56 protein-coding genes (2 of these 56 cut by a window edge) are annotated in these 57,671 nt (G+C 45.6%); 31 read left to right on the top strand and 25 right to left on the bottom strand.

The genetic code is table 11. From position 1 onward, the window contains the following. From G6R11_RS10765 to G6R11_RS10745, 5 genes are all read right to left on the bottom strand, one after another. A protein-coding gene (locus tag G6R11_RS10765) for an iron ABC transporter permease (protein WP_163133084.1) crosses the window boundary here: on the bottom strand, positions 1 to 247 show its beginning. It extends 1,676 nt beyond the left edge of the window; only the first 247 of its 1,923 coding nucleotides appear in the window; its start codon is at positions 245 to 247; the stop codon falls past the left edge of the window. After that, positions 240 to 1,184: an iron-siderophore ABC transporter substrate-binding protein gene (locus G6R11_RS10760; protein ID WP_163133083.1), complete on the bottom strand. Its 945-nt coding sequence runs from the start codon at positions 1,182 to 1,184 to the stop codon at positions 240 to 242. Before G6R11_RS10760 ends, G6R11_RS10765 begins: the two co-directional genes overlap by 8 nt. Then, positions 1,181 to 1,894, bottom strand: a complete 714-nt coding sequence (locus G6R11_RS10755; protein WP_205472755.1) for an ABC transporter ATP-binding protein — start codon at positions 1,892 to 1,894, stop codon at positions 1,181 to 1,183. The genes G6R11_RS10760 and G6R11_RS10755 overlap by 4 nt, the downstream gene beginning before the upstream one ends. A 67-nt stretch (positions 1,895 to 1,961) precedes the next feature. Then, the gene (locus G6R11_RS10750; RefSeq protein WP_163133081.1) at positions 1,962 to 4,187 is read right to left on the bottom strand and encodes a TonB-dependent receptor; all 2,226 of its coding nucleotides are present in this window, start codon (positions 4,185 to 4,187) and stop codon (positions 1,962 to 1,964) included. Positions 4,188 to 4,215: 28 nt separating this feature from the next. Next, positions 4,216 to 5,340: a hypothetical protein gene (locus tag G6R11_RS10745; protein WP_163133080.1), complete on the bottom strand. Its 1,125-nt coding sequence runs from the start codon at positions 5,338 to 5,340 to the stop codon at positions 4,216 to 4,218. A gap of 178 nt (positions 5,341 to 5,518) precedes the next feature. Between G6R11_RS10745 and G6R11_RS10740 the strand changes: the two genes are divergently transcribed. Continuing rightward, entirely contained in the window at positions 5,519 to 7,264 is a 1,746-nt protein-coding gene (locus G6R11_RS10740) for an IucA/IucC family siderophore biosynthesis protein (RefSeq protein WP_163133079.1), read from the top strand. A gap of 78 nt (positions 7,265 to 7,342) precedes the next feature. On the opposite strand, the gene G6R11_RS10735 is transcribed toward G6R11_RS10740, so the two are convergent. The 3 genes from G6R11_RS10735 to G6R11_RS10725 all read right to left on the bottom strand — a co-directional run bounded on the left by G6R11_RS10735 (position 7,343) and on the right by G6R11_RS10725 (position 8,853). Further along, a complete protein-coding gene (locus G6R11_RS10735) occupies positions 7,343 to 7,708 on the bottom strand; it encodes a DUF4019 domain-containing protein (protein WP_163133078.1) in 366 nt (121 codons plus the stop codon). 83 nt (positions 7,709 to 7,791) lie between these two features. Further along, on the bottom strand, positions 7,792 to 8,157 hold the full coding sequence (locus tag G6R11_RS10730) for a VOC family protein (protein ID WP_163133077.1): 366 nt from the start codon (positions 8,155 to 8,157) through the stop codon (positions 7,792 to 7,794). A 15-nt stretch (positions 8,158 to 8,172) separates the two neighbouring features. Beyond that, positions 8,173 to 8,853 (bottom strand): Crp/Fnr family transcriptional regulator, encoded by a 681-nt coding sequence (locus G6R11_RS10725; protein WP_163133076.1) that lies wholly within the window; start codon positions 8,851 to 8,853, stop codon positions 8,173 to 8,175. Between the two features lie 460 nt (positions 8,854 to 9,313). Here G6R11_RS10725 and G6R11_RS10720 point away from each other — a divergent pair, with 460 nt between their 5' ends. The 8 genes from G6R11_RS10720 to rimI all read left to right on the top strand — a co-directional run bounded on the left by G6R11_RS10720 (position 9,314) and on the right by rimI (position 13,621). Further along, on the top strand, positions 9,314 to 9,742 hold the full coding sequence (locus G6R11_RS10720) for a hypothetical protein (RefSeq protein ID WP_163133075.1): 429 nt from the start codon (positions 9,314 to 9,316) through the stop codon (positions 9,740 to 9,742). A gap of 18 nt (positions 9,743 to 9,760) precedes the next feature. After that, complete coding sequence (locus G6R11_RS10715) at positions 9,761 to 9,949, top strand: hypothetical protein (RefSeq protein ID WP_163133074.1); 189 nt, start codon at positions 9,761 to 9,763, stop codon at positions 9,947 to 9,949. Between the two features lie 10 nt (positions 9,950 to 9,959). Then, on the top strand, positions 9,960 to 10,463 hold the full coding sequence (gene sodN, locus G6R11_RS10710) for a superoxide dismutase, Ni (protein ID WP_163133073.1): 504 nt from the start codon (positions 9,960 to 9,962) through the stop codon (positions 10,461 to 10,463). Between the two features lie 5 nt (positions 10,464 to 10,468). Then, positions 10,469 to 10,765 carry a nickel-type superoxide dismutase maturation protease gene (sodX, locus tag G6R11_RS10705; protein ID WP_255494607.1) on the top strand — a complete coding sequence of 99 codons (297 nt, stop codon included), beginning with the start codon at positions 10,469 to 10,471 and terminating at the stop codon, positions 10,763 to 10,765. A 233-nt stretch (positions 10,766 to 10,998) separates the two neighbouring features. Then, positions 10,999 to 11,826 carry an HDOD domain-containing protein gene (locus G6R11_RS10700; protein WP_163133071.1) on the top strand — a complete coding sequence of 276 codons (828 nt, stop codon included), beginning with the start codon at positions 10,999 to 11,001 and terminating at the stop codon, positions 11,824 to 11,826. A gap of 71 nt (positions 11,827 to 11,897) precedes the next feature. Further along, complete coding sequence (rluF, locus tag G6R11_RS10695) at positions 11,898 to 12,764, top strand: 23S rRNA pseudouridine(2604) synthase RluF (RefSeq protein WP_163133070.1); 867 nt, start codon at positions 11,898 to 11,900, stop codon at positions 12,762 to 12,764. A gap of 39 nt (positions 12,765 to 12,803) precedes the next feature. Further along, the gene (locus tag G6R11_RS10690) at positions 12,804 to 13,184 is read left to right on the top strand and encodes a DNA polymerase III subunit psi (protein ID WP_163133069.1); all 381 of its coding nucleotides are present in this window, start codon (positions 12,804 to 12,806) and stop codon (positions 13,182 to 13,184) included. Continuing rightward, positions 13,151 to 13,621, top strand: coding sequence for a ribosomal protein S18-alanine N-acetyltransferase (gene rimI / locus G6R11_RS10685; RefSeq protein ID WP_240352442.1), 471 nt, complete (start codon positions 13,151 to 13,153; stop codon positions 13,619 to 13,621). The genes G6R11_RS10690 and rimI overlap by 34 nt, the downstream gene beginning before the upstream one ends. Before the next feature lie 31 nt (positions 13,622 to 13,652). Here rimI and G6R11_RS10680 read toward each other — a convergent pair whose 3' ends face one another. The 4 genes from G6R11_RS10680 to G6R11_RS10665 all read right to left on the bottom strand — a co-directional run bounded on the left by G6R11_RS10680 (position 13,653) and on the right by G6R11_RS10665 (position 18,342). Then, positions 13,653 to 14,969: a MipA/OmpV family protein gene (locus tag G6R11_RS10680; protein WP_163133068.1), complete on the bottom strand. Its 1,317-nt coding sequence runs from the start codon at positions 14,967 to 14,969 to the stop codon at positions 13,653 to 13,655. After that, positions 14,953 to 15,525 carry a thioredoxin family protein gene (locus G6R11_RS10675; protein WP_163133067.1) on the bottom strand — a complete coding sequence of 191 codons (573 nt, stop codon included), beginning with the start codon at positions 15,523 to 15,525 and terminating at the stop codon, positions 14,953 to 14,955. The genes G6R11_RS10680 and G6R11_RS10675 overlap by 17 nt, the downstream gene beginning before the upstream one ends. Positions 15,526 to 15,694: 169 nt before the next feature. Further along, positions 15,695 to 17,932 carry an endo-1,4-beta-xylanase gene (locus tag G6R11_RS10670; RefSeq protein ID WP_163133066.1) on the bottom strand — a complete coding sequence of 746 codons (2,238 nt, stop codon included), beginning with the start codon at positions 17,930 to 17,932 and terminating at the stop codon, positions 15,695 to 15,697. Positions 17,933 to 18,156: 224 nt separating this feature from the next. After that, positions 18,157 to 18,342, bottom strand: a complete 186-nt coding sequence (locus tag G6R11_RS10665) for a DUF2986 domain-containing protein (protein ID WP_163133065.1) — start codon at positions 18,340 to 18,342, stop codon at positions 18,157 to 18,159. Positions 18,343 to 18,616: 274 nt separating this feature from the next. On the opposite strand from G6R11_RS10665, the gene G6R11_RS10660 reads away from it, so the two are divergent. From G6R11_RS10660 to G6R11_RS10645, 4 genes are all read left to right on the top strand, one after another. Continuing rightward, positions 18,617 to 21,334, top strand: a complete 2,718-nt coding sequence (locus tag G6R11_RS10660) for a TIM-barrel domain-containing protein (protein WP_163133064.1) — start codon at positions 18,617 to 18,619, stop codon at positions 21,332 to 21,334. Positions 21,335 to 21,508: 174 nt separating this feature from the next. After that, positions 21,509 to 22,582: an AI-2E family transporter gene (locus tag G6R11_RS10655; protein ID WP_163133063.1), complete on the top strand. Its 1,074-nt coding sequence runs from the start codon at positions 21,509 to 21,511 to the stop codon at positions 22,580 to 22,582. A 51-nt stretch (positions 22,583 to 22,633) separates the two neighbouring features. Next, positions 22,634 to 23,728 (top strand): HlyD family secretion protein, encoded by a 1,095-nt coding sequence (locus G6R11_RS10650; RefSeq protein ID WP_163133062.1) that lies wholly within the window; start codon positions 22,634 to 22,636, stop codon positions 23,726 to 23,728. Next, the gene (locus tag G6R11_RS10645) at positions 23,718 to 24,767 is read left to right on the top strand and encodes a DUF2955 domain-containing protein (RefSeq protein WP_163133061.1); all 1,050 of its coding nucleotides are present in this window, start codon (positions 23,718 to 23,720) and stop codon (positions 24,765 to 24,767) included. Before G6R11_RS10650 ends, G6R11_RS10645 begins: the two co-directional genes overlap by 11 nt. Positions 24,768 to 24,871: 104 nt before the next feature. Here G6R11_RS10645 and G6R11_RS10640 read toward each other — a convergent pair whose 3' ends face one another. Further along, a complete protein-coding gene (locus G6R11_RS10640; protein ID WP_163133060.1) occupies positions 24,872 to 25,693 on the bottom strand; it encodes a DUF4437 domain-containing protein in 822 nt (273 codons plus the stop codon). A gap of 153 nt (positions 25,694 to 25,846) precedes the next feature. On the opposite strand from G6R11_RS10640, the gene G6R11_RS10635 reads away from it, so the two are divergent. Continuing rightward, a complete protein-coding gene (locus G6R11_RS10635; RefSeq protein ID WP_163133059.1) occupies positions 25,847 to 26,800 on the top strand; it encodes a LysR family transcriptional regulator in 954 nt (317 codons plus the stop codon). 70 nt (positions 26,801 to 26,870) lie between these two features. Here G6R11_RS10635 and G6R11_RS10630 read toward each other — a convergent pair whose 3' ends face one another. Then, positions 26,871 to 27,572: a PEP-CTERM sorting domain-containing protein gene (locus G6R11_RS10630; protein ID WP_163133058.1), complete on the bottom strand. Its 702-nt coding sequence runs from the start codon at positions 27,570 to 27,572 to the stop codon at positions 26,871 to 26,873. Between the two features lie 423 nt (positions 27,573 to 27,995). On the opposite strand from G6R11_RS10630, the gene prfC reads away from it, so the two are divergent. Further along, positions 27,996 to 29,585, top strand: a complete 1,590-nt coding sequence (prfC, locus tag G6R11_RS10625) for a peptide chain release factor 3 (RefSeq protein ID WP_163133057.1) — start codon at positions 27,996 to 27,998, stop codon at positions 29,583 to 29,585. A gap of 84 nt (positions 29,586 to 29,669) precedes the next feature. Here prfC and G6R11_RS10620 read toward each other — a convergent pair whose 3' ends face one another. From G6R11_RS10620 to G6R11_RS10605, 4 genes are all read right to left on the bottom strand, one after another. Next, positions 29,670 to 30,635 (bottom strand): ABC transporter permease, encoded by a 966-nt coding sequence (locus tag G6R11_RS10620; RefSeq protein ID WP_163133056.1) that lies wholly within the window; start codon positions 30,633 to 30,635, stop codon positions 29,670 to 29,672. Position 30,636: 1 nt separating this feature from the next. Further along, a complete protein-coding gene (locus G6R11_RS10615; RefSeq protein ID WP_163133055.1) occupies positions 30,637 to 31,758 on the bottom strand; it encodes an ABC transporter permease in 1,122 nt (373 codons plus the stop codon). Beyond that, on the bottom strand, positions 31,755 to 33,320 hold the full coding sequence (locus G6R11_RS10610; RefSeq protein WP_163133054.1) for an ABC transporter ATP-binding protein: 1,566 nt from the start codon (positions 33,318 to 33,320) through the stop codon (positions 31,755 to 31,757). The genes G6R11_RS10615 and G6R11_RS10610 overlap by 4 nt, the downstream gene beginning before the upstream one ends. Positions 33,321 to 33,385: 65 nt before the next feature. After that, positions 33,386 to 34,381 (bottom strand): BMP family protein, encoded by a 996-nt coding sequence (locus tag G6R11_RS10605; protein WP_163133053.1) that lies wholly within the window; start codon positions 34,379 to 34,381, stop codon positions 33,386 to 33,388. Between the two features lie 563 nt (positions 34,382 to 34,944). Between G6R11_RS10605 and G6R11_RS10600 the strand changes: the two genes are divergently transcribed. Continuing rightward, positions 34,945 to 35,739, top strand: coding sequence for a TatD family hydrolase (locus G6R11_RS10600; RefSeq protein ID WP_163133052.1), 795 nt, complete (start codon positions 34,945 to 34,947; stop codon positions 35,737 to 35,739). A 59-nt stretch (positions 35,740 to 35,798) separates the two neighbouring features. Here the strand turns inward: G6R11_RS10600 and G6R11_RS10595 are convergent, their stop codons facing one another. Beyond that, positions 35,799 to 37,220, bottom strand: a complete 1,422-nt coding sequence (locus G6R11_RS10595; protein ID WP_163133051.1) for a hypothetical protein — start codon at positions 37,218 to 37,220, stop codon at positions 35,799 to 35,801. Positions 37,221 to 37,407: 187 nt separating this feature from the next. On the opposite strand from G6R11_RS10595, the gene G6R11_RS10590 reads away from it, so the two are divergent. The 6 genes from G6R11_RS10590 to deoD all read left to right on the top strand — a co-directional run bounded on the left by G6R11_RS10590 (position 37,408) and on the right by deoD (position 43,685). Continuing rightward, positions 37,408 to 37,578 carry a XapX domain-containing protein gene (locus G6R11_RS10590; protein ID WP_016401421.1) on the top strand — a complete coding sequence of 57 codons (171 nt, stop codon included), beginning with the start codon at positions 37,408 to 37,410 and terminating at the stop codon, positions 37,576 to 37,578. 372 nt (positions 37,579 to 37,950) lie between these two features. After that, complete coding sequence (locus G6R11_RS10585; RefSeq protein ID WP_163133050.1) at positions 37,951 to 39,189, top strand: NupC/NupG family nucleoside CNT transporter; 1,239 nt, start codon at positions 37,951 to 37,953, stop codon at positions 39,187 to 39,189. 100 nt (positions 39,190 to 39,289) lie between these two features. Continuing rightward, the gene (deoC, locus tag G6R11_RS10580; protein WP_163133049.1) at positions 39,290 to 40,063 is read left to right on the top strand and encodes a deoxyribose-phosphate aldolase; all 774 of its coding nucleotides are present in this window, start codon (positions 39,290 to 39,292) and stop codon (positions 40,061 to 40,063) included. 296 nt (positions 40,064 to 40,359) lie between these two features. After that, positions 40,360 to 41,691: a thymidine phosphorylase gene (gene deoA / locus G6R11_RS10575; protein WP_163133048.1), complete on the top strand. Its 1,332-nt coding sequence runs from the start codon at positions 40,360 to 40,362 to the stop codon at positions 41,689 to 41,691. A gap of 10 nt (positions 41,692 to 41,701) precedes the next feature. Continuing rightward, positions 41,702 to 42,922 carry a phosphopentomutase gene (locus G6R11_RS10570; RefSeq protein WP_163133047.1) on the top strand — a complete coding sequence of 407 codons (1,221 nt, stop codon included), beginning with the start codon at positions 41,702 to 41,704 and terminating at the stop codon, positions 42,920 to 42,922. A 58-nt stretch (positions 42,923 to 42,980) separates the two neighbouring features. After that, on the top strand, positions 42,981 to 43,685 hold the full coding sequence (deoD, locus tag G6R11_RS10565; protein ID WP_163133046.1) for a purine-nucleoside phosphorylase: 705 nt from the start codon (positions 42,981 to 42,983) through the stop codon (positions 43,683 to 43,685). Here deoD and G6R11_RS10560 read toward each other — a convergent pair. Beyond that, complete coding sequence (locus G6R11_RS10560) at positions 43,682 to 44,470, bottom strand: YtjB family periplasmic protein (protein WP_163133045.1); 789 nt, start codon at positions 44,468 to 44,470, stop codon at positions 43,682 to 43,684. The two genes, deoD and G6R11_RS10560, sit on opposite strands and share 4 nt — an antisense overlap. A gap of 10 nt (positions 44,471 to 44,480) precedes the next feature. On the opposite strand from G6R11_RS10560, the gene serB reads away from it, so the two are divergent. Then, complete coding sequence (gene serB, locus G6R11_RS10555; protein ID WP_240352441.1) at positions 44,481 to 45,479, top strand: phosphoserine phosphatase SerB; 999 nt, start codon at positions 44,481 to 44,483, stop codon at positions 45,477 to 45,479. Here the strand turns inward: serB and G6R11_RS10550 are convergent. Continuing rightward, positions 45,468 to 47,867: a PilZ domain-containing protein gene (locus tag G6R11_RS10550; RefSeq protein WP_163133044.1), complete on the bottom strand. Its 2,400-nt coding sequence runs from the start codon at positions 47,865 to 47,867 to the stop codon at positions 45,468 to 45,470. The two genes, serB and G6R11_RS10550, sit on opposite strands and share 12 nt — an antisense overlap. A 157-nt stretch (positions 47,868 to 48,024) precedes the next feature. On the opposite strand from G6R11_RS10550, the gene radA reads away from it, so the two are divergent. Next, the gene (gene radA / locus G6R11_RS10545; protein WP_163133043.1) at positions 48,025 to 49,386 is read left to right on the top strand and encodes a DNA repair protein RadA; all 1,362 of its coding nucleotides are present in this window, start codon (positions 48,025 to 48,027) and stop codon (positions 49,384 to 49,386) included. On the opposite strand, the gene G6R11_RS10540 is transcribed toward radA, so the two are convergent. Continuing rightward, positions 49,383 to 49,763: a PilZ domain-containing protein gene (locus tag G6R11_RS10540; protein ID WP_163133042.1), complete on the bottom strand. Its 381-nt coding sequence runs from the start codon at positions 49,761 to 49,763 to the stop codon at positions 49,383 to 49,385. The genes radA and G6R11_RS10540 overlap by 4 nt on opposite strands. Positions 49,764 to 49,828: 65 nt before the next feature. Further along, positions 49,829 to 50,566 carry a 1-acyl-sn-glycerol-3-phosphate acyltransferase gene (locus G6R11_RS10535; protein WP_163133041.1) on the bottom strand — a complete coding sequence of 246 codons (738 nt, stop codon included), beginning with the start codon at positions 50,564 to 50,566 and terminating at the stop codon, positions 49,829 to 49,831. A gap of 72 nt (positions 50,567 to 50,638) precedes the next feature. Here G6R11_RS10535 and G6R11_RS10530 point away from each other — a divergent pair, with 72 nt between their 5' ends. The 6 genes from G6R11_RS10530 to rarD all read left to right on the top strand — a co-directional run bounded on the left by G6R11_RS10530 (position 50,639) and on the right by rarD (position 55,740). Continuing rightward, positions 50,639 to 51,376: a type 1 glutamine amidotransferase gene (locus tag G6R11_RS10530; protein WP_163133040.1), complete on the top strand. Its 738-nt coding sequence runs from the start codon at positions 50,639 to 50,641 to the stop codon at positions 51,374 to 51,376. Continuing rightward, a complete protein-coding gene (locus G6R11_RS10525; protein ID WP_163133039.1) occupies positions 51,373 to 51,759 on the top strand; it encodes a hypothetical protein in 387 nt (128 codons plus the stop codon). Before G6R11_RS10530 ends, G6R11_RS10525 begins: the two co-directional genes overlap by 4 nt. Before the next feature lie 243 nt (positions 51,760 to 52,002). Next, entirely contained in the window at positions 52,003 to 53,364 is a 1,362-nt protein-coding gene (locus tag G6R11_RS10520; protein WP_163133306.1) for a YjiH family protein, read from the top strand. 34 nt (positions 53,365 to 53,398) lie between these two features. After that, positions 53,399 to 54,046, top strand: a complete 648-nt coding sequence (locus tag G6R11_RS10515) for an HAD family phosphatase (protein ID WP_163133038.1) — start codon at positions 53,399 to 53,401, stop codon at positions 54,044 to 54,046. A 90-nt stretch (positions 54,047 to 54,136) separates the two neighbouring features. After that, entirely contained in the window at positions 54,137 to 54,715 is a 579-nt protein-coding gene (locus G6R11_RS10510; protein WP_163133037.1) for a hypothetical protein, read from the top strand. A 71-nt stretch (positions 54,716 to 54,786) separates the two neighbouring features. Beyond that, a complete protein-coding gene (gene rarD, locus G6R11_RS10505; RefSeq protein ID WP_163133036.1) occupies positions 54,787 to 55,740 on the top strand; it encodes an EamA family transporter RarD in 954 nt (317 codons plus the stop codon). On the opposite strand, the gene G6R11_RS10500 is transcribed toward rarD, so the two are convergent. Continuing rightward, positions 55,737 to 56,696: an endonuclease/exonuclease/phosphatase family protein gene (locus tag G6R11_RS10500; RefSeq protein ID WP_163133035.1), complete on the bottom strand. Its 960-nt coding sequence runs from the start codon at positions 56,694 to 56,696 to the stop codon at positions 55,737 to 55,739. The genes rarD and G6R11_RS10500 overlap by 4 nt on opposite strands. Before the next feature lie 284 nt (positions 56,697 to 56,980). Between G6R11_RS10500 and G6R11_RS10495 the strand changes: the two genes are divergently transcribed. Then, positions 56,981 to 57,265: a hypothetical protein gene (locus G6R11_RS10495; protein WP_163133034.1), complete on the top strand. Its 285-nt coding sequence runs from the start codon at positions 56,981 to 56,983 to the stop codon at positions 57,263 to 57,265. A 14-nt stretch (positions 57,266 to 57,279) separates the two neighbouring features. Here G6R11_RS10495 and G6R11_RS10490 read toward each other — a convergent pair whose 3' ends face one another. Beyond that, positions 57,280 to 57,671, bottom strand: the 3' portion of a protein-coding gene (locus G6R11_RS10490) for a helix-turn-helix transcriptional regulator (RefSeq protein WP_163133033.1). The gene runs 550 nt beyond the window's last position; the window shows 392 of its 942 coding nt (coding positions 551–942); its start codon lies off the right edge, out of view; its stop codon occupies positions 57,280 to 57,282.

Genomic DNA, 57,671 nt, shown 5'->3' with positions numbered 1-57,671 from the left:
GCAAAGCGCCTGCGGCAATGCCGAGGGTTGAAGGTGAGGCAAAATCATTGTCTAAGCTGTTTTGAATTAAAAAGCCTGAGCTTGCTAAGAGTGCGCCGGTGCATAAAGACATCAGCGCGGTAGGTAGCCATATGTTAGCTAACATCGCCTTAGCTAGGGCTGGGTTGGCTATTTCTGGACGACTAAAATAGTAAGCACTTAGCAGCAATAACAGTAAGGCTAGGCTTGAAAATATTGGTTTAACCACCTTGCTGCTCCTGCCAAAGTAATAATGATTGAGCAAAAGACTCAGCCATTTTGATCGATGAGAGCGGCCCACCAAAGCTAAACAAAGGTGCAACGTCCGAAAATTGATTTTGTTGAACAAATGGCAGCAGCGGCCAAACCGGGGAGTGCATCATTCGCTCGCCATCTACTTGGTTTCCTGCGAGTAGCAAATGGCTGTTATTCAGTTTGGGGAGTTGTTCCAGCTGCAGGTGGGTGAAGTCTTTTCCTGGCAAACCTTGCAGCCAAACGTAGTTCAGCCCAAGTTGCTGGCTAATTGCACCGGCTAAGCTTTTATTGGTGAATACCCGCAGGCCATAACCCATGCCAACAAACTTAGCGTAGGCTACGGGTTTATTGGCTAAGCCATTACTCGCCAACTGCTGCTTTAGCTGGCTTAGTCGTTGGTGTAAGTGCTGAAGCTTTTCTTCAGCCAAGGCGCTTTTATCAAGCAACTGAGCAATGCCGCTAAATACCGCTTGTGATTGCTCAAAGTAGCTAAAATCGGTTTGTTCGGCAGAGGGAAACTGCTGATACAACAGTGTTGGAGCTATTTGTTCTAAGGCATCTAAAATACGGCGATGGCGAAACTCATAACCAATGATTAAATCTGGTTTTAAGCGGGCAATGGTGGCTAAATCTGGCTCTTGGCGACGGCCAATTTCAGTGACTGAATCAGGCATGGCCGGATGATTAGTTTGCCACTTTTTGTAACCCTTAAGTAAGGTTACACCTACCGGCACTACCTCTAGGCTTAGCAGCATTTCTGCAGCCGACCAGTTTAAGGCAATAACTCGCTTTGCCGGCTGTTTAAGGCTTACGCAGTTGCTTAAACAGACCTGTGTGCCAGTGGCCGTTGTGGCTAAGGGAGCAAGCAATAGAGCGGCAGAGAAGGCCAAATGTCTTAGGGAAGCGCTCATGCTTGCTCCTCTGGCCATAATACTTGCTGTTGGCCTAGGCGGTGACTTACCACCGGCGTTTTATAAACCTCGCTTACGTCTTCTGCATTAATCACGCTATGGGCATCGCCGCTGTTAATGATTACGCCATGATTAATCAAAATGGCTTGGTCGCTAAACTGGGCAGCTTGGTTTAAATCATGTAGCACCCAAACAATGGTTTTTTGGTATTTTTGATTTAAGCGACGCACAATTTTTAGCAGGCTCAATTGATGGGAAATATCCAGCCAAGAGGTGGGTTCATCTAGCATTAGTACCTCGGTGTCTTGGGCTAGTACCATGGCCAGCCAAACCCGTTGTAGCTCTCCGCCAGAAAGGTCTGTTAGTAGCTGCTTAGCGTAGTGTTTAACCCCGGTCTCCTGCATGGCCCAATCAATGATCTCTTTGTCTTGCTTAGAGATATTTTTGTACCAAGGACGATGAGGATGACGGCCAAAGCACACCAAATCGGCCACATTTAAGGTAGCTGGCACCGGGTTACGCTGTGGTAACAGGGCCAGCTTTTTGGCCAATTGTGCGCGGCTATAACTCTCTAGGGTTTGGCCCGCAAAGCTCACTTGGCCACTGCTCGGTTGCTGCAAACCACACAGTACCGACAGCAGGGTGCTCTTGCCTGAACCATTAGGGCCAATTAGCGCGGTAACCGCGCCTTGGCTTATGGTTCCACTCATATTCTTGAGAATGGTATTTCCCCTCAATTGGAGGGAAATATTATTAAAAGTAAACAAGGCCTATCCTCTAGAATTCAGCGTTGTAGCTAAGCGCATAGGTTCTGCCTTGGCCTTTAAAGCTAAACAGCTCTGGCGCAGAGATACTGCTATACAGAATTTGGGCACGCTGCGACCACAGAGTTTCGTAGTCTTTGTTGAATAGGTTTTGAATGCCAAAGTTCAGGCGGCCAACTGGCAGAGCGTAGTAAGCACTTAAGTTAGCTAGCGAGTAACCTTTTAACTCACCGCCATCGTCGTCGCTGTAATCCGCCAGAGTTTGCCACTGCAGCTCGGCGCCATAGTTTAGGTTGTCGTAACCACCCCGTAATACCGCATTAGATGGGCTGGTTTCTTCGGCGGCCAAGGCAGACCAAGAACCATCAGATTTGGTTTGGCTTTTAATTAAGTGAGCTTGAATGCCGGTGTACCAGTCATTGGTAAACAGGTAGTTAGCTTGACCTTCTAGGCCATAAATACGGCGCTCGTCATCATTAACGACTACCGCTAAGTTGCTGCGATCGTAGGATGTGGTTTTATCTGATAGTGAGTAGTAAGCTGCTAGCTGAACATCGTAGCTCTGCTGGGCCATACGCCAACCAAACTCAAGCGAATTAGTTTTTACTCCTTCCAAGCGGTTGTCAGCTACGTTGATGCTGTCTACTAAGGTTGGGCCGTCGCTGTAAGTACCGTTGTAAGTACCGTTGCCGTAGTATTTGGCAGGATCGGGTAGGTTGAAACCTTGGCTAAAGTTGGCCCAAAGTTGCTGATTTTGATTAATCCGGTAAATAGAGCCGAGGTTAAACAGGAGTTCGTTGTAGTTGGTTTTTCCGCCTTTAATGGCATCTGGCGACACTGGCCCATAGGCGCCAAGGCCTGCAAGGTGTTGTTGTAGCACGCCCACATTATCGCCCACTTCATGTTCAATGTATTGATAGCGTAAGCCGCCAGATAGCGACCAATCTTGATTAATCTCCCAGTCTGCTTGGCCAAAAGCAGATATTTTCTGAGTATCTATGTCTGGGTAGCGTTGTAGGCTTTGTACTTGCTGAAAGTTCATCCCGCCCGAGGCCAGCGCTGTATTGGTATCGTAGATTTTTTGTTTGGCGGAGAAAGACTCAGATTCGGCATCAATCCCGTAGCTCAGCGATAAGCTGTCAAAATCTTTCACAAACAGCAACTTGGCTCCAATTACGTCGGTTTCTTGTAGGGAAGCTCCGTAAAGAGGGTAGCTATTGCCCGGCAGTGGCGAACCAGTTACCTGATAAATGGATGGGAAGGGGTAAAACTGCATAGACTCGCTGCGGTAATAAGCTTGAGCCAGCATGGTTTGGTTTAGTAGGTTGTCGTGGCGATATTGGGCGTTGATTAATACTCGCTCGGTAGCTGGTTGCTCTTCAAGCTGCAAGCCTTTTTGCACGCTTATCAGCTCTGGCGCGCCAAAAATACCAGCCAGATTAGGGCCGAGGTAAGTGCCATATTCGGTGTCTTGTTCACTGTTGTAGTATTGGCCAGTTAGCGAGAGTAACTGCTCGCTAGTGGGTTCAAATTCAACATTACCCATGATGTCGATGCTTTGGTTAAACTGCAGATCGGTTTGGGTGATATCCGGCAAAATCATTTGGCCATTGGCGTCATAGGCTGCGCCGCGGCTTTCATAGGCCGCTGATAACCTACCGCGTAGCTTGTCACTACCGCCAGATACCGCTAGAGCTAAGTTTTTATCTAGATCTTCGCTGTTATTAAAGCCAGAAGATGCGCCTGCTTTAACTTCAAACTTAGTCTGGTTGGGCGTGGCTTTTTTGGTAATGATGTTGATGATACCGCCTGCTGCGCCTGCACCGTAGATGGAGGTGGCACCAGAAAGCACTTCTACGTGAGCAACGTTGAAGGGGTCAATGCTATCAAGTTGGCGGCTAATGGCGCGGGTAGAGTTAAGTGATACGCCGTCAATCATTACCAAGGCTGAGCGACCACGTAGGTTTTGGCCGAAATTTGTACGCCCTTCGTTGGCAAAGTCGAAGCTAGGAATAAGGCGACCTAATGCAGTTTTTAAATCGGCGCCGGTATTTATTTCACGCTCAAGCTGTTCTGAATCAATCACCCACATGGTAGCGGCAATATCAGAAATTGAGGTATCTACGCGGTTGGCGGTAACCACCACGGTTTCCAAGGTATTGGCAGCGTAGCTATAACTGGCAAATAGCACCAAGGCTAAGGGGCTTAATTTGGTGCTTAAAGTGTTTAGTTTGTTCATTGTCGTCCTTGAACGTTAGTTATTGTTGTTAAGTTAAGCTTGGTTGTGCTTGGGCTTGCTGGTTTACTCGAATAATCAGAGTGACCATTGCCAAACTAAACAAGCAAATAGGGACCAGCAGCGGCACGCCTAGCAATAGGCATCCACTGGCCACCGCAGTACCGATGAGGTAACCAGCGGTGTGTGCTCTGGCTAAATAAGCGCTTCGTTTTGCTCTAAACGAAACGGATGGGTTGGGTAAATAAGCCTGCTGGCTATACCAACTAGGAAGGCCGGAGATAGCAAAGGCCAGCACGGCTAAGGACACCAGCAGTAGTGCCCAGGCATTCGATGCAAAGCTCAGCAGTAAGCTTCCGCTGACTAATGAAACTAAAAATACCGCTGGAATCAGTGAAGGCGAGCGCGATACCACAGGCAGCACCACAAACTGATAAACGATCAGCGCTAGGCTTAAGTACAACAGCAAAGAGGCATATACCTTGGTAGCCTCTGTTCCTTGGTAACCAAAGCTAAACAGCAAGGGAAGAATGTAGTACTGCACAATGCTAACCAGCGAAGTGGTGAGCACCGCCAATAGTAAAATATGCTTAAAATGTAATGAGCTAAGTACCTGCGCTGGGCTTGTTGGCGGAGCCTCAACTTGGCTAGCTAGCGTCCACTTTGGGTTGCAACTTAGGCAATATAGACAGGCTGGTAATGCCAGCAGAATTGGGCTGAATAGCAGATAATTAGCCGCCAGAGGGAGCAAGGCTAAACATGGGCCAAGCAGCCGACCTAGAGTAATAGCGCCGCTGGTTTTGGCCAGTTGACCGAGGTTTGTTTTACTGACAATACTAAGATGACTATGCGCAAGAATAACGAATGCACTGCTAAACACACCAAGCAGCAAACGGCTGCACGCAACCAGCAGCAGCGAGGGCTGGTCGCTGGCAAATAAGCTGCACCAAAACACGAGGTTCGCTAGTAAAAAGCCAGCCGCTGCAATGCGGGTACATGGCCATATACCTAAGTTCCCTAGCTTATTACCCCAGAACTTCACGCCAAACCAATAAGTGATTAAGTTTAGGTTCAAGAGTAGGGTGATAAATCCAAGATCTTTTTCCGTTTGACTAAAACCTAACAGGCTCGACAGCTCAGGCAAAAAAGCCAGCACGAGAGTTTGGTTTAACCCCAAAAGAATGAGTAAACAGCGATACAGCAAATCTACAACTCAAATACAAATGATAATAGTTTGCATTATCATTGTTTATTTTTGTGGCCCATGTCAATATATTGATAACAAAAACACCAACAAAAAATAAACTTACTATTACAAAGGTTTAGGAGTAGGGATGTTCAAACAAGCTCAATGGCAGGCGGTAAATAAGCAATTGGTAGCTAAGATTTTAAGTGAGTTACAGTTTGAAGAACGGCTTAAATTCAGCCTTGAAACTTGCTCTCAGCAAGATCAAAAAAATGCGCGCTATAGTTTGCTTACACCGCATCGTACTTGGCTGTTTAAGGCCGAAAAGACGATTTGGGGCATGTACATCGTTGAACCTAATAGCATCGTAACTAGTGATAGTAGTGCTGTATTAGCTTGTGAGTTATTGCTCGATATTCAGAGCTTAATCGAGATTAACGACATTCACTTAGCGGGTTTATTGGAAGAGATTCAGCAAACTTTGTATAGCGATGCCCAGCGTTGGCAACAGCAACAAAACATTAACGCGACTGATTTGGTATTGCTTAACGAAACCCAGCGCCAAGCCTATTTAGATGCTCACCCCAAAGCAATTGCCAACAAAGGACGTTTAGGTTGGGGCAGTCAGGATCTAGCTCGTTATGCCCCAGAAACAGCAAGTGCTATTCAGCTCAAGTATTTGGCAGTAGAAAAACAGCTGTGTGAGGTTGGGTTTAAGCCGGGTTTAAGCCAAACCAACTTGCTTAAACAAACCCTAAGTGACGAGGGCTTTAAGGCCCTAAATCAGCAATTGCCGAATGATTGGCAAGCGCAGTATTACATTGTGGCTGTGCACCCATGGCAATATGAGCGTTTTATCCAAATCCAATTTGCTCAACACATTTCTGAAGGCGCAATAATTTTGCTGGAAGTAGAGGCAGGCAATTGGCTGGCGCAACAGTCGATAAGGACCCTAAGTAGCGATAAGCCGGAGCGGAGCTTTGATGTAAAAACGGCCTTAACCATTCTTAATACTTCTTGTTATCGGGGTATTCCGGGGCAATTTATTGCACAAGGGCCTGAGCTTTCTGCTTGGCTGGCGAAACTAACCCAGCAAGATCCGCTGTTTGCTGAACGCGGGCTGTATGTGCAGCAGGAAGTAGCTGGGGTATTTTGCCCGCATCCACAACAGCAGCGGTTACCCGCGGGCGCTTATCGCTATAAAGAAATGCTCGGGTGTATTTGGCGAGAGCGAGCTGAGTCGGTGATTCCGGTCCAGCAACGGCCGATGTCTATGGCAACCTTGATGCAGCAAGATAATAATGGCGAAGCGGCAATAGTTGCGCTGATTAGTTTAGCGGAAGTGAGTGCCGAGACCTGGCTAAGAAAACTGTTTAAGCATGTGGTGGTGCCTTTGTATCACTTAATGTGCCGCTATGGCGTGGGCTTAGTCGCCCACGGTCAGAACATTACTTTGGTACTAGATAAACACCAGCCTGCGGGGTGTATTATTAAAGATTTTCATGGCGATTTGCGCTTAGTTGACCAAGACTTTCCTGAACTAGAAAGTTTAGACAGTGCGGTGAGAGCAAACTTAACCCGCTTGCCGGCCAACTATTTAATCCACGATTTAATTACCGGACACTTCGTTACCGTGCTGCGTTTTGTCTCGCCAAAATTAGCCCGCATAGGAATTAGTGAACCGCAGTTTTATGCTTGGCTAGCGGAAGAGATTGGTAGTTATCAAGCCGCTAATCCTGAGCTTAAACAGCGTTTTGCCTTATTTGATTTGTTTAAACCACAGATAGAAAAAATTTGTGTCAATCGAGTGCGCTTTAAAATTGGTTATGGCGACAGTGATCAGCGCCCTTTGCCGGAGATTGGCGAACCGATTGCTAATCCCTTGTGTCACTGATGAAAGCAACGAGTTGACCGAGATAAGCTGCTATCAATCACCTGAGGGCGAGTTGTTGCTCTTCGGTGATTGCTCAACCTACCTTACCGATAAGTAGTAGCCGCAGATCTTCCATTGTCCATCTTCAAAAACTGGCGTAATGGTTTCTATCACATTTGGCTGGAGTTCTGTTTCTAACTCAAACTCTATGATTACGTAATCTCCCACCGGCGCATTTGGCACCTTACAAATATGGTGAGTGCTTTTTAGTGTTCGGTTGGTGGTTTCACCTATCTGCTGATTTACTTTTATTATGCGCTTGCTCAATTCGCCTAAGGTGATTTGTGAGCGAAAATATGGGGCCGAAATACTATAGGCTTTGGCGTAGTGGCTTAGGTCGATTAAATGTAGCCAGCTTAACGCGACTTCTAGAGCCTTAAGTTTTAGGTCTGGCGTTATTCTCATTATTTGCTCCTAGCTATGTGGTGCTGTTGAGGATGTTATTGGGTTCAGCTCAAGCACCTGGGGGAGGTATTTGCTTAAACAGTTTATTGATTCTCGCCAATTCGCCACAACACGCCGCTAGGGTCGGTGAGGCAAAAATCGCGCATTCCCCATGGTTGAGCGCTTATTGGGGTGAGGCTATAGCTCAGGCCTGAGTCTGCTAGCTTTTGGCTAATGGAGTGGTGCCATTGCTCTATGTCTTTCACCAGTAAATGCATCATGAAGTTATCGCATAGCTGCTCTTGGTAATAATCTTGGAGTAAAAAGGCGCAATTTTGGTGATGAAAATAAGCGATACCGTGCTGGTTTGACGCCATGGTAAAACCGATGGTTTTATAGAAATCGATAGAGCTATCGAAATTTTTGCTCGGAACAAAAGCCTTCATTTCAATTGATTGTAGAGACTTCATGGCTTTCTCTTTTAGCTATGCAGCATTAAACATTTCTTGGGTGAGGTTGACCGAACGGCATAGCGAAGGGATATCAGGCAATAATAATTTAGAACCTACTTCTTCAATCAAGCCTTCGGTTTTAAGTTTCTTCATGGTTCTAGATAAGGTTTCTGGGGTCATGCCTAATTGAGAGGCTAGCAGTTTTTTACTGCAGGGCAGGGCAACCCGATTTTCTTTGTTGTATTGCTTTTTGTAGATCTCGGCCAGCTTCATCACTAAGCGTTGATTAGCGTTTACTTGAGTTAATATGTCTATGGTATTCATTAACTCGCAAATACGGTTGCTCATAAAACCCAGTATTCGAAGAGATAGCTCTGGGCATTGGCGAATGGTGCCGAAAACATGTTCATAAGAAAAAGAAGAGAGTATTGAATCTTGTTCGATGCGAGCACTCATTGGGTATTTTCTCGGAGTGAGGAACAATGCCACTTCGGCAAAAATGTCACCCGCCATAAATACTTTAAACAGCTTTTCATCGCCATTCGGCATTAATCTAAACAAAGATACTTTGCCTTTTTCGATGCGATACATACTGTTAGCCGATTGCCCTTGGCTAAAAAGTAAATCGCCTGCCTTACAATATATTTCGGTTCTTCCCGCTAAAAACAGCTGTTTCTCTTTAGCTTTTAATATAGACATCATTGAAGCTGACATAACTAAACCTCACGCTTGATAATTATCAAGAAGACAAATTCATCACTCGAACTACAATGTAAATGATAATCAATATCATTTGAAAGGCAAGTTATATTGGAGCGCTTATGGCAGGTTTGAGTAAAGAGTTTAAGTGGATTGCATTGGCTTCAATGACGGTTTGCCTCTGTTTGTTGATGTATTCGTCAGTGATTTAGGCTGGTGTTTATTAAGGTGGGTTTTACTGCTTAGCGCCGGTAAATACTTGGCCTTGATGCCATTCCTATCTAGTTTGTTAGTGCCTGCTAAGCGTTCGCGGATAAATCTTGTTTGAGATTAAATCGCTTTAGTCGAGAGATGGAGTCTATAGCCTAGTTATGCAAAGCACCGACACTCTGGTCATTTATTTAGCAATAAACGTTTGCATATCTCAAAGATCTTAATGATAATGATTTTCATTTGTATTTGATTGGGCGGAATTGTGAATACTTGGCAAGGAATGATGAATATAGGCAATCAGCTTTTTAACCAGCAAAACTGGCCAGAAGCAGAGCGTTATTACGAAGATGCCATTTTCCTACTGGAGGAGCGACTAACTAAAAACCCACGTTGTGTAGAGTCTATCCAAGGGTGGATTTGTGGCTATCATAATTTGGCAGAAATGTTCATTCGCGCAGGCAAGATAGAAGATGCCCAGCGATGCTTATTTACCCCTCATCAGTCCATGTTACATCTTTATCACGACCGCCAAAGTGATGAAGACCTACAACTTATTGCACTTAAAGCTATTAAGCTCACTCTCAATCCATTGCTTGAATTTGCTAAAGAGCATCCTCCTTGTGAGGCCTGCCTTGCAGAGCTTAAGTCTCAGGTAGAGCTAGCCTATAGCGATCAACAAACTTACCACTAAACCTAAAAAAGGACTTTTATGAAAAAGCTTGCTGTAAAAACATGGGTAATGCTTGCGTTAGCAGCCCCTTATAGCGTGTTTGCCCACCCTGGACACGACCATCAATCGAGTTGGTCGATGTTGATTCATTTATTGTGGCTAGCGCCGATTGTGGTAGCGGGTGGTTTGTTATTTGCGACACACAACAAAACCACTTCAAAGAAATAAGGATGGTTTCATGCTTTATAGTGTATTAGCAAAACTTGATGGTGTACTTGCCTTTGAGAAGGTGTCTGCACACTGCGATATTCCCTGCAAAATTTATGATCCTATCTCTGCGCAATTGGCTGTTTTAACCATGATACGTATGGTTGATTTACTCGATGAGCTAAGTGCTAAATCGGCGCTAAGTGCTAACGAACAGGCTCAGTTTGGCAGACTGGTTGCGCAAAAAGAGGAACACGGTTTAAAAGTAAAAGAAGAGATTAGGGTGATTTGGGGCGATTACATCAAGCAGCCTCAACTTGATGCCTACCCGCAACTGCATGAGCTTAGCCACAGTATTATGCTGGCGGCATCTAAGGCCAAGCAAAATATCGATAAAACTGCCTGCTTAGACTTACTCGAAAAAGTGAACCAATTCGCTGAGATATTCTGGCAGAGTAAAGGCATTAACACCTTTAAAGCCATTAGCCCTTATCCGCCAGCGCAAGCCTTGGTTTATCCGGACTTAAAGGCCTAACTCGCTTGTTTGGTTTAAGCATAAATAAAATAAGGGGAGACAGTATGTCTCCGCTATTACCTAAAAATAGCTATGTGATGTTTCATCGTTTCTATCTAAGTAAGCATTTTAAGCCCGGCGATGTGGTAAAGGTATTACATCCAAAGTTTGGGTTAATAGTAAAAAAGATAGGCAGCGTAGATAGGTATGGCTTTATTTGGCTACGTGGTGAAAACCCGAGCAGTGTATCTACCATTGATATGGGACCGGTGCGTTCGTCGCGGATCAAAGGTAAAGTGCTGTTTTGGATTACTCCCAGCTAAATACGCCAATGATTTAGCGGCTCATCTTCTGCCTGCATACTCTATCTCTACTCTTGGAGGCTCGCTGACAATTCCTTTCTTTACCCGTATAAATCCTACTGATATTGTTGTTATTTATTTGTTTAGCTTGAACTATGTATTAAGCTTGGCTTAACTAAGCGTGTGACCAAGCAAATGGCATTGCTTTGATAGGGTATAAGCGTAGTGACGGTATTTTCTAGCAGGAGGGTTGGATGACCGAACAAGAATTACTATCCCGTGTGAATGAATTACCCAAAGTTTCCAGTGTGGTTCAGCAACTGGTTAGTATGCTTAACGATCCTGATTGTGACTTTGGCATGCTGGCTAAGAAAATATCCATGGATCAAGTGATTAGTGCGCGAGTATTGCGCTTATCTAATTCTGCCCACTTTGGCCGTAGCCGAACCATTGCTTCGGTTAATGAGGCAGTTATTCGCTTAGGTATTGCCCCGCTTAAAACCATGATTGTAGTGTCTTGGCTTACCAGTGCTTTTCCCAAAGTGCCTAAGTTAGATATGCAAGCTTACTGGAGTGATACCTTTGAAATCGCCAGTATTACCAGCAAAATCGCAGAGAAAGTACGCATAGACCCCAATGAAATGTTCACCGCGGGTATCTTGCATAACATTGGCGATTTAATGGTGTATACCTTAGCTCCTGATATAGCAGAGCAGGTGGCCTTAAGAGTGGCAGAAGGTGAAGACCGACAAGCGGTGCAGCAAGAACTCCTTGGCACTACCACTGCAAAATTGGGTGCTGAGCTAGCCCGCGCTTGGAAGTTTGCTCCTCGTTTGGTGGATACCATTGAGTTTTATGTGAATCCAGATGCCGCCAAAATAGAACCCCTTCGTGCCTTAGTGCTTAATTTTGCCTGTCGAATACATCAAGACTGGGATCATCTAGAGAGCAAGGCCGCCAAAATTGACTACTTTGCTAGCCACGCAAATTCTGGTGCTTTGGTATTGCCGTCTTCATTTTATGTATCCATTGATAAAATCCGCGGTCAAGGTAGAGAAATGGCGCTGCAAATGGCCAGCTAGCACTAAAAGCGCTTATTGAGCTTGGCTTTCTATGGTTTAATAGGCGCGTTAATTAGCTAGTGGATCTTTTTGTGAGCGCATCAAACGAAAAACGCCTAAATAAATATATCAGTGACTCGGGATTTTGCTCTCGCCGTGAAGCCGATAAACTGATTGAGCAGCAGCGAGTGACCATTAATGGTCAAAAGCCTGAGCTAGGCACCAAAGTTCAGCCAGGTGACAAAGTTGCGGTAGACGGCAAACTGATAAAAGCCATCGCTAGCAATAAATCAGACCGCGTTTACATTGCTTACAACAAGCCTATTGGCATTACCAGCACCACCGAGCGGCACGTTAAAGGCAATATCATTGATGCGATTGGCCACAAGCAACGTATTTTCCCTATTGGCCGTTTAGATAAACCCTCTGAAGGGCTTATTTTTCTGACCAGTGACGGCGATATCGTGAATAAAATCTTACGCGCCGAAAATGCTCACGACAAAGAGTATGTGGTGACCGTAGACAAACCTCTAAGCGAGCGTTTTGTGGAGCGAATGCAGCGTGGCGTGCCGATTTTAGATACCGTGACCAAACCCTGTAAGGTGAAGGTTAACAGTAAATTTGTATTTACTATTGTGCTTACCCAAGGTTTAAACCGTCAGATCCGCCGTATGTGTGAGTACTTGGGTTACGAAGTGACCAAGCTTAAACGTACCCGCATTATGAATGTGCATTTAGACAAACTTCGCCCTGGCCAATGGCGCAACTTAACAGATGCGGAAATGGCTGAGATTAATCAAGCAGTGGCCCATTCAAGCAAAACCGCGCCAGAGAAAGCCGCGAGCACCGAGAAAAAGGTGTTTGTGAATAAAGCCGCCAGTAATAAGGCGCGTGACAAGTTCCAAAAAGCCCGCAGCCAAGGGACCAAAAAAGCCACCTTAAGCCTTAAAAAGAAGTAAGCTTAGGCGGGCAAGCAATCGGCAACTTAGATATTCATTATGATAGATAAACAAGCTCGGCAATACCTGCAAGAGATGGACATAGACGTATGGCTTAAACGTGCCAGCCCAGTAAGTAAATCTATGCCACCTTCACCATCTTGGCCCTTAGTGGTAATTATAGAGCCAAGTGTTTTAGAGCAGCACTTAGCTTTATTTAAAGGCATTGTTGCGGCGATGAAGCTAGAGTGGGCTGATATTCATACTTGCAGTGCGGCGCATTATCCAGAAGCTTCCGATGCTTGGATATTATGGGCCGATCCTACTAACACGGCGCCTAAACATCCCAAGATACTTTCTTGTGACCCTCAGCAGTTAGCCACTGATAAGCAAGCCAAACGTGTTTTATGGCAGCAGATATGTGCCCAGATCTTAAACTAGCCCTAAGCCCTTTATCGGTGATGGATGTGCCAAAGATGTTGGCTATTGAACAGCAAGCGCATTCTCACCCGTGGAGCCGAGCTTTGTTCACCAGTAACTTTGGTGGTTTGTATCGTAACCTCGGCCTTTGGCAAGGCGACGAGCTGGTGGCTTATATTATTTTGCGAGTGGTGGCTGGTGAGGCTGAATTAATTAATATCGCGGTCACGCCAAAGCAGCAAGGTAAGGGCTTAGGTACGCAGCTTATGCAGGCCATGTTCGCGATGGCTGATGAGCAGCAATGGCAACAAATTTTGCTGGAAGTAAGAGAAAGCAATGTTAGCGCGCAAGCGCTCTATCTGCGTTTTGAGTTTCAGCAAATAGATCGCCGCAAGGGCTATTATCCATGTGATAAAAAAGGGCGTGAAGACGCCCTTATAATGCAACGATTCTGCTAGCTATCTGCTAGCAAATGCAGTCGCCCACTTATTACCAATGCCACTGAAAGTGGATACCTTGATAATTACTGCCACCTTTAATTCGGCCAAACAGCGATGAGTTTTCGAAGATGCCCGAGCGGTGATGAATGTTATAACCCAACCACATTTTTTCCATTTCTGGTTTTCTAAATAAGTCGCCTAGGTTTACATCTAGTGAAAAATCGAGGTAGTTAAGCAGCTTACTTGGCTTGTATCCCTTTCCGTCTTCGGCTAAATCGACTTCTTCAATATAGGTGATGTTGGTGACGTAAGATAAACCTTCAGCTACACCAAAACGCCAACGAATTGGCCAAGTGAAGGTATAGTAGGCTTTAAAGGCCACCACATATTCTAGAATAGGGTCTTGTACTTCCGAGCTGTGGTGATAAGCCAAGCCTGGTGTTAGGTAAACATCAATCGGGAAGCCGAGTAAAGTTTCACTGAGTAGGTGACCATAAAAAACCGAAGACAGCTGGTTGTTATATTCATCTTTTTCGGCTTTAAAATGGATAATATCGCCTAGGTTTGAAGGGGTAGCCCATGCATGAGATACCCTCAAGTAGCCTTTAGGCCAGTCACCTTCGGTGGTTTGATATTGTTGATTGAAAAAACTAATGCCGAGAAAGCTTTCAAACTGAAAATCTTTGTCGATGATTTCTACACTGCGCACTTCTTGCCCGTAATAAGTACCACCTAAACGACCCACTAGATAGAAATCTCGCCATACGTGGTAGCGCATGTCGATACCGGCTTTTATATCTATATCGGCTTGAGCTTCAAAAAGTTCGAGGCCGTAGTAGCGGGTATTGTATCCATTACTTTTTAGGTGTGCGGTCGCATAGGGCGCTAAATACCAGCGATTGTAATGCTTTTGCCAAGTAAGGCCCAAGTTGCCATGAAAATTACCTGAGTCATCACTTAAAAGCTCGGTATTAAAAGAGTAATCTGGTTTGAAGCGCCATTGGCTGCGAACGCCGTAATCAATGCCGTCGCCACGAATTTGGTTTTGATATTCAGAAGGAATGTCGAAGAAGCGATAGCGGCCCATAACAGAGATATCAAAGTCGTCTTCTTTCCATATTTTGTAGCCAGCTTCTAAGCCATCTAGGTATACACGATCGCCTTTGTAATAAAGCAGCGGCATAACATCGGCAACGGTATTAGTTTCTGAGCGAAAGGGAATAGTGGCGTTTCTAAATCCAAAAGCGATGCCCCAATCGTCATCCATTAAACCGTCAACCATTTCACTGGCTTGGCTACTAAGGCTAAAACACCACAATGTTAGGATTAGAGAATAAGAGAGTAGCGAGTTAAGGTGGTGTTTCACCGCTTGTTTCTTCCATGTTGGCTGCTTTTCGAGCCAATATTGTCGCACGGGTCACAGATAAACTAAAGCTTGCTTCAGAAAGTGGCATGAAATTTCCCTTCTGCAAGGTATCTTGCGCTACCCAAATTTGATTCATTTCTAATACTAGATAGCTTGAAACGTGGTGCTCAGGATCAAACATCACAAACAAAGATGGATAAGTATTAAGGTTGAACTGGTCGGCAAAACGCTCGTGAGTGCGGTCGGTATCAATGTCCACCTGCACCTTCACATAGTCTTCAAGCATGCGTTTGATTTGAGGATTGTTTAGATAGTCATATTCAAAGGCAATACAGCGCTGACAGGCTTGCCTGCGTAAATACAAAAACACCGGCTTTTCAGTGAGTTTCGATTCTCTAATACCTTGGTGATAACCTTGAATATCAAATAGCCAACCGTCTTTGGCACTCACGCCACGGCCGTGAACGTGGTAGATAAAAATGTAACTAAGAGCGGCACCACCTAGGGCTATCAATACCAAAGTAAAGAAGACTTTTTTGAATAGCTCAAAGCTCATCGCTTGCCCCTTGGTGAATTAACTAAGCATTTGTTTATAAACGTACTTAGTTAGCTATCGGCCTAACAATAGTAAGCTTTAGTTTGTTGATAAATCAAGCGAAGGCTGGCTTGGCGGGTTTGGCAAAAAAAAAGCCCCGCGAATGCGAGGCTTTGGTTGGTGTGCTTACTTATTTAACGAATTCTAAAATCGTAAGTTGCTCACCTAGGTAGGCAGTGTTGTTACCTGGAACAGGGTATAGCTGCGAACTACGAGACTCGCCATCGTCGTTATCTGCTAGTGCAATATTCCAGTCAATGGTTTTACCCGCCAAGCTGTCTACTGGCAACTCAATTGAGAACTGCATGATGGTGCCATCTTCATTCCACTTAGCAACACGCTTGCCTGGGAAGGTATTTTCTTGGAAGTCTTGCCCCACAATGCTGCGCAGCTGTACAAACTCTTCTCCAACCTTGATGAAAATTTCAATGTTGTCGGCTTGCCAATCATCGCCAGTCGTTACCGTTTTATTGTCATGGCGGTGAACAACGCCATGCAAGGTATTACCAGAGTAGGCTACTCGCCAAGTGCCATGAATAATGTCTTGGCTCGGTGGCGTTTGGTTGATCGGGTTAAGTTGGTTGAAAGCAAACGGGTAGTGGTAAGCATTTTCCCATTGTGATAAATCAAAGGTGCTTGTCGCATCTAAGCCATCAACAGGTTCTGCTTTAAAGCTCACTACTTGGCCTTTTAGCTTATCGCTGATTTCAGTGTTTTGAGCAGTAAAGAATACTTCACCAAAATCATGACCTTGCCAGCCGTTGTTAGTGCCAGGCACTGGGTAAAGCTGAGCATGACGACCCGCTGCAGGGCCAGCATCGTTGTCGGCCAAAGCAATGTTAAAACCTAAGGTAGTGCCAGATAGTGTATCGGTTTGTTTGGGCGTAATAGAGAACTCCATTACGGTGCCATCTTCACTCCAGTAGTTTTGAATGTCTGCTTGGAATGCGGTTGCTGCGAACTCTTCACCAACAAGTGCTCGGATTTGTGCAAACTCTTCACCAAAACCTAGGAATACTTCTACAGAGTCATTTTCCCAAACTTGCTCTTTGTTACCGGTAACGGTTTTGTCGTCTTTACGCTCTACACGCCCATAAAGGGTGTTGTCATCGTAAAGTAGGGCAAAGCGACCAGAGATATTGCTTTCTGCTGGTAAGGTTAAGTCTTTACCGCCTAACTGGTTGTAAGCAAATGGATAAAATACTGCTTCTTTCCACTTGGCAATATCGCCGTCTAGCGGCATGGCTTGTTTTGCTTCGTTACTAATAAAGGCTTCGAAGCGACGACCTACATCAGCTAATGGTGCTGGTGGCTCCCAATCAAACTTGGCTGCGGCTTTATCGGCAAATACTTTATTTACCGCTGTGTAAGCCGGTTTTTCTTGGTATTGCTTATCAAACATCAAACCGTGGTCGTAACCCTTAAACCAATGCGGGATCCAGCTGTATTTGTCGCTAATACCCCAAGTAGTGAAGAAGTTAACGTTGTCAAAATAAGCTGTTAGTTTGGCTAAGTCTTCATACATGTTTGCTTGTTGCTGCAACATGCGATCGGTAGCAGGATCTTGCATACGAATATCAATCTCGGTGAAGTGGAACTCCAAACCCAATTCTTGAATACGCTCAATGTTAGCGGCAATGTCGGCTACACGTGGCTGAACACCAACCACCAAGTGGGCTTGAGTACCAATACCATGAATTGGCACACCTTGCTCTTTGAGTTTTTTCACTAAGCGGTAAGCCGCGTTGGCTTTAGGTGATTTACCTTCGGTAGAGTAATCGTTGTAAACCAAAATGGCATCGGGATCGGCTTTATGGGCAAACTCGAATGCCTTGGCAATGTAGTCTTCACCTAGGGCTTTGTACCAAAGGGTTGGGCGCCAGCCACCGTTGTCGTCTAAGGCTTCGTTTACTACGTCCCAGTATTTCACTTTACCTTTGTAGTGGCTCACTACAGCGGTAATGTGCTCTTCCATAATTTTTAGCATTTCTTCTTTAGAGAAGTCGCCATTTTCTAACCAATCAGGGTTTTGAATGTGCCATACCAAGGCGTGGCCACGAACCATCATGTTGTTCTTCTGAGCAAAATCTACCAGCTTGTCAGCTTTATCAAAGGTGAACTTGCCACGCTCTGGCTGCAAGTAGCTCCACTTCATTTCGTTTTCGGGGGTCAGTTGGTTGAATTCGCGAGCCAGTGTCTCAGCGAATTGCTTGTCTTGAAGGTGGCGAGTTTCCAAGGCCGCACCAATGAAGGTATCTTGACCTTTCACTACATCTCTTAACGGAGCAGCGTTTACTTGTAAGCTGCAAAATGCAGCAGCAAGTGCCGCTACTTTAAAAAATCCTGTCTTAATAGCATGCTGACGCATGAGTCTTACTCCTTAAACCGTTCTTAGCTTAAGGCTACCTTAGCCCTCCTTTTATCTGGGGAGCACTGCGAAACTTGATAATTACGTTGCGAAAAAGCGCTAATGTGAGCTTACTCATGCTTGTATGATAATTAATGAATCTCTCAACTATAGATGAAACGCTTGCTGAATTAATCACAGTCCGCATCACTATCTATTTGTTAGTAAAGAAATTATCTTTTCGCTTAGGTTTGGGGCTTACTTTCTTCTAAGGGTGCTGGTTGGCTTGGCTCGTTATTAGCTTGCTCTGCTTCTAGCGCTGCGCGCTCTGCTTTGGAAATGTAACGAGGTTTGTTGCTGCCGTGCTTTTTTGCATTGGCCTTCTTGGCTTTTTTCTTCAGTGTTTCATTGATTTTCTTTTTGCGGTTCACGACTTGCTGCCCTTACTTAATTAATGGCCTTAGTTTAGCAAATCACCAACATTTGTGCTTTAGCTGAATGCTTCCTGGGAGACTATCAAAAAGTGTAAGTTATCGAACTGGGATTTAATTGTCTTTTGGTCGATATTGGTGATGTCCGTTTAAGCGCTTTGTGCGCCATGCTGGAAATTTAGCGACTTTAGGCTAATTGCTGCTTTAGTAAGCCGCTAAATTTTAGCTGGTGATTTACACTTAAGTTCATTGCTAGTTGCCCCAGGATTATTGTATGTCGTCACACTTATTTCCCTTCTCTTTTCTACAAGATGGCAAACCCTCTAAAGGCCTTGCTGAGCTGGGCTTGATTAATTCAAGTATCGTTAAAGTGAAGATTGCTCTAACGGCCGAACAGCTAAAAGAGGCAAATGCTCTCAGTGAGTTAGTGGTATTGCCGCTGCCAACGATTGAAGCGCAGCATAGTTCAGCCAGCCAATTACGCAGTGAGCGACTTAGCATAGCGCTTAGCGAAAACGGCCTTAGTTTTAGCAATGGCGAAGGCGAGCTGCTGCGTTTAGGGGAAACAGCTTTCACCCAACAGGGCGATGACAAGGCGACAAGCCAGCATTTTGTTAGCCAAGGCGAACAGGCTTTTTATGGTCTTGGCCAATACCCCGATGGCATTTTTAACTACCAAGGGCAAAGTCGTGAAATTTGCCAATCGAACAAAGGCATTGCTGCGCCCATGCTGCTGTCGACCAAAGGTTATGCAGTGTTGTGGAATCAATTGGCTTTCACCCAATTTACCAGCGAAGGCGGGGGCTTTAGCTTTAGCTCTGAGGCAGGGGAGTGCATTGAGTTTTACTTTATCTATGGTCCAGAGTTTGATCAGCTAATTCAGCATTATCGCCAGCTAACTGGCGCTGCTCCCTTATTTGGCCGCTGGGCTTATGGCTATTGGCAGAGCAAAGAGCGTTATGTAGATGCCGCCGAGTTAGTGGCAACTGCTAAAACCTATCGCGACAAAAAGATCCCCATCGACAACATTGTGCAAGATTGGAAATATTGGGGTGAGTTGGGTTGGAGCGCGATGCAGTTTGACGAACAGGCGTTTGGAGATGCCGCGAGCAGCATTGCCCAATTACATGACATGCACTTTAAACTAATGGTGTCGATTTGGCCGATTGTCGGTAAAGGCAGCCCGGTATTTAACCAACTCTTGGAAAAGGGCTATTTGTTTGAAACCGAGCATTGGGCCGACGGCCATATTTATGATGCTTACAGCCAAGGCGCACGTGATATTTATTGGCAACACGTAAAAGCCGGTTTAATGGACCTAGGGGTAAACGCGCTATGGATGGATGGCACCGAGCCTGAGTTTATCTCAACCCAGAATCCTAAAGATGGGGTGGACTTTTGTTATCAACAACGTGATACCGAGCTAGGTTCTTGGAAGCAAGTGCTTAACGGATATTCATTGATGACGACCCGTGGCGTGTATGAGGCGCAGCGACAGCAGATTGCACAAGGCGGCGAAGATAAGCGAGTATTCACTCTCAGTCGTTCTAGTTATTTAGGGCAGCAGCGTTATGCCGCGGCCTGTTGGTCGGGAGACATTAGTGCAACCTGGCAAGTATTGCGGCAGCAAATTCCTGCCGGCTTAAATTTATCTGCAGCGGGTTTACCTTATTGGACGACCGACATTGGTGGCTTTTTTACTAGTGGCTTTGGTGCAAACTTTCCCGAAGGCGTAGAAGATGACGCCTATAAAGAGCTGTATGTTCGCTGGTTTCAATATGGCGCATTTTGCCCCTTGTTTCGCTCACACGGAGCTAATACCCCGCGCGAGATTTATCAGTTTGGTGAGCCCGGAGATTGGGCCTTTGATGCCTTGTTAAAGTTTAATAAATTGCGTTATCGCTTGCTGCCTTACATTTATTCACAAGCATGGAAGATTACTCAGCATGGCGGCACCATGATGCGTTTGTTGGCCTTTGACTTTAGGCAGCAGTCGCAGCTACATGATATTAGCGATCAGTTTATGTTTGGGGATAGCTTGATGGTATGCCCGGTTACTCAGCCAATGTTCCATCAACAAAACTTACAGCAACAGCTAATTGCACCACAGCACTTGCAAACACTCGAGGGTTTGCAAGGCATTAGCGAACAACATTTTTCCGACGATAGCTTTGAGCACTTAGTTGCCTCTCAACTAGTTGAAAGCATAGACGGAAATTGGGCCGGTGGACCGCCTGCGGGTTTACCTTTAGCTGGCTATAGCGTGCGTTGGCAGGGGCGCTTAACTGCTCCGGTTGATGGAGAGTACAACTGGCTGATTCATGCCAACGATGGGGTGCGCTTCTATCTTGATGGCGAACTGCTTATCGACAGCTGGCAGCAGCAGGCGCAGCTTAATCACAAAGCTAGTTGCCAACTGCGGGCAAATCAACAATATGATTTGGTGATTGAATATGCCCATTGGCAGGGCTCGTCTAAGTGCAGTTTAAGTTGGGCACACTCGGGTATTGCTCATCAAAAACTGCAGCTATTTACCCCAGAACGACAGGTGGTTCTGCCTGCTGGGGGCGCTTGGTACAACTATTGGAATAAGCATTGTTATCAAGGCGGGCAAACCATTGCGATGGGCACTCCTATCGACATCATGCCTCTATTGGTAAGAGCCGGAGCCATTATTCCACATGGTCCTAATGTGCAGTACCACGATGAATTGCCCTGCGATCCGCTAACCATTGAAGTCTACGCCGGTGAAAATGGCTGCTTTGTTTTGTATGAAGATGAAGGCGACAGCTATCGCTATGAGCAAGGATCGTTTACTGAAATTGAATTTGAGTGGGACGATGCCACGCGCCGCTTACATATTGGCCAACGTAAAGGCCACTTTGATGGCATGTTGCAGCAGCGCAGTTTTAATGTTCACTTGATTGGCCCTTTTGATGTTCAGCAACAAAACCTTAGTTATAAGGGAAAGGCCGATAGCCTGCAGTTTTAGGCGCCCCAGCGCTCTGGCTTAAAATGGTTTACTTTGCACTTAAGGACAAAAATATCGATAGTTAATGTTTTAATAAACTAAACAATTACTTGGCATATTCTCTATACTGTTTAACACAACTGAAGTGATGGGAAAGTCGCTTCAGCTCATCTCAATAACATAGAGAACACGGATATGTTGAATCAAAAAACCTTTGAACGTGGCGCAATGGAAGCTGCTATAAAAATTGGTTTACTGTTTTTATTAGCTGCATGGTGTATCGACATTGTGCGACCGTTTATCACCCCGGTTATTTGGGCAATGATATTGGCCGTTGCCTTAAACCCACTGTATTTAAAACTTAAAAATGTGGTGGGCAAAGGTGGTGTAGCCGCCAGTATTATTGTGCTGGTATTTTTGGCTATTATCTTAATTCCAGGGGTTAAGGTGACCACTGCGGCTATTGATAGTTTGGCTGTGGTAGCTAAGCAGGTGCAGGAAGGCAGCTTTGAGATCCCCCCTCCATCTAATTCCATTAAATCTTGGCCTTTAATTGGTGAAAAAGTGCATGCTCAGTGGTCCTTAGCGGCCAGTGATATGCAGCGCTACTTAGGCACTTATGCGACTCAAGTTGGTGATGTTGCCGGAAAAGTCATTGCGTTCGCTGGTGGTTTAATTGGCGGCTTGTTGATGTTTTGCTTCTCGGTAATTATTGCTGGGGTATTTATGGCTAACGGTGAAAAAGTGGTGCTAGGTGCTCAAGCTCTCGCCAATGCCTTAGCAGGCAAGCACGGTGGCTACCTTACCAACTTAGCCAGCAATACCATTCAGAGTGTGGCTAAAGGCGTGCTTGGTGTTGCGGTGATTCAAGCTACTTTATTATCCATCGGCTTTTTTGCTGTGGGTGTGCCGGGTGCTGCTGTTTGGTCGGTATTAGTGCTGGTATTAGCCATTGCCCAATTACCGCCATTTTTAGTGGTTCTGCCGATAGTTATTTATGTGTTTAACCATGAATCTACCTTGGTAGCAGGAGTTTTTGCAGTATGGAGCATATTGGCTGGCTTTAGTGAAAACGTGCTAAAACCTTTATTGCTGGGGCGCGGCGTAGATGTGCCAATGCTGGTGATACTGTTAGGTTCTTTAGGTGGCATGCTCATGTCTGGCTTTGTTGGATTATTCCTTGGCGCAGTAGTGCTAGCGGTGAGCTATCGCCTGTTGGTGGCTTGGCTTGAACTAAATAGTAAAGAGCAAGCTGAGCTTAGTGAATAAACCGCTAAGCCATAGTATTTATTAGATAAACACGGAAGTAAGAGAGACACGATGTCTGAACAAAATGAAGCCTCAGAAGCCACGCCAAGCAACCCTTTACGCAAAAGTTCGTTGTTGGTATTCGCCCTGTGTATTTTGGTTTTTATTATTTACGTAGTGGGTGACAGAGTGACGCCCAATACCGACAACGCTCGGGTATTTGGCTTTGTGGTGCCAATTGCAGCGTCGGTATCGGGTAAGTTGGTAGAAGTAAATGTGGTAAACAATCAGCTGGTTGAAAAAGGCCAGCCGCTTGCCAAAATTGCTGAAGAAGAATATTCGCTGGCGGTTACCCAAGCCGAAGCAGCCTTAGAGTTAGCAGGGCAGGAAATTGGCGCTGGTACTGCTGGTGTTTCTGCCGCTCAAGCTCGCCTGTTAGAGGCGTCGACTTCTTATCAAGCCATTCTTACCGACGCCAACCGTTTGTTTGCGGTAGAAGATCAAAATGTGGTGCCTCAGCAAAACATTGATAGGGCTCGCAGTGACGTTGCTAAAGCTAAAGCCTCAGTGGCTAAAGCCACCGCCGAGTTGGAACAAGCCAAGCAAAGCCTTGGAGTAAGCGGCGAGCAAAACCCTAAGTTACAATCTGCCCTAGCTCAGTTAGGTAAAGCGCGTTTAGATTTATCTAAAACTGTGATTGTCGCTCCCTCTGAAGGCGGGGTGACTAACCTGCAACTTGAAGCCGGTTATTATGCCAATAAAGGCCAGCCGCTAATGACCTTTGTAACCACCAAAGAAGTGTGGATTGAAGCCTATATGCGCGAAAATAATATCGCCAACATCAAGGCTGGAGACCCAGTAGAAATTGCTCTCGATATCGCTCCAGGAAAAATCTATCAGGGTGAAGTGGTATCAATTGGCTTTGCAGTGAACTACGGGCAATCTAATAATCTAGGCGCTCTACCAACTATTCCCCAAACTGCAGGTTGGCTGCGCGATCCTCAGCGCTTCCCGGTTATCATCAAGTTCTCTGACGATGCCGCCCAAGGTTTACGCCGAATTGGTGCTCAAGCTGATGTCACCGTATACACCGAAGGCACTTTCATAATGAAAGCCTTGGCTAAGCTGGCCTTAAGAGTGAAAAGCTGGTTCTCCTATGTCTACTAAGGCATTAACTTCGGCGCATGCTAAGTCTCTAAAAGCGCATATGTTGCGCTTTAGTGTTGTGAGTGCCTTGGTACTAGTACTGGCTGTGAGCTTAGAGTGGAGTATGTCTTTTGTTACTGCCATTTTTACTGCTCAGTTGTTATTGCCAGGCAAGCCACCACTAAATTTAGCGCTGGTTAAAACGCTGGCTTTGGCGGTATTGAGCTGCTTTTTAGTGGGGCTTGGGGTGGTGCTTATTGCTCAGCCTTATCCGATACTGCTGTTTATTATTCTAGCTTGGTGTTTGTTTTTTGTCTTTTACCGCGCCAGCACTGGCTTAAATGATTTAGTGGTGTTGTTTCTGTTGGTGGCACTGATTGCCTTACCCATGTTAGCCAGTACTAGCAGGGCGGCAGCCTCTGGCTTCGTGGTCGACTTCATGCTGGCCTTCGTTTTGGCCTTGCTGATCGTGGCCTTTGTGCATTGGCTGGTTCCGGTTAAAGACGATTTTCACCAAGCTGCTGAAAAGCCGCAGGCGCAGTGCTTAAATCATCAAGATGCCACTCGCCAAGCCATAGTGAGCACCATTGTTATATTGCCGCTTATTATTTACTTTTTTGCCTTCAATAAACTAAGTGATTTGCTGGTGGTGATCTTTGTGGCGATTTTGGCGCAAAACCCCCAGCTGACTGCAGGGGCTAAAGCCAGCATAGGCATAGTTTTTACCAATATTGTTGGCGGACTTATTGCGGTTTTTGTATTTAATTTGTTAGTTGCTGTACCGCAATTCAGCTTTATGGCACTGCTGATTACTCTAAGCTTTATGTTAATCGCCCAAGCTATTTATTTGCACCCGAAAGGCGCAATAGTCGCGGCGGGTTTATCGGCCTATATCATCATATTAGGCAGCACTATTGGCAGTGATGGCGGTTTGGCTAGCGCTAAGTTTTACGCTCGGATCTTTCAGTTAAGCTTGGTGGGCTTATATGTGGTGGGCAGTTTTTACTTGGTGCATAAATTAGCTTGGCTACAAGGCCCTACTAGGCAAAACGCTCACTAAGCTAGGCTATAACTACGCCTAGTTTGTGCCCTCAAACGACAAAGAGAGTTTACCGAGTTAGAAGTAGCCATCACTTTCCTAAGCAATGATGGCTACTAGCCCGCTTATTTAACTTGGTAGCGATTATTGGTGCGAATATACAGGCTTACTTCTTGGTCACCGTTATTAGTGATGTGGTGAGTATAAGCGCCTGAAGACTCAACATAACTACCCGCTTTAAGCTGTTTCGCTGCGCTTTGTTGCTCCGACTTGTAGCCTATTTCACCAGAGATAAGCACCAAACGAAACTCACTGGCTTGGGTTGTGATGGTGCCGGTAAAGCCCGCTGGTAGTTTAAGCATCGAGCCACCCATATCAGCGCTACTTCCCCACACATAAGTTGATTGAACGCCTTTGGCGCTGATATCGTGCAGGTCGTTGCTGTCTAGCCAAACGATGTTGTCTTTATGCAGATTTAACGGGCGCTCTCCATTATCAAAATTTTCTGCTGAGGGTTTTACTAGGTAAGGGCCTGCATCAATTTCTAGGTAAATTAAGTTAGTCTCGCCATTGGCTGCGGTAGTGTGGTCTTCACCTGCTGGCTGAGTCCAGAACGAGCCTGTTGGCATCCACATTTTTTTAGCTTGTGGGTCAGCGTTATGCATTTCGCCTTCAATCACGATGCCGCGGTAGGTGATGTTGTGGATGTGAGGTGGTGACTCAAAACCCTTGTTAAATCTCACCAACATACCAGTAGCAGTATTGGTAGTGCGGTCTCCCCAAAGATCTGCCGCGCCAGGGCTTAGTACACCGCGTAAAGGGTTAAGGTAGCCCCAATTAATTTCTTCAGTAGCGACAACTTTTGAAGAAGACTCGGCAGCTAAACTTGGTGTTGATAGAAGAGCTAAAGATAGGGTAAGCATTGTTGCCTTGGTAGAAAGTGTCATATTGAATTCTCTGTATTGGTGACTTGTGGCCATTTTATGCTGGGTTATTCATTCGATAAACGGGCAAATATCAAATACACTTTCGTTAAAACGTGGATAATGCTCTATCGAGAAGCCAATAGTTATCTGCCTAAATAAGCTAATGGAGCGTTTATGAAAATTGCCGACTTGCAAGTATTGATGAAGATAGCCGAGCTCCAATCGATAACCGCGGCTGCAAATAATTTGGACATGAGTTCTTCTGCTGCAAGTGTTGCGCTAAAACGTATCGAGCAAACACTGGGTGCCGAGTTATTTGTGCGCACCACAAGACAACTACGACTCTCCCCTGAAGGTGAGCGCTACCTTCCCTTGTGTCAGCAAGCGCTGGAGTTATTGCAGCAAGGCCAGGTGTTAATCAACGAAGAGCAACAATCAATAAGTGGTGAAGTTCGAATTGCAGTTTCATCAGAGATGGGACGAAATTTAATGCGCGTCCTGCTTAATAAAGTGATGAGCCAACACCCAGAAGTGAGTTTACGCTTGCATGCCAGTGATAGCCGCAGCGACTTTTATCGGGATGGAGTAGACGTTGCGCTGCGCGCGATGACTCAGCAAGCGAGTAAAGAGTTGAACCTTTATGGCTTTAAGATTTGTAATATTCCACATGTTCTATGCGCTGCGCCAAGCTATATTGCCGAATATGGTGAGCCCAGAACTGTAGACGACCTACCTAATCACAATGCGCTGCTCTACAAGCTATACGAAACTGTTCATGATGGGTGGGAGCTATATGAAGGCGCAAGCAAACATAAGGTTAAGATGCTGAGTAATCGAGCCGTTAATGACGGTGATATTGTGCGGCGTTGGTGTATTGATGGAGTGGGGATTGCAAAAAAATCGGCAATTGATGTGGCTGAAGATCTCCTAGCAAAGCGCCTGCAGCGGATTATGCCGCACTATTCAATACCCTTGACTGAAATGTGGCTGGCACTTCCTAGCCGTCAACTTATTTCTCCTGCCATTCGGCTGATTAGAGATGAGCTCAAACTCAAAATTAAGCAGTTGCGAACACGTTTATTTGAGGCTGAGATCATTGAAGCTAGTGAGTGGCCAGATACTGATTAAGACAATTAGCGGTAACTTCTCACTCGCAATGGCCCAAAACAAAACGCCGCTTACAGCGGCGTTTTTGATCTTACTTCAAGCGCCTTGCCACTAAGCCAAAACAAGCGAGGGCAAATAGGGCAATGCTGCCAGGCTCAGGAACCGAGAAACGAATGTTATCGATAGCACCAGAACCGTTTAGATGAATGCGCATTGAGGCGACTTCGGCCACCTCAAAGTTCAAACGATCCCAAGTATTGTCACCGCCAGTGTGTGGGGTGTAAAAATCTGTTGGGAAAATTTCGTTGTTTTGCGCATCAAACAAGTGAATGGCATTTTGTGGTGTGTAGCCATTTTCTGCTAATTCGATATCGAAGAAGTCGATGCTTTCTAAATACACCGCGCTAGAGAAGTTAATGGTGAAGTAACCGGCTGGGCGACGTCCTTCATCATCAGGGTTTTTACAGACAAGGCCATCACAAGAACTAGGGTTCTCATGGATGATCAACACATTGCCTGGATTAGAAATACCAAGGCTTGGCTGATTAATGTTACTAAAGGGTGATTCAAGATCAGGGTCTTGAGTATTGATTAAGCTGGTATCAAAGGCGACGGCCAAATTGTTTTGGTCTAAACGTACATTGGTTCCATCTATGCTAACACCATGGCTTAGCTGGTATTGGCCATTAACAATTTCACCGTTGCTCAACTCATCAAAAGTGATAATGCTGGCGTGGCTTGCAAAAGAGGCCAGTAAGCCTACAACGGTAAATAATACATGCTTGCGGTTCAAAACAATCTTCCTTGACATAAATGGTTCGACCAGTCCCAGGCAAATACTGTACCAAAAGTGTAAGTCTATAGCTAGTCTGACCTTTTTTATTGATTTACTTAACATTAAATGCTGGGTGTAAAGAAAGCTGACGGACTTTTAATTGTTGAAGTTAATAATAATTAGCCCTGTTTAACCTCAGCAAGTCGCTAGCATAATTATCCTTTTGGTGTTTTTAAGTGCCTCAACAACAGCGATTTTGCTTTTAGCGGGTATTTACCTTGGCTTTTATCTTGTCTAAGTGAAGCGCTGATTGTTTATCAAAGCTAGATCGGTGAAAATACCCGCCAATTACGATTAACTAAACGCTGGGTGATTGTGCTGTTGAGGCCAAGTTGCCGCTTTGCTGCATCCTCGCGTTGCCAAATTAGAAGAATTGATTCGATGTCTAACGCTTCACTCTTGCAAGATATTGCTAGCAGAAGAACCTTTGCGATTATCTCTCACCCGGATGCGGGTAAAACCACCATTACTGAAAAAGTATTGTTGTTCGGAAACGCAATTCAAAAAGCCGGTACGGTTAAAGGTCGCGGCAATGCGACCCATGCTAAATCTGACTGGATGGAGATGGAGAAAGAACGTGGCATCTCGGTAACCACTTCGGTGATGCAGTTCCCGTTTAACGATTGTATTGTAAACCTGCTAGATACTCCCGGACACGAAGACTTCTCGGAAGATACCTACCGTACCTTAACCGCCGTTGACTCCTGTTTAATGGTGATTGATGCCGCTAAAGGTGTAGAAGATCGTACTCGTAAATTAATGGAAGTGACGCGCTTGCGCGATACTCCTATCGTTACTTTTATGAACAAATTGGACCGCGATATTCGTGACCCAATGGAAGTGATGGACGAGGTAGAAAGCGAACTTAACATTATGTGCGCTCCAATTACTTGGCCAATTGGCTGCGGTAAATTGTTTAAAGGTGTCTACCACATTCTTAAAGATGAAGTGATTCTCTACCAAACTGGTAAAGGCCACACCATTCAAGATGCGCAAATCATTAAGGGTTTAGATAACCCAGAAGTGGAAGCGGCCATTGGTGATGAACTTTGCGAAACCTTACGTGATGAGCTTGAGCTCGTACTAGGCGCATCTAACGAGTTTGACCTTGAATTGTTTTTAAGCGGTGAACTAACGCCTGTTTACTTTGGTACTGCCTTAGGTAACTTTGGTGTAGACCATATGCTAGAAGGCCTCACCAACTGGGCGCCAGCACCCAAACCTCGCGCCACCGATGTGGGCGAAGTAAGTGCCAATGATGCTAGCTTCTCTGGTTTCGTATTTAAGATCCAAGCCAATATGGATCCTAAACACCGAGACCGTATTGCCTTTATGCGCATTGTGTCGGGCGAGTACAACAAGGGCATGAAAATGCGCCATGTTCGCTTAGGTAAAGACGTAAGTATTTCTGATGCGGTAACCTTTATGGCAGGCGACCGCGCCGCTGCTGAAAAAGCCATTGCCGGTGACATTATTGGTTTGCATAACCACGGTACTATTCAGATTGGCGACACCTTCACCCAAGGTGAAGCGATGAAGTTTACCGGTATTCCTAACTTTGCGCCGGAAATGTTCCGCCGCATTCGCTTAAAAGATCCTTTGAAGCAAAAGCAACTGCTTAAAGGCTTGATTCAGTTATCTGAAGAAGGCGCTGTGCAGTTATTCCGCCCAATGCGTAACAACGACTTAATTGTTGGTGCAGTAGGTGTGCTGCAGTTTGATGTAGTAGTGCATCGCTTGCGTACCGAGTATAAAGTAGAAGCGGTATACGAAGGCATTAGTGTTGCGACTGCACGCTGGTGTGGCAGTGACGATACTAAGAAGTTTGAAGAGTTTAAGAAAAAGGCTCACGACAACCTAGCATTAGATGGCGGCGACAACCTCACTTACTTAGCGCCTACTATGGTTAACTTAAACCTAGCCACCGAGCGCTATCCAGAGGTTAAGTTTATGCAAACCCGCGAGCACTAAGCGGCGTTCAAGCATGTTTTAACTGTAATCGCACAATAAAAAAAGGTCGCATAAAGCGACCTTTTTTGTGGCTAATACTAGGGGCTATTCGCGTTCTTTGGTGTAAGGAACACCAATTGCCTTTGGTGCGACTGCTTTGCCGATGAATCCTGCAAGTAAGAATACTGTAAGCACGTAAGGTATTGCTTCAATGGCTTGTACTGGAATAGCAAAGTCGGCAATAGAAACGCCTTGTAAACGTATCGCCATTGCATCCAAGAAACCAAACAGTAAACATGCAGCCAATGCGGTAAATGGTCGCCACTTGCCAAAGATTAAGGCAGCCAGTGCCATATAGCCTTTACCGGCACTCATGTTAGGAATGAACTGAGCGGTTTGTGCTACCGACAAATACACGCCACCAATACCCACCAGTAAGCCACATATAATCACCGCGCTGTAACGCATTTTAACCACCGATATACCGGCGGTATCAATCGCTGCTGGCGACTCACCCACGGCACGCAAACGTAAACCAAAGCGGGTTTTAAACATTACATACCATGCTAAAGGCACGGTTATGATTAGCAAATACACCAAGGCCGAGTGGCCGCTAATTAGCTCTGAATACAACAACCCGATCACTGGGACGTCGGCCATTGCCTCAGCGCCAGGTAGTTGAATTGGCGCAAAGCGGGCATCACCACTTAAAGCGGGGGTTTGACCACCCTGATGGAACCAGTGGCGTCCTAGGGTTACCGTTAAACCGGCGGCTAGAATGTTAATCGCCATACCACTTACCACATGGTCGCCGCGATGGGTAATCGTGGCAAAGCCGTGTAATAGCGCTAATAGTACTGAGATGCCTATCCCTGCCAACAGTCCGAGCCAAGCCGAACCGGTTAAATGCGCAGTAGCAGCGCCAACAAAAGCGGCCGCTAGCAACTTGCCTTCTAAGGCAATGTTCACAATACCCGAGCGTTCGCAGAACATACCCGCCAGTGAGGCGAAGATAAGTGGTGTTGCTACCCGTATGGTGGCGTCTAGCATTAAGATAATTGTTTCAAACATCTTAAGCGACTCCTTCTGATGGGCTTGGTTTTTTAGCAAAAAGCTTGAGGTAAGTACGTTCAAGCGATGGTTTAAACATGTGCTCTAAAGCGCCTGAGAATAGAATCACTAAACCTTGCAGAACCACCACGATGTTACGGTCTACCCCGTATTCAAAACTTAACTCTGCTCCGCCTTGATAGAGGAAACCAAACAGTAAGCTAGCGAGCAATACGCCTAGAGGGTGGTTGCGCCCCATCAAGGCAACAGCAATACCGGTAAAACCAAAACCTTCTACAAAGTTTAATTTGATTTGGTGCAGTTCACCTTGCAACACGTTAAGGCCAAAGAAGCCGGCCAGCATGCCCGATATCAACATCGCAATAATTACGATTTTAACGTAGCTAATGCCTGCATAAGTGGCGGCACTAGGGTTAGAACCTACCGAGCGTATTTCGTAGCCCCAGCGAGTATGCCAAATAAATAACCACAGCAACAAACAGCATAATAAGGCAAATATGAAGCTTAAGTTGAGCGGGCTTGCAGACATGCTCACACCCACCCAACCGAGCATTTCATGCATTTTAGGTAGCCACGAAGACACCGCAAAAACTCGGCTTTCGGTAGCCATGGTTGTATCTGGTTTAAGGACATCAACCAGTAAATAAGCCATTAATGAGGCTGCAATAAAGTTGAACATGATGGTGGTGATCACAATGTGTGAACCACGCTTAGCTTGCAAGTAGGCAGGGATAAACGCCCAAGCCGCGCCAAATAAACCACCCACCACGATGGCTACAGGGAATACTACATACCAAGGCGCATACTCGCCTAGGGTTAAGCAGACTAAACCAACCCCTAAGCCACCAATATAGGCTTGGCCTTCGCCACCAATATTAAATAAGCCAGCGTGAAAGGCGATAGCTACGGCTAAACCGGTAAAGATAAATCCTGTGGTGTAATACAAGGTATAACCAATGCCTTCGGCATAACCAAAAGCGCCGGTCCACATCACTTTTATCGCGTCGATGGGTGATATGTCGATATACATAAACAGTAAGGCCGACACTAAAAAAGCGGCCAATACATTAATAGCGGGTAACAGGGCAACACTCACCCATGCAGGTACTTGAGCTTGGCTCATATTTCACCTCCCTGCGCGGTGTTTTTTAAGTGCTCTGGCACAATATTGGCCATCATTAATCCTAAGGTTTGTTCATCTGCTTGCGCTGCGCTTACTTCACCGACAATTGCGCCGTCAAAAACCACGATAATTCGGTCTGCTAAGTTAACAATTTCATCTAACTCAACCGATACCAATAAAACCGCTTTACCTGCGTCACGAGAGTGAATGATCTGTTGGTGAATATACTCAATGGCACCAATGTCTACGCCGCGGGTAGGTTGGCCAACCAGAAGAATATCTGGGTCTTGTTCCATCTCGCGAGCAATCACCAGTTTTTGCTGATTGCCTCCCGAGAAGTTGGCGGTTTTTAAGTTGGTGTCGGCGGGGCGAACGTCCCACTTCTCCATGCTCTGCTGACAGCCCTGTTCAATTGCTTGTTTGTCTTGCAATACGCCTTTGTTGTATTGGGGAAGGTGGTGGTAACCGAGTATATAAGCTTCTTTGGCGGCAAATTTATTGATAAGCCCTTGCTTGTGTCGGTCTTCAGGAATGTGGCCTACGCCAATGGCTCTAACGCTGCGCGGATTGTAATGGCTGTTAGCGTTAATGGTATGCCCGTTTAGGGTCATGCTGCCGCTGCTGGGTGTGATAATGCCGCTTAATAAGCTAAGAATTTCTGATTGACCATTACCAGACACCCCAGCAATACCGACGATTTCTCCAGCGCGTACATTAAAGGAGATATCTTTTACGCGCTTAACCCCAGCGCTATCGATGTAGCCAAGCTTGTTTACTTCAATTAAAGGCGCTTGTGGTTTGGCTTCACCGCGCTCTACCTGGAGTAATACTTTACGACCTACCATTAGCTCGGCAAGTTGTTCTTGGTTGGTTTCAGCCGTTACTACATGCTCTACCATCGCGCCTTGTCGCATTACCGATACATTGTCGGTAATCGCTAATACTTCGCGAAGCTTATGGGTAATGATCATGATGGTGGTGCCTTGCTCACGAAGCTTACCTAAAATAGTGAACAAGTGGTCGGCTTCTTGCGGCGTAAGTACGCCGGTAGGTTCATCCAAAATGAGAATTTTGGCACCACGATATAAGGCTTTTAAAATCTCTACGCGTTGCTGCAAACCCACTGCTAGCTCACCAACAACGGTGTCTAGTGGTACGTCTAAACCGTAGTCTTTTGCCAATTGCTTAAGTTTTTTGCGCGCTGCGCTTAAGCTATCATCTAATTTCCAACCGTCTTCCGCACCCAGAACTATGTTTTCCAGAACGGTAAAGGTATCCACTAACATGAAGTGCTGGTGCACCATGCCAATACCTGCCTTGATGGCTTCTTGAGAATTATGCGGTTGGTAATGCTGGCCGTGCACCTGCATAGAGCCAGAGTCGGCATGATAAAAGCCGTAGATAATACTCATTAGGGTGGACTTACCGGCGCCATTTTCGCCAATAATTCCATGAATTGTGCCTTGAGGAATGGCAAGGTCGATACTGCGATTGGCATGAACGCTGCCAAAACGCTTATCGATTTTTTCCAGTTTAATGGCAAAATCAGCTGCGTGAATCAATTTCGATGTCCATTTCTAGCAAGTAAAAAATACGCCAACTGGAAGTTGGCGTGGATTTTTAGCAATTAGTAGTTACAGGTGTTGTCTGACATGTAGTCATGAACAGCAATCTTGCCAGAAATAATATCGGCTTTAATACCTTCTACGTAGGCTTTCAATTCTGGAGTGATTAATGAGGCGTTGTATTCATCTTGTGCCCAATCAACAGAATCTTCCTTAAGACCCAGGGCTTTAATACCTGGCTGCCAAGTATCGTTCATGCCTTCTTCCCAAGTACTGTAAGCAACCGCGCCAACTTTCTTAACCATTGAGGTCAACATAGTGCCTGGCTGCAGGTGGTTTTGGTTTGAGTCAACGCCAATGGCGTATTTGCCTGCGTCTTTTGCTGCTTGGTAAACACCTAAGCCGGTTCCGCCAGCCGCTGCGTAAATAACGTCAGCACCTTGAGAAAACTGAGATTTAGCAAGCTCGGAGCCTTTGGCTGGGTCGGCAAAAGCCGCTGGTGTAGAGCCGGTCATGTTTTGCAGTACTTTGGCGTCGGCATTAGCATAACGCGCACCTTGCTCATAGCCACAGGCAAATTTACGGATAAGCGGAATATCCATGCCGCCTACAAAACCAACGGTATTGGTTTTAGATACTTTGGCCGCTAATGCGCCTACTAGGAAAGAACCTTCGTGTTCTTTAAATACCACCGACTGCACGTTTGGTTTATCAATCACCATGTCGATAATGGTGAATTTAGTATCAGGGTATTCGGCTGCCACTTTCTCAACAGCTGAGGCCATGTTAAAGCCTACCGCAACAATGGGGCTGAAACCGCGGCCAGCTAAACGGCGTAAACCTTGCTCGCGTTGTGCTTCATTCTGTGGCTCAAACTCACGTACATCAACGCCTTTTTCTTTTTTAAATACTTCTACGCCATTGCGAAAAACAGCTTCATTGAAGGATTTATCAAATTTGCCGGCAGTATCATAAACAACGGCTGGTTTCGCGGCTAAAGCGCTAAAAGAGGCAACTGCTAAAGCTGCAGCTGTAAGGTTGGTTGTGAATGTTTTCACGTCAAACTCCCTGTTATTATTGAAATATTTTATCCAGTTAGGTCAGCGTTACTGGAACAAGCCCAAGCGGTACACTTGCGTAAATGGCGAAGCTCGCAGCCGATGTATTCATTGTTGATGAAGTGCATTTATTCAAGAATAGTAAACACCTATTTAAACTCTCTAAGTGTAATCTACTATTGGAAATGTGGTGCACCATCGAGCATGACTGACTAGATATCGTCGGTGTCGCGTTTCGAATACTTACTATTTTCCCTGTAACCACTCTTTATATACAGTGATCCATTGCTAGGTTAGGATTAAGAATTACTGAATTCAATAAGCTACTCTCAGTATTTCTCTTAATTTTTCGGATATTCAAGAGATATTACCTATATATGTGGGTGAAATTGCTATAAGTGACAGGAAACTCAGCAGAAGAGGTCGTTTATGTTAGCTCGAATAATTACCCTTTTTCGCCAATATATTGCTCGTTACGATAGCTGGTTGTTAAAAAATGGTTTGGACAAACCTTGCAGAACTTGCATTCCTCGCAACCATCCAAAACAGGGAAGCGTCCAGTAATGGCTTGGTTTGATACACATTGTCACTTGGACTTCGCGCCATTTAATCTCGATTTACCGGCCCATTTAGCTGAATTTAAACACCACAACATTCAACAATGTTTAGTGCCTGCAGTGGGCCCGGAAAACTGGCAAACCCTTGTCGATTTATCTTCCCTAAATATGTTGAAGATAGCCTTGGGTTATCACCCGTGTTTTTTAAATAAAGCCGCTTTGCAGGGAAAGCCTGAATTATTGCTTGGCGAACTAGAGGCTTTAGGTCTGTTAGTTCAACAGCATCGCGAGCTAATTAGCGCATGGGGAGAGTGCGGCTTAGATGGTCGTTTTCCTGAAACCATAGTTCATCAAGAGTTTGCCTTTAATTGGCAAATAAAGGCGGCCCAGCAACAAGCGTTGCCCTTGCTTATCCACTCGGTGCGCTTGCACGACCGTGTTGCCCAGCTATTAAAAAACGCCCACTTTGAACAAGGTGGGATTATCCACGGTTTTAGTGGCAGTTATGTTCAAGCCAGCCGCTTTGTTGATTTGGGTTTCAAAATTGGGGTAGGCGGCACCATAACTTGGCCGCGTTCAGAAAAAACCCGCAAAGCGCTAAAACGGCTACCGTTAGATGCACTGGTGTTAGAAACCGATGCGCCAGACATGCCTTTATTTGAGATGCAACAACAGCACAATACGCCGCTTAATCTTTCAATTATTTTTGAGCAACTCGCCGCGCTACGCAGTGAGTCTCCTCAAGAGCTTGAGCAGGCTTTGTGGGATAACAGCCTGCAAGTCTTGAGTTTAGAAGGGTAAAACGCCGAGGCATTACTAAGTATTTTAGTTCTCGAAATAGTCAGTAAACTCTCTCGGACTTAAGCCTTAAATTTTTCGATATGGTCGGCATTAACGGCGGCGACGGCAGCACTTACAAGAGCTGTGCCGCTTAGCGGCTGCCCACTTGCGCCTAATCGCATTGCGGGTGTTTCACCGTTTTGGTCGGTGATTACGTAGTTAAATAAAGCACGATTAATTTCAAATAAGGCGTCAACCGAACTGGCACTTTTCAGCTGTTTCGACATGTTTTGCTCAAGGTGTTCAAAGAAATGTTGGCAAGCTTGTGGTCGAGGTAAGTCGATGGGCGCGGGGACTTGTTGGCCTGAGCTAATACCACAAAACGCACCAAAGGGAGCCGGAAACCAGCGGTCATTCCACCAACCTACTTTGTTACCCGCTGCGCCCATATCTGATTGGGTGCGAGGGTGCTGATAGATGTAATACACGTCGGCGGTCTTTTCACGTATTTGTTCAGCACAGCTCATAAGCGCAGCACCACGAATACTACTTTCATGTTCAATGTAGTGGTGAAAATGCTGAATTTGGTGGGTAAATCCGGATAAAAGCTGAAAATGCGCGTAGGCACAAATTGCTGGTTGAATAATCTGAGTGCCACGCAGGTGCGAAGTGGGACCGTAGTGTAAATCCTCAAAATGATAGCGGTTAAGAGTAAGCTGATAACGGCGCTTTAAGGCGTCCACAATCGGGCTCTCTTGCAGAGCTGGTAGCCGAGTAGACGCTTGTTGCTGGTAGTAAACCGAATCATTAAGCTGCAATTGCGTTTGGTTATGGGTATGCAGCAATACATAACCTGATTGTGCCTCGCTAGAACACAGCGCCCAAACACGCTTTTGTTCGGAAAATTCATGCACGTTACTTTCGGTATGAATCGCTAAGAATTTGCGCTCGAGAGCCACCACCTCTTGCTGGCGCGAGTAAAAACGTAAGCAGTGAAATAGCCGTTGTAGTAGCTGGTAATAGATTTTGGGAGCAATGCTCAGTTGCTGCATTATTTTTTGCGGGCTGTGACCCAAGCTTAAGGAATTAAACAAGCGGCACAGCTGCTCACTGCCTTTTACGTTTGCTTGGGTAAACACGCTTTGGCATTTGCGGCATTGGTAACGCTGGCTATTAGCACCGGTTTTTCCGTAGCGCTTAACCCCGGTAGTCGGGCCTAGAAAAAAGCCCGGTTCACAATTGCTGCAGCCGCAGGGGGCTTTGCTTAAGTGCAGCTTGGTACGCTCTTCAACAATTAAGTTTACGCTGTGGCTGTCTACAAGGGGCGGATAACTGCCACAGGCTTTGCAGTGCAGGGCGGGATAACCTAATTGATAGCTTTCGGCTAAATAGTCTGAGCTTTCGGTTAATCCAAAGTTGGGACAGCGGCAGTTCTTACAGCAGTTAAACCGTTGTCTAAAGGCGAATTTTTGTTCTTTTTCAGGTTCAAGCGCTGCTGTCACTTAGTATTCCTTTTCAACATATTTAGTAACTAACTCTAGTTTGACTAATCTTTGACTATTATCCCGTGATCAGTCTCACGATTTTTAACAACTTAGAAACTTAAACTGCCAGCCATGAACTGAGGGGCAAAACAGCAATAAGGCTGTGCCTTTAGCAAGTTCCCACGCATTTAAAGGACGAAAGAAAATGTACGAAGTTATTATTGCCCTAATTACTGGCGCGGTTGTTGGCGTAGTTTTTAGTGCTATTAAACTGCCACTACCAGCTCCACCGGTGTTATCAGGCATTATTGGCATTTTAGGTATCTATTTGGGCGGCATGGCTTACCAAAATGTGTTGGAACGTTTTTTTTCGTAACAAATTCGTTAAGCAACTTCGCTAATAGCTTGGGTATAAGATTTGATGTTTCCTATAGTTTGCTTAGTAAGGTTGTGAATCGATAGTCGCCTTGGGAAGAAGTATGGCATAAACACATTTGGTAAGTAAGGTCTCTGAAACGGCTAATAAGTCGATTAGATTTGATCTAGTTATCATTTAGGCCAAAAACCCTAGGTATGATCGCCGGCAGTAGAATCCATTACAGCTCAGTCGGCATTTAGGTATTTACCTGATCAGATAGTGAATGTAATGGAATACTAAACAGACACGTTGTAGAAGGCTTCTTGTGCTGGTGGCAAGAAGATAGAAACGATGTAAGTTTCACAAAAAAATTAAACAATAGGGACACGTATGAACAGTACTGTAATGAGCTTGGTCGGCGTACTCGCGCTACTGGGGATTGCATTTTTGCTTTCCGACAACAAAAAACGAATTAACAAACGTACCGTATTGGGAGCTTTTGCTATCCAAGCTGGTTTTGGTGCATTTGTACTTTACCTTCCATTTGGTCAAGACGTACTGGCTGCTGTTTCAGGTGGTGTTCAATCGATTATTGATAGTGCTCAAGCGGGTATAAACTTTTTGTTTGGTGGCTTAGGCACTGATGCAATGTTTGGCAACGGTGTTGGTTTTGTATTTGCCATTCGCGTATTACCTATCATTGTATTCTTCTCTTCATTAATTGCGGTGCTTTACTACCTTGGCATTATGCAGAAGATTATTTTGGTCATTGGTGGTGCTTTACAGAAAGCATTAGGTACTAGTCGTCCAGAGTCTATGTCTGCGACTGCAAACATCTTTGTTGGCCAAACTGAAGCACCAATTGTAGTTAAACCTTTCATTCCAAAAATGAGCGAGTCTGAGTTATTTGCCATTATGGTGGGTGGTTTGGCTTCGGTAGCGGGTTCTGTATTAGCCGGTTATGCGGGTTTAGGTGTAGAACTTAAGTACCTGATTGCCGCATCATTTATGGCGGCACCTGGTGGCCTATTAATGGCTAAAATCATTAAGCCGGAAACTAGCGCTTCTGAGCAAGATATGGAGGCAACCTTAGCAGAAGAAGATCGCCCAGCTAACGTTATCGACGCTGCAGCAAGCGGTGCTTCAACCGGTTTACACCTTGCCCTTAACGTAGGTGCAATGCTACTTGCCTTTATTGGTTTGATTGCATTGCTAAACAGCATGGTTGGCGGCATTGGTGGTTGGTTTGGGGTAGAAGGCCTAACCATTGAACTTATCTTAGGTTACATCTTCGCACCAGTTGCTTGGATTATTGGTGTGCCGTGGGCTGAAGCCATTCAAGCGGGTAGCTTTATTGGTCAAAAGCTTATCGTTAACGAATTTGTTGCTTACATTAACTTTGTAGATATTCGTGAAACACTGTCAGAGCACACGCAAGTCATTGTTACTTTTGCGCTATGTGGTTTCGCTAACTTATCTTCAATTGCAATTCTATTAGGTGGTTTAGGTAGCATGGCGCCATCACGCCGTGGTGACATTGCTCGCCTAGGTCTTAAAGCTGTAGCCGCTGCATCATTAGCTAACTTAATGAGTGCTGCACTTGCTGGTTTCTTCTTCAGCCTGCTATAGCTAATAAAGCTTCTCGGCGTGTTGCCGAGAAGCTGTTAATTCGACTCAATCTATTGCTGCTCTGGGAATAGGTTTAATCTAAACATTTTGAGGAATAGTTATGTCTCAGTCTCTTATCGCTGTGGCGCGTGAAGCCCTTTCTTTAATGGATCTCACTACCCTTAACGAAGACGATACTCGCGAGAGTGTAGCGGCTTTATGTGCTCAAGCTAAATCGGCACAAGGCCAAGTTGCGGCTATTTGTATTTACCCTCGTTTCATTCCTTTCGCTCGTAAAGTACTGGCCGAACATGGTGCTAGTGAGGTGAAAATTGCCACCGTAACTAACTTCCCTTTAGGTGAAGATGATGTGGAATTAGCAGTGGCTGAAACCAAAGCTGCAGTTGCCTATGGCGCTGACGAGGTAGACGTAGTATTCCCATGGCGCGCGCTAATGGCGGGCAATGAGCAAGTTGGTTTTGATTTGGTGAAAGCCTGTAAAGCTGCCTGTGGCGATATAAAGCTGAAGGTGATTATTGAAAGTGGCGAACTTAATAGCCCAGCCTTAATTACCAAGGCCAGCGAGCTTTCAATTAAAGCCGGTGCCGACTTTATCAAAACTTCTACCGGTAAAGTGCCAGTAAATGCGACGCCAGAAGCTGCAGAAATCATGCTAAAAGCGATTGCTGAATTTAACCCAGAGTGTGGCTTTAAAGCTGCTGGTGGGGTTAAAAGCGCCGAACAAGCGAAAATTTACTTAGATCTTGCGACTAAAACCCTGGGTGACGACTGGCTGAGCCAAGCCCACTTCCGCTTTGGTGCTTCAAGCCTTTTAGCCGCTTTGCAAGCCACTATTTCTGGTGATGAAAACGCCCAAGCTGGCGCAGGTTATTAGGGGCGGTTGATCTTTCGAGCTGATTTTTGCAGTAGTTTATGACCGGTTTATGCAGGGCAGAGGCTTTGCAGTGTAGCTAGCCTACATGAGAAGCCGATAGGCCAGTAGAAACTAGTCACAAACTCTGCCCGAAGGGGTCGGCTAAAATCGTTTTATGCTTTGTTAAGGAGCGTTTACTTAGAATGCTAGGCTACACACTCCTTGCCGCGCCTAAAACGATTTTGTCTCGAACAAAATATAACCGCGAAAGGTCAACAGACCCCAGTTAATTCTTAGTTGAGAGTTAAGGAACGCTCATGTTGTTACCCCAAGAGATTATTCGACGTAAACGTGATGGCCAAGCGCTGTCGCTAGAAGAAATCCAGTTTATGGTGGACGGTATTACCAACGGCCAGTTAAGTGATAGCCAGATTGGCGCCTTTGCAATGGCTGTTTACTTCAACAGTATGAATGGCAGTGAAGCCACGGCGCTTACCTGTGCAATGCGTGATTCGGGCCAAGTGCTGAGCTGGGATCACCTAAACTTGCCTGGGCCAGTTGTGGATAAGCATTCTACTGGTGGCGTGGGTGATTTAACGTCCTTACTTTTGGGGCCAATGGTAGCCGCATGTGGTGGTCATGTGCCGATGATTTCGGGGCGTGGTTTAGGCCATACTGGCGGTACGTTGGATAAGCTAGAAGCCATTCCTAATTACTCAATTAGCCCTAGCTCTCAGCAATTTGAAAGCATTGTAAAAGATGTAGGCATTGCCATTATTGGCCAAACCGGTGAGCTGGCGCCTGCCGACAAGCGCCTTTATGGCATTCGGGATGTAACCGCCACGGTGGAGTCTATTCCACTAATTACCGCTTCTATTTTAAGTAAGAAGCTAGCTTCTGGCTTAGAAGCCTTAGTGATGGATGTTAAAGCTGGTAGCGGCGCATTTATGCCCGACTTTGCTCAGTCAAAAGCTTTGGCTGAAAGCATCGTGGAAGTCGCCAACGCTGCGGGAGTAAAGTGCTGCGCTTTGCTTACCGATATGAACCAGCCCTTAGCGCCTAGTGCTGGTAATGCGGTTGAGATAGCGGAAACTCTGCGTTACTTAAAAGGCGATACGTCAGCTCATCGCTTACATCAAGTTACCACCGCTTTAGCCAGCGAGATGCTGTTATCTAGCGGCTTAGCCAGCTCTGCCCAAGATGCTGAGCAACAGCTAGCGGCTAGCATTAGCTCTGGTGCCGCTTTGGAGCGTTTTGCTCAAATGGTTAGCGCGTTAGGCGGCCCTAGTGATTTTGTGGAACGCAGTGAGCACTACTTACCACAAGCCAAAGTGATTAAACCGGTATTAGCTAAACACAGTGGCATGATTCAACAGCTAGATTGCCGAGAGTTAGGTATGGCAGTTGTTGGTCTGGGCGGTGGCAGAAGTGTACCGGGAGCGGCGATTGATCACAGCGTAGGTTTTACTGAGCTAGTAGAGTTAGGTGATGTGGTAGACAAGGGACAAAACTTGTTGATGCTACACGCCGATGATGAAGATGCGTGGCAAGCAGCAGCAAAACAAATTCAACAGGCGATAAAGCTGGATGAACCCAGTTCAGCGCAGGCCGATGTAAATCCTGTTTATCAGCGCATTGGTCCTTGTTAAGGAGACCCCTATGAAACGTGCAATTATATTAATGCTAGATTCCTTTGGCATTGGTGCCAGTGATGACGCTGAGACATTCGGTGATCAGGGTGCTAACACCATGCTGCATATTGCCGAGCAATGTGCCCAAGGGAAGGCCGATATTGGCCGCAGCGGCCCGTTAACAATTCCTAACTTAAACCGTCTTGGTTTAGGCCAAGCATGTAGCGAGAGTGGTGGGGTATTTCCTCCAGGCTTAGACCCGCAAGAGCAGCCTATTGGTAATTACGGTTACGCTGCAGAGTTGTCTAGTGGTAAAGACACCCCAAGCGGTCACTGGGAAATTGCCGGTGTACCGGTATTGTTTGATTGGGGCTATTTTAGCGAACCCGAGAATAGCTTCCCTCAAAGCCTATTAGATGAATTGGTTAAGCGTGCTGACTTACCTGGCTACCTAGGCAATTGTCATGCTTCGGGCACCGAAGTATTGGAGCGCCTAGGTGAAGAACACATGGCCAGCGGTAAGCCAATTTTTTATACTTCTGCTGATAGCGTATTTCAGATTGCAGCTCACGAAGAGAGCTTCGGTTTAGAGCGTTTACTTAAGTTATGTGAAATTGCTCGAGAGTTGGTTGACCCTTACAACATTGGCCGAGTGATTGCTCGCCCCTTTGTAGGCAACAGCGCTAAAGAGTTTGCCCGAACGGGTAACCGCAGAGATCTTTCGGTGTTACCCCCAGCTCCAACATTGCTGGACCGCATGGCAGATGCCGGTGGCGAAGTGGTGAGCATTGGTAAAATTGCCGATATTTATGCCCAGCAGGGGATAACTCGCAAAGTTAAAGCCACCGGTTTAGAAGGCCTGTTTGACTTAACTTTGAGCGAAATGGAGCGCCAAGTAGATAACAGTATTATCTTCACTAATTTTGTGGATTTTGATTCGGCATATGGGCATCGCCGCGATGTACCGGGTTATGCGGCCGCGTTGGAGTACTTCGACCAACGATTACCGGAGCTATTAGCCAAGCTGAGTGATGACGACATTGTTATCCTCACCGCAGATCACGGCTGTGACCCAACTTGGCCAGGCAGTGACCATACTCGTGAACATATTCCGGTCATCTTTTATGGTAAGAATTTACCGGCCAAGAATGTAGGTAAACGAGATACCTTTGCCGACATAGGCCAAACCATCGCCGATTACATGAAACTGCCTGCTCTAGAGTACGGCACTAGCTTTTTACAAGAATAACAATGACGAGCAGCTGCTAATTGCTAGCTGCTTGGAACAAACTTAATTAGGAGACTATATGGCAACCCCACATATCAATGCAGCACCAGGTGATTTTGCAGAAACCGTATTAATGCCAGGTGATCCTTTGCGTGCAAAACATATCGCAGAGAGCTTTTTAGAAGACGTTGTAGAAGTGACTGGTGTGCGTAACATGCTAGGTTACACCGGTGCTTATAAAGGCAAGCGTGTATCGGTAATGGGCTCAGGAATGGGCATTCCAAGCTGTTCTATTTACGCTCATGAGCTTTACACTCAATACGGTGTAGAAAACATTATTCGTGTAGGCAGTGCAGGCGCAGTAAGCAACGACATTAAACTGCGTGATGTAGTTATTGCCATGGGTGCATGCACCGATTCAAAGGTAAACCGTAGCCGCTTTAAGGGCCACGACTTTGCTGCTATTGCTAACTACGACTTGCTACGTGCTGCCGTAGATAGTGCCAAAGCGCAAGGCATTGATGCCAAAGTTGGTAACATCTTCTCAGCCGATCTTTTCTACTCGCCAGAGCCTGATATGTTCGACGTGATGGAAAAACACAATGTTTATGCAGTAGAAATGGAAGCTGCCGGTTTATACGGTGTAGCCGCTGAGTGCGGTAAAGCCGCTTTGTGTGTTGTTACTATTTCTGACCATATTCGCAGTGGTGAGCAAACTACCGCGGAAGAGCGTCAAACTACCTTTAACGAGATGATCACTCTAACGCTGGAGTCGCTGCTTTAAGCGGGGCTTTTATCTTTAGAGTTGTCGCTTCTAGCAGCAATGTCTGCTAGAAGCTTCTTGGCCTTTTTCGCTTCTTTTCGCTGAGCCCGCTTATTGATATTAAATAAGGTGGCTAAATGCCGCTTTCTCGACAGTACCCGTGTTAACAAAAAACCTATGCTAATCGACATCAAAAACATGATCATGATTTTCTGTTGGCCATTAGTAATGTAGGTACTGGCTTCGGCAAGCAAGGTGGTGTGTTCTAGGGTAATTCGCAAGTAACCCAGAGTTTGGCCTTCTTCCCCACGAATTTCTGCAATGTAAGGTCTGCGACCTAAACCTTCTAAGGGCGTGTGGCTTTGTCCGGCTAAGGGTAATAATTGCGCAAGCGGCAGAGCTTGTTGAGAGGCGGCCAAGCGCAAGCCCTGGTGGTCGTAAATGGTGGCATCTTTAACAAAATGCTCTTTCACCAAGGCGTTTACTAGTTCACTTAGTTCTTGTTGGCTATTGGCACCAATATAGCCAGCGGCATTGAGAGCAGCCAAAGAAGTGAGCGAGCGAGCTAATTTCTCAGTTTGATTTTCAATTAATTGCTCACCATTGTGCTTTAGGGTCACATAGTAATAAAGTACCCAAACACAGCACACAATGGCGAGAAGTAATTGGGTGAATTGAATAATTCGATAGCGTCTTACTGCAGATTTGGCCACACGAACCTCTTTTTTATGCTTAAAGCCATTGTAGGTGCTTGCCAAACCAAAAAGCAATACGCTATCTTGATGCGCCGCAATTTTTAGAAACAAGGATCTCGTTTTGCAATCTCCACATAGTCTTGAAAGCTTACCGCAATCATTAAGCCAATGGTCTGTGGCTTTAAAACAGTTTCCCTACCGGGTTTGTCCTGACCAAGGCTTAGTTGAAACTCGAGAAGCCCTAAGCGGAGCTTATATCTTAGTTTGGGCTAAAGAACTGCTGATACCAGACTTTGCTGTGTTGCGTCCCTTGGTTGATGACTCTACTGCTTTGAATTTTTGCGGGCTAATGCCAGAAGCGGGCAACATTTGTGTATTGCTACAAAGCCAAGCAGATAGCCAGTGGTGCAAGGATAAGTTAGCGGGGCTTGAGTTTAACTTTGATTTGGTGGTGTTAGATAAGTTACCAGATCTAAGCCAACCAGGCGTGGTGTTGATGGATATGGATTCCACCACCATTCAAATTGAATGTATTGATGAGATTGCAGTTTTAGCCGATATTGGCGAACAAGTGAGCGCTGTTACAGCGGCTGCAATGCGTGGCGAGTTAGACTTCGAACAAAGTCTGCGCAGCCGAGTTGCACTGTTAAAAGATGCCCCGCAAAACATATTAAAGCAGGTGGCTGATAACATGCCGCTGATGCCTGGCTTACAGTGTTTAATTGATACCATCCATTCTGCTGGTTGGAAAGTGGCGATTGCCTCAGGGGGCTTCACCTATTTCGCTGAACGTTTGCAACAAGATCTAGGCTTTGACCACGTGCAAGCCAATGTTCTTGAGATTGAGAATGAAACCTTAACCGGCCAAGTACTAGGCCCAGTGGTAGATGCCCAAGCAAAAGCCGATATTTTGATGCAGCTTAAACAGCAGTATTCAGCCAGCCAAACTATGGCAATTGGTGATGGTGCAAACGATCTTAAAATGCTGGCGGCAGCTGATTTTGGGGTGGCTATTCACGCTAAACCGCTGGTGCAACAGAAAGCGCAGATGTCGATTAAAAACAGTGATTTAGACGGCGCGGTATGTATTCTACGCGCCGCTAAAATGCTAGCTGCTTAGTTTTAATGGCTGGGGTGCAGTGCTTAAGTTAAAGCGCTGCATCAACTCTTCAGTTACGTCTGTCACTTCTATAACACCCGCAACACTCCACAGTTCGTCTTCTAACTGCTTAGCGCGGTGAATCGCATAATGGCTAATGTAATCAAGTTCACGTTGAATATACTCGGTATCTGGTCGGCCAACGCGTGATAGTTGCAGATTAAAGGCATGCACCTTACCTTGGCCTAAACTCAGGCTGACAAACTCTCGCAATTGCTGCACCGAAGAAAAGTTAGCGCTACAACGCACCGATAGCAGTTTGTCGTCTTTTTTGGCGGTTACCGTAATTACTTCGATGTGTTCTGGATTATCGCTAGGCGCATGGCTGCGAAGTTGAGTGGCTAAAAATGAAGCCAAATTTTCGCTGGCTAAAAACTTACTTAAGTCAGCGGTATGAGCGCTGCTATCAATGTTTAACCAGTTGTCGCTCGCTTGGGCAAAGGTCCCGTAGTTCACACATTTAACATCTAAAGCGCCAGGCACTTTATGAATGAACATGGCACGGCAAAACAGCGGCGCGCAGAAAATTTGGCGTAGCGCGTCAGATAAACCGGCAATCGCTTTGCCTTCTGGAAGGGTAGGCAGTTTATCTAAGTTGTTATCGATAAGTTGTTTGAAAAAGGCGCTGCCTTGGTGCTGCTCGCCTTTTACTTCAATGACTTTTAGGTTGTAAATGGTATGGCTGTTATTGCAGTTTGTCACTTCATAGGCGAGGTGTGATAACTCGAAACTTTTAACCAGCTTTTGAAATTGCGGAAGTGCTAAATGCACCGTATCGCCAACGCTATATTCTAGCGGCGTTTCTACTTCTATTTTCATCCCACTAATTGAGAAGTCGCTGGTCCAGCCGGTCTCGCTGCTGCCTTGATGTTCTATTTCTATCAAAGAGCGGTATTGATAGCGATTTTCTTTACGCAGCTGCAAATACTTATAATTTACCTGCTCAAATTTGCTAATGGGTTGTTTGCTTTGATTAAACAGTGACAGCTTATTGGGATTGCCATCTAAAGGATAATTTTGCTGGTAGCTTTCATCGATATGCTGATTAGTAACGTCGCTTAACAAACCAACCATGCTTAGCCCTGCTAAGGCCTTGGCAACGCGCTCTCGTTCGATTTGAGAGTCTTTTTTAGGTAAGGGTGAGCTCACTTCGGCATCGCTGGCTTGAGCGGTTTGATACTGAAACTTAAATACTTTCCAGCTGGGCTTACGACAACCAAAGGCAAAATAGAGTTCACGTAACTCTGGGTGCTCGTTTAACTCTTCGCTGCTGGCAGAATAGAAGAACAGCCGGTTGTTAGCGGTATGGGTAAAGCAATAAATCAGACTTTCTCCGCTGCTCAAGGTTTGGTAACGCATCATCCGTGGTGGATGGAACAGCTGAGATAAATGGCTGTGATTAGTTTCATCTCGCCAATAAGACAGCAAATCCAGGTTGTTTTGCGTGGCTAAGGCATAGCGCAGGCTAGCTGGATTTTGCCCAGAAAAATACAAGGGCACACTGCTTAAGCGTGGCATGAGGTATTGCTCATAGCCCTTGGTGATAACCGCCGCGGTGATGTTGTCTACATCCACCTTGTAACGCCCGCGGTACGAGCGCAAAAAGTTTTTGAAGAAGTTATTAAACTCTTCACTAGGGTCAACCACAATCATTCTTATCCATTGCTGTTGACCTTTACGATCTATTCCCACTACTTGGTATTCGGTGCCCGCGCTTAATACTCGGTTTACAAATTCTTTTTCTAAACCGGTAAAGTAAATAAAGTAGTGCTCACCTACTGAAAACTGCCGTTGGCTATCTACTTTAGCGCGCAGGCCTGATACCGACATGTTTGAGGTTTTGGCATCAAAGAGTACGCCGTCTACACCCGCCATTCGCAGCGGGGCAGTGAGATGCATACGCTCTTCACTGCGGCCGATATAGTGGCCTAAACGCACAGCGCGAGCGATGATGTTTTTGGGGCGTCGAGCAGCCGCTTCTTGTGGGCTAATATTTTTCTTCTGCATCACCTTGAAGTTGTTCTCGGTGGTTTGCAGTTTCTCGTAAATGCCCAAAGTGTATTGCTGGTTATAGAGTTTGAGTTGCTGTTTAAATACCGCAATGGCAATGTCATCGAGGTAGTGAGTTTTGCCTTGGTAGTGAAACTCTTGGCATTCGCCGTCTACTTTTCCTCGAAGGTCTACCAATCGTTGGCAAGGCGCGGATAGGCGATTCATTTCCATTTTGAGCAAGAAGCTTTCATTATTAGGAAGGTCTTGAGTCGCGCGCTTAAACACTTGGTGAAAGTCGCTGCTTCCCAATATTGGCAGTAATCGTTCTATTAAGGCGTAGTGCTTGCTTTCCGACATGTTGCTGAGTATTAATCCTTAATCATTGGTTTTGCTGTCAAAACTCTGTCTCAATCTTTACAATCTTTAAGTTCAAAGCAAAGATTGTGCCTTGAGGAAGACTCAAGGCAAGTACTTTTAACACTATTTTAGCATTATGTGACTGCTCGGAGGGTAAATGGCAAAAGCGAAAACGGCCTATGTATGTAACGACTGTGGGGCCGATTTCCCTCGTTGGCAGGGGCAATGTGGTGAATGTAAAGCTTGGAACACCATTAGCGAAGTGCGTTTGAGTGCTGCGCCCTCACGTAATGACCGCTTTACTGGTTATGCTGGTAGCACGGCTGGCAAGGTGCAAACCTTAGAGAGCATAGACCTTGCTGAGTTACCACGTTTTTCCACCGGCTTTAAAGAATTCGACCGAGTATTGGGTGGCGGCGTAGTGCCCGGTAGTGCCATTTTGATTGGCGGTAGCCCCGGAGCGGGTAAAAGTACTTTGTTGCTGCAAACTATGTGTGGCTTGGCGCAAACCATGGACACCTTGTACGTGACGGGTGAGGAATCACTGCAACAAATTGCCCTGCGTGCCCAGCGCTTAGGTTTACCTAAAGACAAGTTAAAACTGCTCGCCGAAACCAGCGTAGAGCAAATTGGCCAAGTAGCCTTAGAAGTTAAACCAAAGATGATGGTAATTGACTCTATTCAGGTGATGCACATGGCGGATATTCAATCGGCGCCAGGTGGTGTCAGCCAAGTGCGAGAGAGTGCTGCGTGGTTAACTCGCTTTGCCAAACAGCATAATATTGCCATGTTTATGGTGGGTCATGTGACTAAAGATGGCTCTTTGGCTGGGCCAAAGGTTCTAGAGCACTGTATTGATTGCTCGATTATGTTGGAAGGTGACGCTGATGGTCGCTTTCGTACCTTGCGTGGCAATAAAAACCGCTTCGGAGCAATTAACGAACTGGGTGTATTTGCCATGACCGAGCAGGGTATGCGTGAGGTGTCTAACCCTTCTGCTATTTTCCTGTCGCGTGGACAAGAAGCCGCGCCAGGTTCGGTAGTAATGGTGGTGTGGGAAGGTACTCGCCCATTATTGGTAGAGATTCAAGCCTTAGTGGATTATAGCCAAATGGCTAATCCAAGGCGGGTTGCCGTGGGGCTTGAGCAAAATCGCTTAGCCATGTTGTTGGCGGTAATGCATCGCCATGCTGGTGTGCAAATGTCCGATCAAGACGTATTTACTAATGTGGTTGGTGGTGTGCGAGTCGCCGAAACTGGCGCCGATTTAGCACTATTGGTGGCCATGGTATCGAGTTTTAGAAATCAAATACTGCCGCAGGAGTTGGTGGTATTTGGCGAGGTGGGCTTGTCGGGAGAAATTCGCCCAGTAAGTAATGGTCAAGAGCGGCTTAATGAGGCTGCTAAACATGGCTTTAAACGCGCCATTGTGCCAACCGGCAATCGACCTAAACAAGCTATACCAGGGCTTGAGGTGATTGCCGTAAGCAAGTTGGCCGAAGCCTTAGAAGCGGTTTAACCCTCTTCTTGTTGTTGGTCTACCAAGTGTTCTAACTCGCGATGCAGTAAGTCGTCGTCACCTAGGTTTAATTCAATTAGACGTTTTAGGTGGCTGGCGCTTTCTATGTCGATGTGCAAACAGCGCAAACCAATTTGCTGATTGCGAGTATGCTTTACTTCTACATCCATGGTGATGCTAAGTTCTTCTACCGCTACATCACTTAAGCTAAAACTCAAAGTGAGCTGAGTAAGCTCTTCGTCCCAGTCATTGGGCAAGGTCACTAAGGCACCCTGTAAAGATAAATCCAACAGTTGGCATGACCAAGATTGCTCCCCATGATTTAGGTAGGCGGGGCGGTCAAAAAGAACTCGCAAAAATTGGCGACGCTCGTGCATGTCAGGGTTCCTGTCTATTCGATGTACGTTAGCCTAAGCCTAGCGTAAATAAGCAAATTTTGCAGCTAAGTCGAAGGCGTTTGCCGTAAGGCCTTGGCAATTATCTGTTGAGTGTGTGAAGCCAAAGATTGTTCATCCATTTGCGCTACTTGCTGCGCTGGGATTGTTGGTAGCGCTTGGATGTAAATAGGGTGGTGGCCTGTTAGCTGTAAGCTTTTTTTAGGTAAAGCTTCGGCAGTGCCGTGAATAGCAATAGGTAATATTGCTACCTTAGCTTGCTTCGCCAAAGAGAACGCTCCCATTTTAAAAGGTTTTAGCTTGCCATCGGCTGAGCGACTTCCTTCAGGAAATAAATATACCGAACTTCCTTGTTTGAGGTGATTCTCGGCCTGTTGAAGCATTGCTTTGATGCTGTGTTTATCGCCACGTTTTAGCCCAATATACTGATTAAGCCACATATTCCAACCAACAAATGGCACTTTAAACATCTCTATTTTAGAGACCCATTTAAAGGGAATGAATAGGGCAAAAGACAATAAAATATCTAATCCAGATTGATGATTGGATACGATGACATAAGCTTGTTTTTTATCGATATGTTGCAAGCCTAGTCGTCGTACTTGCCAATGAGGCACTATGATTAAATACAGGCTTGCCCATGCACAAGTGAAGTAATGCAAACAAACTCGGCGTTTATCAAAGGCTAGGGTGAGCACAAATATGATGCACGCGATAAAGAAAAACAGTATCGAACTGAGAGCAATAAAACTAAGAATAATTAACGATAAAAGCTTGAGTAACACCTAGGCTCCTTGAGTTGCTGGGGCAAAGATTTAGTTTTTATGGTTTATTAATCAACATATTAAGTGGTAACTATGAAACTGTCACGTGAGCAACTGTCAATTTTGTTAATTCAGATCCGCGATGATAGCGATACTCGCATTGAAGAGTTAGCCAGTTTTAGCCATTTTTGTGGAATAGCGCTTGAGCAGATTCGAGTATTAAACGTTTTTGATACACCTAAATGTGGAGACTTCTCATTAGACAACATCGATGCGGTGCTGGTGGGCGGCTCTAGCGAGGCCAGCGTGCTTGAACCGGAGCGCTATTCTTTTGTGAGTGAGATTCAACAACTGCTATTACGTTGTATCGCGCAGCGCTTACCGACCTTCGCTTCGTGTTTTGGTTTTCAGCTGGCAGTGTTGGCTCTAGGAGGCAAGATCGTTCATCAGAAGCGTGACTTTGAGATGGGCACCTTAGCTATCTCACTCACCGAGCAGGCCGAGGAAGATCTTTTGTTTGCTAGTTTGCCTAATCCTTTCATGGCGGTATCGGTACACCGATATAGTGCCTTAAGCTTGCCCGAGGGCTGTGTATCATTAGCCTATACAAAGCACTGTGTGCACGCCTTAAAAGTATCATCAGCGCCATTTTGGGCAAGTCAGTTTCATCCTGAGGTTAATCGCAGTATCTTGGTTCAGCGTTTAAGCCAGTTTCGCGAGCATTACACTCAAGGAGATAATCATTTGCAGCAAGTGTTGAGCACAGCGCAAGAAACCCCTCATAGCAATGGTTTGTTACAAGCATTTATAAATAAGGTGGTAATAGGTTGAAGATCGTCTTTAAAACGCTGCTGTTGTGGCTTGCCTGTATTGGTTTTGTCTCAGCCAAACCAAACTTAGGAGGCTTTAAGCCAGAGCAAGTTTGCCAAGCTGCGATAGCCAGTTTGCAAGGAGTGGACCTAAAAAAGGTCGACAATTACCGCAGCGACCAGCCGTTGATGCAAATGCGAGTGAGGCACAATGGTCAAAGCACTAGCTTTTATTGTCAGCTTGAAGGTGACCAAGCGCTATGGCGAAGGGCGCAAGATAGTCGTTGGCAAACCACTACTACGGTGCGCTTTCACTACAATAACAGTGGCAAGCAGCTAATTATTAAACATTATTTGGCCGCTGCTCAGCTCGCTGAGTACCGTTATCGTGGGGAAGATTTTTAGAGGAAAGCTAATAAGCTCCTCGCGGTTAAACGTTTATTGCTGGCTACCCTAGTAGTAAATTTTGATAATAATCAAGATAACTAGTTAATGATGTTTATTTTTGGTTGTTTTGCAGCTTAAAAATCTTGATTGACTGGTTTTTTACTTGTATTCTTGCGCGAAAATCTATTCACGCTTTGTGAATATAACCACAAAATATACCAAATAGAGTGATTTTATATGCGAGACGCCAAGCCAGCATCTATGCCAAATGCCCAAGCAAACCATCCTGCAGCAGGTTCTGCTTGGAAGTTTGTATTGCCATCATTGTTGGGCATTTTTCTGTTTATGTTGCCACTACCTTACGATGGTTCGTTTACCATTCCGGTGGCGATTATGGCAAAAAGCTTGGTGGCGGCTTTAGGTGATAGCGCTTTATGGCTGGTGGTTGGTTTAATCACGGTTAGCGCGCTAATGTCTAGCTATGCGCTATTCGCTAAACCTCGTTGGCTTGGTAAAAATGCTTTGCTAACGTCATTGTTTCAGGTCTCCCTACCTTGGTATGTTGTAAGAATGCTAGGTTGGGTATTAGTAATAGTATGCGCCTTTGAGTTGGGGCCTCAAGCTATTTGGTCGGGCGATACTGGCGGTCTTATCTTAGGAGATTTACTGCCTACCTTGCTTAGCGTATTCATTTTTGCTGGTTTGCTATTACCCTTGTTGCTTAACTTTGGCTTGTTAGAATTTGTAGGCACTTTGCTTAGTAAAATTATGCGCCCTTTATTTGGTTTGCCTGGTCGCAGTGCCGTAGATTCAATGGCGTCTTGGTTGGGCGACGGCAGCGTGGGTATTCTTCTCACTAACAAACAATATGAAGACAAGCATTACACCCAGCGAGAGGGGGTTGTAATCGCCACCACCTTTTCTGCGGTGTCTATTACCTTTAGCTTGGTAGTATTAGCACAAGTGAATCTTGAGCATATGTTTGCACCTTTCTATCTTACGGTGTGTGTGGCCGGCTTTGCCGCGGCGGTTATTGTGCCTCGATTGCCACCTCTATCTGGCTTTAAAGATCAATTCATTGATGGCAGCCAACGTAAGCAAGACGACGAAGTTATTCCTGCTGGTTACAACACCATCACATGGGCTTGGCAGCTGGCGGTTGTTCAGGCTGGCCGAGCAAGTCATCCTAAGCAGCTAGCTAAGCAAGGTGTACATAATGTGCTGGACATGGTGCTAGGTGTATTGCCAGTTATTATGGCGGTGGGCTCGGTCGCCTTAGTGGTAGCAGAATATACCCCTATCTTTAGCTTTTTAGGCAAGCCATTCATTCCTTTGCTAGAGCTACTGCAATTGCCAGAAGCAGCTAGAGCGTCTGAAACTTTGGTGGTGGGTTTTGCCGATATGTTTATTCCGTCCATTCTTGCGGCGTCTATTGAAGCGGATATCACCCGTTTTGTTATCGCGGCAGTGTCGGTGACTCAGCTGATTTATTTATCGGAAGTGGGCGCGATAATTATGGGTAGCCAACTGCCAGTTAAACTGTGGCAGCTGTTTGCAATTTTCCTCATTCGTACTTTAGTTACTTTGCCAATTATTGCTCTAATGGCCCATTTATTCTTTTAATGTTTTAGCCGCTTAGCGTTTACTGGAGAGTGTTATGCATTTTAGCGCTGCTGTGTTTGATATGGACGGCTTGCTGGTCGACAGTGAGCAAGTCTCTTACGATACTTTTGCTCAAGCTTGTAGTGAGCTAGGTTTAGCTTTTAAAGAACAGGTTTACCTTAGCTGTATTGGCACTAATGCTGAACAAATAAGAAAGACCATTTGTGAGGGATATGGCGAAGCCTTGGATTATCCAGCTTTGCGTGACTGTTGGTTAGAGAAGTATCATGCCTTGGCGATAGACCAAGCATTACCAATTAAGCAAGGTGTCGTAGATTTGTTGCAGTGGTTAAGTAGCCAAGGCATTCCATTAGCTGTTGCCACCTCTTCCGGTAAACCCACCGCTGAAGCTAAGCTGGGTAACGCAAACTTACTTCATTTCTTTGAAAGTGTTTCTACCGGTTGCCAAGTAAGTAACAGTAAACCGCATCCAGAGATTTTCTTAAAAGCGGCCAAGTCGCTAAATATTGACGCCAGTAAATGTTTAGCATTTGAAGACTCAGAAAACGGAGTTAGAGCTGCAGTAGCAGCGGGTATGCAGGTTTTTCAGATCCCCGATCTCATTCAACCTAGTGAGGAGCTAAAACTGCTGGGACACAAGGTTCGCGCTTCATTATCCGATGTATTGTTAGAGCTAAAATAAGCCAGTCAAAGTAGGTAGCAAATAATTGACGCTGCTTGCTGGCATCGATTTTGCTCATTGTAGATTATTAGAATCAGCAATGAGCAAATTATGATAGAAATTCAGATTAGTAACGATGTGCAAGCTTGGCTTCCTCGTGAGCTACCTTCCCTTGAAAACGCCTCTGTTCGTCATAGCTGGAGTGCTCACGCATTTACTGTAGAATCACACGAATGCTTAGCGGTAATCGAGCGTAACAGTGGCTATGTAATGCTATTTTTTGATTTAAATAAACGTGACTACCAAAACTTTTCTCGAGTATGGCAACTACGTTTATTAACCGAAGCCATTGCCGTAGCCGATCTGCAAGACGAAGAAATTGATGCCTTGAAGCAAAATATGTTGGCTGATTTTCAAAATGTATTGGTGACCGATGGGGTAAACCACCCGGTAGCACCGCAGTTAGATAAGCTTAAAAACTTAGTACAAGTAATGGCTAAACGAGAAGGCAGAGTGCCAAGCCAGCAAATGGATGAGTTTCGTTGGGGGGTGATTCTTAACGATTATGCTCAGCGTCAAAATGGCCTAAGCCCATATCAAAAAATGCAAAGCCAATGGCAAGCTATGGCTGCCACAGCGCAGTTTCATCAAGCCTCAGCTCAATCATCTAGTGCGACGCTTTTGCACTAGTTAAAAATTGAGCAAATAACTTGCAGCCATAGCATAATTACTGCTTAATCAGGGTTTAACTCATTGATTAAGTGGCTGCTGTGGCGCTCGTTTCTTCACATTCATCCCGTCTCTATTTTGGTCTAGCGTGCTCGGCAATAGCTTCGTGCATGTTTGCCTTTCTTCCTTGGTATATCCATCAGTTCCCTTTAAATGAAAACAGCGGTAATTGGCTAGCGGCTCAGCGTATTGTGTGGAGCTGTTTGCTGATGTTTGTTGGTTTGGCTGGCTTCAAGCAGTTGCCTTTACTGGTTCAGTACATGAGTAATTGGCGGGCCTGGCCTCGCTTGATGGTGGCAGCGGTATTAGTAGGCTTGCAGTTTTGGTTGTTTATTTGGGCGCCAGCCAATGGCCAGACACTGCCAGTTGCGCTGGGCTATTTTTCATTGCCCTTGGTATTAGTGTTGGTAGGGCGCTTTGTTTATAAAGAGCGCTTAACTAGCCTACAGTGGATATCGGTAGCCGTGGCAGCTGCTGGGGTGGTTTACGCCTACCTAATGGCAGATGGCTTGTCGTGGATTGTACTGCTGGTCGCCTTGGGTTACCCCTTGTACTTTATGTTGCGGCGTAAGTACCCCTTGCCCAGCCATATTGCTTTTACCATCGATAATTTGATGTTATTGCCCGTGGCGGTAGCATACTTAGTGATGAGTGATGGGGTAAGTGTGGCGCAAAGCCAAGTGGTGACTTTGTATAACACAGCACCGTGGTTATATTACTTGGGGCTTGGCATAGCTGGCACTATTCCTATGTTACTGTTTTTACTTGCTTCTAACTATTTACCACTGAGTTTGTTTGGCCTAATGGGTTACTTGGAACCGGTATTGGTGTTTTGCGTTGGCTGGCTACTTGGTGAGCGTTTAAGCCCTGAACAGTGGCCAACCTATATGTTAATCATTTTTGCCTTAATGCTATTGGCTATAGACGGCCTGAGGCGCGGTGTTAGTCAAGCAGCAGGTAGAAAAACACACCAAGAAACGAGTTAAGGTAGCGTAAAACTTGCAGTTAAAGGGCGGTGATCGCCACCTACTGAGTCAAGTGCTCGAGCACTGGCAAAGTTAAGATCGGCAGAAGCTAATACGTGATCTATTCTTGCGCCGTGCCATGAAGTGTATTTGGTGTAGTTTACTCCGCTACCCACTTGGTCAATGCCATTGTTTAAACTTGCTAAATGCCGTTGGTAAAGATTCTCTTGTACCGTCATATTAAAATCACCAGCAGCAATGTAACTGCTTTGTTGCTTTGCCCAAGACGCTACCAAAGAAGCTTGCATGTTGCGGGCAAAGTGTAAGTTGTTAAATGGGGCGGGCTCAAAGCTGCGATGGATCAAGGCGTTAATTGTTGGCCTGGGTGTGTCCATATGTATATTGGCGATACTTAGTGTTTTTCCTTGAATGGTGGTGTGGTAAAACACCGCGAATTTACCAAAGCCTCCAAAGGTTTCACGCGACAAGCTTCCTTGATGTTCGATCGGGGTTTTGCTTACGGTGCAAAGGTGGTCGCAGTGGCTATACCAACTATCGTCAAATACTTGTTGCACCCGTTCAGGCTTTGATTCCTGCATAAAAACTATATCGGGTTGAAGCTCTGCCACTAACAGGCGAATGCGCTCTGAGCTTGCGCCATTACCGTTATTTAACGACAAAATAGTAAGTTTCCCAGCCTCCTGTTGAGGCAGCTTAAGCTGTAGATCTTGAAATTGAACAAACACCACCGCGCACAATGTCCAGCTTAAGTATTGCCATTTACCCAGTTGGCGAATAAACAAAATGGGTGTTAAGGCCAGCAATACCGCCCACCAACGTGGAGAGAATAGGCTCAAGTAGCTAATCGATATTCCTAGAGGAGTATCTGGAAGATGCGGCAAGCTCAATATTGCTCCTGCTGCCAGCAAGCAGCATATAGACAGCGCGATGGAAGCGATTTTTACTAGCTTATTCATTAGCTTATTGTTACCTTCTGCGGCCTATAAAATCTGGACATAAGTATATACGCGACATCTGACAAATTACCATCTTAGGTAGTTTTAGCGTAACAAAGTTTTTGTACTATGCGCAGTTATGGAAACGTAAACAATATGTAACAGCAGTGCCGGTGGCATTTTGCTGTTAATGGTGGTTTTGTTAACAAGTAGGTTGATTTCAAATGTTTTCTAAGCAAGGATCTGTTGCAGAAATTGGGTTCGAAAATAAGAACTTAAGCTTAAAAAAAACCAAGGCAGGTGGTGTGTTTCAGCTGTTACTAATATTACTCGGTGCGGTAGTGCTGTTTTTTAATCGCCGTGATAGTAGTGAAAGAGTGTGGGCTCGTTTACCTACTTTAAATGATTATCAGGCACGCTACCCTGAAAAAACCGACGATACCAATACTATTCGTTGTATTCATTGCAATAGCGACCAAACCTGGGAGTATGGCTTGGAAAGCCTTATGGATCACCGCCGGGAGTGCGTTTGTCTTGCTTGTGGTCATCGTTTGTGGCGTAAAGAACAAGAGAGCTTAGCGATTCAGTAGCTGCTTATACTTTGTTAATCACTTCTCAAGATATTTAAAAATACTGGTGAGTTAAATAGCGCTTGTCGTTCTATCCTACAGGTTACGTACTGATAGCGCTTACCGCGATGCTTAATGCCCACATTGCGGTTGTCACTTGGTGGGCCTATCTCTTCAATGGTGTGTGGTACGTTTTCTAGCATCACAAAAGCGATGTCACGGCGAACTCTAATGCCAATATAGCTTAGCGAAGTATTCATGATGAAAGCTTTAAATAAGTTTTCGTAAACTTGGGTGATGGCGTTTACTCGCCCCGTATATATGGAGTAGATATATAAACTGGCAGGTTCATTGTTGCCTGCTAACATTTCTTCGCTTACGTCGGACTCATCTAAGCTCTTATCCAACAGTTGCTCAAAGTAGGGCT

This window comes from Agarivorans sp. Alg241-V36, assembly GCF_900537085.1.
In the GTDB taxonomy this organism is placed as follows: domain Bacteria; phylum Pseudomonadota; class Gammaproteobacteria; order Enterobacterales; family Celerinatantimonadaceae; genus Agarivorans.
The sequence above is the reverse complement of the archived record's forward strand: the minus strand, read 5'-3'. Positions and strand labels throughout refer to the sequence as shown.

Coding starts and splice junctions, on each gene's coding strand:
- G6R11_RS10510 (WP_163133037.1), top strand. CDS start 54,137: ATGATAGAAATTCAGATTAGTAACGATGTGCAAGCTTGGCTTCCTCGT.
- radA (WP_163133043.1), top strand. CDS start 48,025: ATGGCAAAAGCGAAAACGGCCTATGTATGTAACGACTGTGGGGCCGAT.
- G6R11_RS10645 (WP_163133061.1), top strand. CDS start 23,718: ATGTCTACTAAGGCATTAACTTCGGCGCATGCTAAGTCTCTAAAAGCG.
- G6R11_RS10570 (WP_163133047.1), top strand. CDS start 41,702: ATGAAACGTGCAATTATATTAATGCTAGATTCCTTTGGCATTGGTGCC.
- G6R11_RS10725 (WP_163133076.1), bottom strand. CDS start 8,853: ATGTCAGCTTCAATGATGTCTATATTAAAAGCTAAAGAGAAACAGCTG.
- deoA (WP_163133048.1), top strand. CDS start 40,360: ATGTTGTTACCCCAAGAGATTATTCGACGTAAACGTGATGGCCAAGCG.
- G6R11_RS10530 (WP_163133040.1), top strand. CDS start 50,639: ATGAAACTGTCACGTGAGCAACTGTCAATTTTGTTAATTCAGATCCGC.
- prfC (WP_163133057.1), top strand. CDS start 27,996: ATGTCTAACGCTTCACTCTTGCAAGATATTGCTAGCAGAAGAACCTTT.
- sodN (WP_163133073.1), top strand. CDS start 9,960: ATGCTTTATAGTGTATTAGCAAAACTTGATGGTGTACTTGCCTTTGAG.
- G6R11_RS10755 (WP_205472755.1), bottom strand. CDS start 1,894: ATGAGTGGAACCATAAGCCAAGGCGCGGTTACCGCGCTAATTGGCCCT.
- G6R11_RS10520 (WP_163133306.1), top strand. CDS start 52,003: ATGCCAAATGCCCAAGCAAACCATCCTGCAGCAGGTTCTGCTTGGAAG.
- G6R11_RS10585 (WP_163133050.1), top strand. CDS start 37,951: ATGAACAGTACTGTAATGAGCTTGGTCGGCGTACTCGCGCTACTGGGG.
- G6R11_RS10700 (WP_163133071.1), top strand. CDS start 10,999: ATGACCGAACAAGAATTACTATCCCGTGTGAATGAATTACCCAAAGTT.
- G6R11_RS10740 (WP_163133079.1), top strand. CDS start 5,519: ATGTTCAAACAAGCTCAATGGCAGGCGGTAAATAAGCAATTGGTAGCT.
- G6R11_RS10640 (WP_163133060.1), bottom strand. CDS start 25,693: ATGACACTTTCTACCAAGGCAACAATGCTTACCCTATCTTTAGCTCTT.
- G6R11_RS10675 (WP_163133067.1), bottom strand. CDS start 15,525: ATGAGCTTTGAGCTATTCAAAAAAGTCTTCTTTACTTTGGTATTGATA.
- G6R11_RS10655 (WP_163133063.1), top strand. CDS start 21,509: ATGTTGAATCAAAAAACCTTTGAACGTGGCGCAATGGAAGCTGCTATA.
- G6R11_RS10635 (WP_163133059.1), top strand. CDS start 25,847: ATGAAAATTGCCGACTTGCAAGTATTGATGAAGATAGCCGAGCTCCAA.
- G6R11_RS10500 (WP_163133035.1), bottom strand. CDS start 56,696: ATGAATAAGCTAGTAAAAATCGCTTCCATCGCGCTGTCTATATGCTGC.
- G6R11_RS10590 (WP_016401421.1), top strand. CDS start 37,408: ATGTACGAAGTTATTATTGCCCTAATTACTGGCGCGGTTGTTGGCGTA.
- G6R11_RS10750 (WP_163133081.1), bottom strand. CDS start 4,187: ATGAACAAACTAAACACTTTAAGCACCAAATTAAGCCCCTTAGCCTTG.
- G6R11_RS10670 (WP_163133066.1), bottom strand. CDS start 17,932: ATGCGTCAGCATGCTATTAAGACAGGATTTTTTAAAGTAGCGGCACTT.
- G6R11_RS10600 (WP_163133052.1), top strand. CDS start 34,945: ATGGCTTGGTTTGATACACATTGTCACTTGGACTTCGCGCCATTTAAT.
- G6R11_RS10550 (WP_163133044.1), bottom strand. CDS start 47,867: ATGTCGGAAAGCAAGCACTACGCCTTAATAGAACGATTACTGCCAATA.
- G6R11_RS10690 (WP_163133069.1), top strand. CDS start 12,804: ATGATAGATAAACAAGCTCGGCAATACCTGCAAGAGATGGACATAGAC.
- G6R11_RS10615 (WP_163133055.1), bottom strand. CDS start 31,758: ATGAGCCAAGCTCAAGTACCTGCATGGGTGAGTGTTGCCCTGTTACCC.
- G6R11_RS10620 (WP_163133056.1), bottom strand. CDS start 30,635: ATGTTTGAAACAATTATCTTAATGCTAGACGCCACCATACGGGTAGCA.
- G6R11_RS10735 (WP_163133078.1), bottom strand. CDS start 7,708: ATGAGAATAACGCCAGACCTAAAACTTAAGGCTCTAGAAGTCGCGTTA.
- G6R11_RS10730 (WP_163133077.1), bottom strand. CDS start 8,157: ATGAAGTCTCTACAATCAATTGAAATGAAGGCTTTTGTTCCGAGCAAA.
- deoD (WP_163133046.1), top strand. CDS start 42,981: ATGGCAACCCCACATATCAATGCAGCACCAGGTGATTTTGCAGAAACC.
- deoC (WP_163133049.1), top strand. CDS start 39,290: ATGTCTCAGTCTCTTATCGCTGTGGCGCGTGAAGCCCTTTCTTTAATG.
- G6R11_RS10715 (WP_163133074.1), top strand. CDS start 9,761: ATGAAAAAGCTTGCTGTAAAAACATGGGTAATGCTTGCGTTAGCAGCC.
- G6R11_RS10660 (WP_163133064.1), top strand. CDS start 18,617: ATGTCGTCACACTTATTTCCCTTCTCTTTTCTACAAGATGGCAAACCC.
- G6R11_RS10515 (WP_163133038.1), top strand. CDS start 53,399: ATGCATTTTAGCGCTGCTGTGTTTGATATGGACGGCTTGCTGGTCGAC.
- G6R11_RS10760 (WP_163133083.1), bottom strand. CDS start 1,184: ATGAGCGCTTCCCTAAGACATTTGGCCTTCTCTGCCGCTCTATTGCTT.
- G6R11_RS10650 (WP_163133062.1), top strand. CDS start 22,634: ATGTCTGAACAAAATGAAGCCTCAGAAGCCACGCCAAGCAACCCTTTA.
- rimI (WP_240352442.1), top strand. CDS start 13,151: ATGGCAGCAGATATGTGCCCAGATCTTAAACTAGCCCTAAGCCCTTTA.
- G6R11_RS10540 (WP_163133042.1), bottom strand. CDS start 49,763: ATGCACGAGCGTCGCCAATTTTTGCGAGTTCTTTTTGACCGCCCCGCC.